39 protein-coding genes and 3 tRNA genes (1 of these 42 running past the window's edge) are annotated in these 57671 nt (G+C 37.3%); 35 read left to right on the forward strand and 7 right to left on the reverse strand.

The window, feature by feature from the left end; translation table 11 throughout:
- From ABYT26_RS05405 to ABYT26_RS05530, 26 genes are all read left to right on the forward strand, one after another.
- Positions 1–765, forward strand: a 765-nt coding sequence (locus ABYT26_RS05405) for a glycoside hydrolase family 95-like protein (protein ID WP_372751873.1), incomplete at its 5' end; no start/stop codon positions are given.
- Positions 766–817: 52 nt separating this feature from the next.
- Positions 818–2188: a sulfatase gene (locus tag ABYT26_RS05410; RefSeq protein WP_372751874.1), complete on the forward strand. Its 1371-nt coding sequence runs from the start codon at positions 818–820 to the stop codon at positions 2186–2188.
- A gap of 36 nt (positions 2189–2224) precedes the next feature.
- Entirely contained in the window at positions 2225–4906 is a 2682-nt protein-coding gene (locus tag ABYT26_RS05415) for a glycoside hydrolase family 3 N-terminal domain-containing protein (protein ID WP_372751875.1), read from the forward strand.
- 18 nt (positions 4907–4924) lie between these two features.
- A complete protein-coding gene (locus ABYT26_RS05420; RefSeq protein ID WP_372751876.1) occupies positions 4925–5842 on the forward strand; it encodes a family 43 glycosylhydrolase in 918 nt (305 codons plus the stop codon).
- Positions 5843–5922: 80 nt separating this feature from the next.
- On the forward strand, positions 5923–7344 hold the full coding sequence (locus tag ABYT26_RS05425; RefSeq protein WP_372751877.1) for a hypothetical protein: 1422 nt from the start codon (positions 5923–5925) through the stop codon (positions 7342–7344).
- Positions 7345–7362: 18 nt separating this feature from the next.
- On the forward strand, positions 7363–8157 hold the full coding sequence (locus ABYT26_RS05430; protein WP_372751878.1) for an SGNH/GDSL hydrolase family protein: 795 nt from the start codon (positions 7363–7365) through the stop codon (positions 8155–8157).
- Between the two features lie 78 nt (positions 8158–8235).
- The gene (locus ABYT26_RS05435; protein WP_372751879.1) at positions 8236–10083 is read left to right on the forward strand and encodes a family 20 glycosylhydrolase; all 1848 of its coding nucleotides are present in this window, start codon (positions 8236–8238) and stop codon (positions 10081–10083) included.
- A 30-nt stretch (positions 10084–10113) separates the two neighbouring features.
- Positions 10114–11730 (forward strand): glycoside hydrolase family 172 protein, encoded by a 1617-nt coding sequence (locus tag ABYT26_RS05440; protein ID WP_372751880.1) that lies wholly within the window; start codon positions 10114–10116, stop codon positions 11728–11730.
- Positions 11731–11801: 71 nt separating this feature from the next.
- The gene (locus ABYT26_RS05445) at positions 11802–13301 is read left to right on the forward strand and encodes an arylsulfatase (protein ID WP_372751881.1); all 1500 of its coding nucleotides are present in this window, start codon (positions 11802–11804) and stop codon (positions 13299–13301) included.
- A gap of 18 nt (positions 13302–13319) precedes the next feature.
- On the forward strand, positions 13320–15620 hold the full coding sequence (locus ABYT26_RS05450; protein ID WP_372751882.1) for a GH92 family glycosyl hydrolase: 2301 nt from the start codon (positions 13320–13322) through the stop codon (positions 15618–15620).
- A 70-nt stretch (positions 15621–15690) separates the two neighbouring features.
- Complete coding sequence (locus tag ABYT26_RS05455; protein WP_372751883.1) at positions 15691–17001, forward strand: alpha-L-fucosidase; 1311 nt, start codon at positions 15691–15693, stop codon at positions 16999–17001.
- A gap of 88 nt (positions 17002–17089) precedes the next feature.
- Positions 17090–18619 carry an arylsulfatase gene (locus tag ABYT26_RS05460; protein WP_372751884.1) on the forward strand — a complete coding sequence of 510 codons (1530 nt, stop codon included), beginning with the start codon at positions 17090–17092 and terminating at the stop codon, positions 18617–18619.
- A 131-nt stretch (positions 18620–18750) separates the two neighbouring features.
- Complete coding sequence (locus ABYT26_RS05465) at positions 18751–21216, forward strand: alpha/beta hydrolase-fold protein (RefSeq protein WP_372751885.1); 2466 nt, start codon at positions 18751–18753, stop codon at positions 21214–21216.
- A 23-nt stretch (positions 21217–21239) separates the two neighbouring features.
- Positions 21240–22736 carry a sulfatase-like hydrolase/transferase gene (locus ABYT26_RS05470; protein ID WP_372751886.1) on the forward strand — a complete coding sequence of 499 codons (1497 nt, stop codon included), beginning with the start codon at positions 21240–21242 and terminating at the stop codon, positions 22734–22736.
- A 5-nt stretch (positions 22737–22741) separates the two neighbouring features.
- Positions 22742–24190, forward strand: coding sequence for a sulfatase-like hydrolase/transferase (locus tag ABYT26_RS05475; protein ID WP_372751887.1), 1449 nt, complete (start codon positions 22742–22744; stop codon positions 24188–24190).
- A gap of 144 nt (positions 24191–24334) precedes the next feature.
- Positions 24335–26635, forward strand: a complete 2301-nt coding sequence (locus ABYT26_RS05480; protein WP_372751888.1) for a family 20 glycosylhydrolase — start codon at positions 24335–24337, stop codon at positions 26633–26635.
- A gap of 585 nt (positions 26636–27220) precedes the next feature.
- The gene (locus tag ABYT26_RS05485; protein ID WP_372751889.1) at positions 27221–29443 is read left to right on the forward strand and encodes a GH92 family glycosyl hydrolase; all 2223 of its coding nucleotides are present in this window, start codon (positions 27221–27223) and stop codon (positions 29441–29443) included.
- Positions 29444–29470: 27 nt separating this feature from the next.
- On the forward strand, positions 29471–31744 hold the full coding sequence (locus ABYT26_RS05490; RefSeq protein WP_372751890.1) for a GH92 family glycosyl hydrolase: 2274 nt from the start codon (positions 29471–29473) through the stop codon (positions 31742–31744).
- 109 nt (positions 31745–31853) lie between these two features.
- Entirely contained in the window at positions 31854–33143 is a 1290-nt protein-coding gene (locus ABYT26_RS05495) for an MFS transporter (RefSeq protein ID WP_372751891.1), read from the forward strand.
- A 12-nt stretch (positions 33144–33155) separates the two neighbouring features.
- The gene (locus ABYT26_RS05500) at positions 33156–34124 is read left to right on the forward strand and encodes a glycosidase (RefSeq protein WP_372751892.1); all 969 of its coding nucleotides are present in this window, start codon (positions 33156–33158) and stop codon (positions 34122–34124) included.
- A gap of 51 nt (positions 34125–34175) precedes the next feature.
- Complete coding sequence (locus tag ABYT26_RS05505) at positions 34176–35282, forward strand: family 10 glycosylhydrolase (RefSeq protein WP_372751893.1); 1107 nt, start codon at positions 34176–34178, stop codon at positions 35280–35282.
- Positions 35279–37492, forward strand: coding sequence for a GH92 family glycosyl hydrolase (locus ABYT26_RS05510; RefSeq protein WP_372751894.1), 2214 nt, complete (start codon positions 35279–35281; stop codon positions 37490–37492). The genes ABYT26_RS05505 and ABYT26_RS05510 overlap by 4 nt, the downstream gene beginning before the upstream one ends.
- 73 nt (positions 37493–37565) lie before the next feature.
- Positions 37566–38672 (forward strand): carbohydrate-binding family 9-like protein, encoded by a 1107-nt coding sequence (locus ABYT26_RS05515; protein WP_372751895.1) that lies wholly within the window; start codon positions 37566–37568, stop codon positions 38670–38672.
- A 2-nt stretch (positions 38673–38674) separates the two neighbouring features.
- Entirely contained in the window at positions 38675–41293 is a 2619-nt protein-coding gene (locus ABYT26_RS05520) for a transglutaminase domain-containing protein (protein ID WP_372751896.1), read from the forward strand.
- 29 nt (positions 41294–41322) lie between these two features.
- Positions 41323–42885: a sulfatase gene (locus tag ABYT26_RS05525; RefSeq protein WP_372751897.1), complete on the forward strand. Its 1563-nt coding sequence runs from the start codon at positions 41323–41325 to the stop codon at positions 42883–42885.
- 209 nt (positions 42886–43094) lie between these two features.
- On the forward strand, positions 43095–44318 hold the full coding sequence (locus ABYT26_RS05530; protein ID WP_372751898.1) for an ROK family transcriptional regulator: 1224 nt from the start codon (positions 43095–43097) through the stop codon (positions 44316–44318).
- A 138-nt stretch (positions 44319–44456) separates the two neighbouring features.
- On the opposite strand, the gene ABYT26_RS05535 is transcribed toward ABYT26_RS05530, so the two are convergent.
- Positions 44457–45365 carry a helix-turn-helix domain-containing protein gene (locus tag ABYT26_RS05535; protein ID WP_372751899.1) on the reverse strand — a complete coding sequence of 303 codons (909 nt, stop codon included), beginning with the start codon at positions 45363–45365 and terminating at the stop codon, positions 44457–44459.
- A gap of 122 nt (positions 45366–45487) precedes the next feature.
- On the opposite strand from ABYT26_RS05535, the gene ABYT26_RS05540 reads away from it, so the two are divergent.
- The 6 genes from ABYT26_RS05540 to ABYT26_RS05565 all read left to right on the forward strand — a co-directional run bounded on the left by ABYT26_RS05540 (position 45488) and on the right by ABYT26_RS05565 (position 52749).
- A complete protein-coding gene (locus ABYT26_RS05540) occupies positions 45488–47275 on the forward strand; it encodes an L-fucose isomerase (RefSeq protein ID WP_372751900.1) in 1788 nt (595 codons plus the stop codon).
- 111 nt (positions 47276–47386) lie between these two features.
- Positions 47387–48859, forward strand: a complete 1473-nt coding sequence (gene fucK / locus ABYT26_RS05545) for an L-fuculokinase (protein ID WP_372751901.1) — start codon at positions 47387–47389, stop codon at positions 48857–48859.
- Positions 48860–48870: 11 nt separating this feature from the next.
- Positions 48871–49329, forward strand: a complete 459-nt coding sequence (gene fucU / locus ABYT26_RS05550; RefSeq protein WP_372751902.1) for an L-fucose mutarotase — start codon at positions 48871–48873, stop codon at positions 49327–49329.
- Positions 49322–50620 (forward strand): L-fucose:H+ symporter permease, encoded by a 1299-nt coding sequence (fucP, locus tag ABYT26_RS05555; protein ID WP_372751903.1) that lies wholly within the window; start codon positions 49322–49324, stop codon positions 50618–50620. Before fucU ends, fucP begins: the two co-directional genes overlap by 8 nt.
- Positions 50621–50725: 105 nt before the next feature.
- Positions 50726–51523 carry a rhamnulose-1-phosphate aldolase gene (gene rhaD, locus ABYT26_RS05560; protein ID WP_372751904.1) on the forward strand — a complete coding sequence of 266 codons (798 nt, stop codon included), beginning with the start codon at positions 50726–50728 and terminating at the stop codon, positions 51521–51523.
- Between the two features lie 71 nt (positions 51524–51594).
- Positions 51595–52749, forward strand: a complete 1155-nt coding sequence (locus ABYT26_RS05565; protein WP_372751905.1) for an iron-containing alcohol dehydrogenase — start codon at positions 51595–51597, stop codon at positions 52747–52749.
- Between the two features lie 52 nt (positions 52750–52801).
- Here ABYT26_RS05565 and ABYT26_RS05570 read toward each other — a convergent pair whose 3' ends face one another.
- The 5 genes from ABYT26_RS05570 to ABYT26_RS05590 all read right to left on the reverse strand — a co-directional run bounded on the left by ABYT26_RS05570 (position 52802) and on the right by ABYT26_RS05590 (position 55088).
- On the reverse strand, positions 52802–53284 hold the full coding sequence (locus ABYT26_RS05570; RefSeq protein ID WP_372751907.1) for a GyrI-like domain-containing protein: 483 nt from the start codon (positions 53282–53284) through the stop codon (positions 52802–52804).
- Positions 53285–53465: 181 nt separating this feature from the next.
- A tRNA-Ser gene (locus tag ABYT26_RS05575) sits at positions 53466–53550 on the reverse strand.
- Between the two features lie 8 nt (positions 53551–53558).
- A tRNA-Gly gene (locus tag ABYT26_RS05580) sits at positions 53559–53631 on the reverse strand.
- A gap of 39 nt (positions 53632–53670) precedes the next feature.
- A tRNA-Tyr gene (locus tag ABYT26_RS05585) sits at positions 53671–53752 on the reverse strand.
- A 643-nt stretch (positions 53753–54395) separates the two neighbouring features.
- Positions 54396–55088 carry a tol-pal system YbgF family protein gene (locus ABYT26_RS05590; RefSeq protein WP_372751908.1) on the reverse strand — a complete coding sequence of 231 codons (693 nt, stop codon included), beginning with the start codon at positions 55086–55088 and terminating at the stop codon, positions 54396–54398.
- A 178-nt stretch (positions 55089–55266) separates the two neighbouring features.
- Between ABYT26_RS05590 and ABYT26_RS05595 the strand changes: the two genes are divergently transcribed.
- Both ABYT26_RS05595 and ABYT26_RS05600 read left to right on the forward strand, forming a co-directional pair.
- Positions 55267–56376, forward strand: coding sequence for a DNA replication/repair protein RecF (locus ABYT26_RS05595; RefSeq protein ID WP_372751909.1), 1110 nt, complete (start codon positions 55267–55269; stop codon positions 56374–56376).
- Positions 56373–56663, forward strand: coding sequence for a DUF721 domain-containing protein (locus ABYT26_RS05600; protein ID WP_372751910.1), 291 nt, complete (start codon positions 56373–56375; stop codon positions 56661–56663). Before ABYT26_RS05595 ends, ABYT26_RS05600 begins: the two co-directional genes overlap by 4 nt.
- A gap of 72 nt (positions 56664–56735) precedes the next feature.
- Here ABYT26_RS05600 and ABYT26_RS05605 read toward each other — a convergent pair whose 3' ends face one another.
- Entirely contained in the window at positions 56736–57155 is a 420-nt protein-coding gene (locus ABYT26_RS05605; RefSeq protein ID WP_372751911.1) for a nucleoside-diphosphate kinase, read from the reverse strand.
- A 212-nt stretch (positions 57156–57367) separates the two neighbouring features.
- Here ABYT26_RS05605 and ABYT26_RS05610 point away from each other — a divergent pair, with 212 nt between their 5' ends.
- Positions 57368–57671, forward strand: partial view of a bifunctional oligoribonuclease/PAP phosphatase NrnA gene (locus ABYT26_RS05610; RefSeq protein WP_372751912.1) — the beginning only. The gene runs 731 nt beyond the window's last position; the window shows 304 of its 1035 coding nt (coding positions 1–304); its start codon is at positions 57368–57370; its stop codon lies beyond the right edge, outside the window.

The raw sequence follows: 57671 nt of genomic DNA on the forward strand, positions 1-57671 counted from the left end.
ATGGATCATCAAATTATTCGTGCTTTGTTTCGAATTTGTATTCAGGCTGCTGAAATTTTAGATATAGATAAAGATTTCTCGAAAGAACTACAGACAATGATCCCTAAAATTGCGCCTAACCAAATAGGGAAGCATGGTCAGTTGCAGGAGTGGCTCGAAGATGTAGACGATCCAGAAAATCACCATCGTCATGTTTCCCACTTATGGGCTGTTTATCCTGGCAAAGAAATTAATCCGGTTGAAACACCTGACTTGATGAAAGCTGCCAAGCAGTCGCTCGAATTTCGTGGTGATGGCGGAACAGGTTGGAGTTTGGCTTGGAAAATCAACTATTGGGCTCGTTTTTTAGAAGGAAACAAATCTTACGAGATGATCCATAAACTGTTGAGTCCAGCAGAACGTGCCGATGGAAAAGTTGGCGGTGGTTCTTATTCGAATCTATTTGATGCACATCCTCCTTTCCAAATCGATGGTAATTTTGGGGGGGCTTCTGGTATTCTTGAAACTTTGGTGCAAAGTCACTTACAAAATATCGATTTATTGCCAGCTTTACCTGATGCTTTGCCAGAAGGTAAGATTTCCGGACTATGTGTGCGTGGTGGATTTGAACTTACTTTTAGTTGGGAGAATGGACAGCTTCAGAACCTTCAGGTACTTTCAAAAACAGGTAACATTTGTCGTTTGAAATATGGAGAAAAGCAAATTGACTTGAATACCGAAAAAGGCAAGATATATAATTTCAATGGAGCTCTGGAGCAGTTATAGTACTGTTCAAAATTTGTTTAGAGACAATTGATTGTAAAATAGAAACAATAAAATGAAAAATTCCTCAAAAAAATCGAGTGCTAGAATCCTAATACTTTTTTGTGTTGGTTTGTTCCTGTTGGGCTGCTCTCAAAGTCCAAAGTCGCCTAATGTAATCATCTTCTTTACGGATGATCAGGGTTATGAAGATGTTGGTTGTTTTGGTTCTCCATTAATCAAAACACCTAATCTCGACCAAATGGCTAAGGATGGGGTTCGGTTTACAGATTTTTATTCAGCATCATCGGTTTGTTCTCCTGCAAGAGCTGCGCTTTTAACAGGATGCTATCCTCCACGTGTTGATGTGCCTCGGGTACTTTGGCCAAATCTTGAAGGAGGTTTACCAACCGAAGAAATAACCATTGCTGATATGCTTAAGCAAAAAGGATATGCAACAGCTTGTATCGGAAAATGGCATTTGGGAGATCAGCCACAATATTTACCAACAAGCCAGGGATTCGATCAATATTTTGGTATTCCTTTTAGTAACGATATGTCGGTAAATCCTGATTCTAAGGTTTCTGCAGATATTATTTTTAATGAAGGAATGACCATTGATAGTCTTCGCGAGAAGAAATGGAGAGGAAGAAGAGTGCCTTTGATGCAACAGGATGAAGTAATTGAATATCCTGTCGATCAGACTTATCTTACCAAAAGATATACAGAACAGGCCGTTCAATTTATCAAGGATAAAAAAGACAGTCCATTCTTTTTGTATGTCGCTCAATCTATGCCTCATGTGCCTTTACATGCTTCTGAAAACTTTAAAGGAAAGAGTGCAAGAGGATTGTATGGTGATGTGATTGAAGAGTTGGATTGGAGTATGGGACAGATTCAGAATACCCTTAAAGAATTGGGGCTTGAAGAAAATACTTTGGTGATTTTTACTTCTGATAATGGCCCATGGAATTTAAAAAATGGTCATGGTGGTTCTGCTTTTCCATTGCGTGGATTTAAATTCCAAACTTACGAAGGTGGAATGCGTGAACCAATGATAGCACAATGGAAGGGAAAGATTCCTGCAGGAACTGTCTGTTCGGAAATTGCATCTACAATTGACTTGTTGCCTACAATTGCAAAATTAACAGGTGGAACATTACCAGAAAAAGTGATTGATGGTAAAGATATCTGGTCTTTGTTATCGGGAGAAAAAGAAGCAAAAACTCCGCATGATGCATTCTATTTTTATAAGGATACAATTTTGGAAGCTGTACGAAGCGAAAATTGGAAGCTTCGTATTGTTGAAGGAAAAACAGAACTATATGATTTGAAAAAGGATATTTCTGAAACAAAAAATATCGCTAGTGAAAAACCTGAAGTGGTTGAAAAATTGAGACAAAAAATGATAGCTTATGACATTGAGCTTAAAAACAATGTTCATTAGATAGTTGTATTGCCATAATTTTTAAAATAGGATAACGTGAAAAACTTCAAAAATACGAGAAATGTGTTGTTGGTTTGTGTGCTTTTTTTGAGTTCACTATCAGTAACGGCAAAGAAAACTTTGCCTTATAAAAATGCCAAATTATCAGTCGATGAGCGAGTAGATGACTTGCTTAGCAGAATGACCCTGGAAGAAAAATTCTGGCAAATGTTTATGATTCCTGGTGATTATAGCGAGGATATGAGCAAATATAAAAATGGAGTATTTGGATTTCAAGTCGCTAGTAAAGGAAAAAAAGCAACTGCCGCCGAACAAATAATGGACTACGGTTCGGCAGGATCAGCCTATGAAATGACCGAAAAGATTAATAAGCTTCAACATTATTTTCTGGAAGAAACACGTTTGGGAATTCCTTTAATTCCATTTAATGAAGCTTTGCACGGATTAACGCGTGATGGAGCAACTGCTTTTCCGCAGGCCATTGCTTTGGCTGCAACCTGGGATACGACTTTAGTTGCCGATGTAGCAAGAGCTATTACTCGTGAAACAAAAACCAGAGGAATTCGTCAGATTTTATCTCCTGTTTTAAATATTGCCCGCGATGTTCGTTGGGGTAGAGTAGAGGAAACTTATGGTGAAGATCCTTACTTAACAACCCAAATGGGTGTGGCTTTTATCAGTCAGTTCGAAAAAGAAGGAGTGATTACGACGCCTAAGCATTTTGTTGCAAACATTGGTGCAGGAGGGCGTGACTCTTATCCTATCAGCTTTAGCGAACGTTTGCTCGAAGAAATTTATTTTCCTGCCTTTAAAGCGGTGTTCCAAAAGGCTGGCGCTCGTTCGGTAATGACAGCCTACAATTCATTAGATGGTTCTCCTTGTTCTGCTAATGAATGGTTGCTACGTACCAAATTAAAAGAAGAGTGGGGTTTTAAAGGTTTTGTAATTTCCGATGCGGGAGCTACCGGAGGTTCGAATGTATTGCACTTTACAGCTAAAGATTATGCTGAATCGACCGAAGATGCTGTTGAAGCAGGTTTAGATGTGATGTTTCAGACCAATTACAATCACTATCCTTTATTTTGGAAAGCTTATGAAGAAGGAATGGTTGATGAAAAAGCCATCGATGAAGCTGTGAGTAGAATACTAAGAATAAAATTTGAATTGGGATTGTTCGAAAATCCTTACGTTGATGCCGATCAGGCAGCTCTTTGGAACGGGCATAAAAGTCATCGTGAGTTAGCGCGTAAATCGGCGGCTAAATCTATGGTTCTTCTGAAAAATGAAAAGGAAACTCTTCCCATTGCGAAATCAGGAAATAAAATTGCTTTAATCGGTTCTGATGTGAAAGCCGGACGTTTAGGTGGATATAGTGGACCAGGAAACGATATTGTATCTATATACGATGGAATGAAAAATGCAGTTGGCGAAGAGAATATTCTTTACTCAGCGGGTGTTCCATTGAATTCCAGAACTCATCTGGTTGTTCCTACCGACTTTTTATCAACCACTAAAGATGGAAAAAAAGTAGCTGGTTTATCGGCTCAGTATTTCGATAATATCACACTGACTGGAGAACCAAAAGTGGAGCGTATCGATAAGAAAATTAATTGTGGTTGGACACTTTTTTCTCCACATGAAGACTTAGCTTACGATTGGTATTCGGTACGTTGGACAGGGAAAATTAAAGCTCCTAAAGCTGGAAAATTTAAGCTGGGAATCGAAGGAAATGATGGTTACCGTCTTTACCTGGATGGAAAGCTGATTATCGACAATTGGAAAAAACAATCCTACAATACCATTCTTAAAGATTTTGATTTTGAGGAAGGTAAGGAGTACGATTTAAAACTTGAATTTTTTGAATCAGCAGGAAATGTAAAACTGAAATTGGTTTGGGATGCTACTGTTGAAAATGTTTGGGAACAACAAATTGCTGATGCAGTAGAAGCGGCGAAAAATAGTGATATAGCTGTTGTTGTTGCTGGTATTCACGAAGGTGAGTTTCAGGATCGTGCGCTATTGGCTTTGCCTGGTCATCAGGAAGAAATGATTAAAGCGGTTGCTGCAACGGGTAAGCCAACCATTGTTGCTTTGGTAGGTGGTAGTGCCATCACCATGTCGCATTGGATTAATGATGTTGATGCTGTTTTTATGGCTTGGTATCCTGGCGAAAATGGAGGAAATGCTTTCGCAGATGTACTGTTTGGGGATGAAAATCCAGCAGGAAGATTGCCGATTACTTTCCCCGTTGATGAAGCGCAATGTCCTTTGTATTACAACAACAAACCTACCGGTCGTGGCGATAACTATCACAACTTAACAGGTCAGCCTTTATTTCCTTTCGGATTTGGCTTGAGTTATACTTCTTTTGAGTATTCAGATTTGGCATTCAGTAAAAATACCATTGCAGCCGATGAGACGGTGAAAATTAGCTGTGTTGTTAAAAATACTGGAGCGGTAAAAGGAGAAGAGGTAGTTCAATTATACATTCGCGATGAATTGGCTTCGGTGAGTCGTCCGATTAAAGAGTTAAAAGGCTTCCAAAGAATTTCCTTACTTCCTGGCGAAGAGAAAATAGTACATTTCACACTCGGACCTGATGAGCTTTCGATGTTGAATAAAGACATGGAAAGAGTAGTGGAAGCAGGTGATTTTAGAATTGTAATTGGTTCATCATCGAAAGATGGGAAGCTGAGAGGAATATTAAGTGTACAATAAACGAATCTGTAGAAACTGATGAAACAGAAAATAGCAGGAGTACTAATCTTATTTGTGGGTTTGGTCGGATTCGCGTGTCAGGCGCAGAACCCGATTCTACGGAAAAAGCAAGCGAATTTTATGTACGCTGCCGATCCTGCTGCCGAAGTGTTCGATGGGAAGGTATATGTGTACTGTTCCCATGATCAGGATAGCGCAGTTAATTATAGCACCATGCAAGATTATTTGGTTCTGGAATCGGAAGATATGGTGAACTGGACGAACCATGGAGTGGTGCTTAAACCTCGCGAATATTCCTGGGCACAGGGGCAAATGAATGCTCCCGATGTGGCTTACAAAGATGGTTGGTACTATTTCTATTTTCCTTACGATAAAACACATATTGGTGTGGCTAAAAGCCGCACTCCAGTTGGACCATGGGAGGAAGCCGTAACCGGTAAGATTACAACCATTTTTGATCCTTGTGTGATTGTGGACGAAGATGGACAAGCTTATATCTATGGGAATGACCACAAGGTTAATATTGGTGAAATAGGAGCACACGTAATGGGAGCAAAACTTAAGGATAATATGGTGGAGCTTGATGGTCCCTGGGTTCGACTGAGTGAAGAAAGAGTGAATGAAGCTGTTCATGTTTTTAAACGAAAAGGCATATACTATTTTCATGGTAGGTTAGGAAAAGTTACCAACTATTGGATGGCAAATGAACCTTTGCCTCAATATGCAACATTTAAAGGCCTGTTGGCACCCGATGCACCCAATGCACCAAATCATGCTTCTGCTATTGAATTTAAAGGAGAATGGTACTTTTTTTATCATCGGGGAGATGTTTCTGATGGTTCTTTTCATAAAAGATCTGCTTGTTTCGAGAAAATGTATTTTAACGAGGATGGCAGCATTCAACCTATTATATACACATTAGATGATGTGGAATAGTAGAAATTGATCTGGAAAATCAAATTAATAAATACTTGAGAATTTCTTGTACCTGTTTTGTTACTAAAAAATTAAAATCTATGAAATCTATAAAATTAAGTCTGCTAGTTGTTGCGTTAGCCTCTGTGGCTTGCACAAAAACGCCAAATGTAAAGTGGGTAAGCACTACCAATGATGCTCGTTGGGAAGAAAAAGAAATTGCCGCACCCTCAAAAGATGGTTTGCAAGAAGTTGTGTTAAATATTGATACTAAGAAACAACAGCAAGAAATTGAGGGTTTTGGTGGTTGTTTTAACGAAATGGGTTGGGAGGCTTTAGGAATGGTTACTCCTGCTGAAAAACAACAATTACTAAACGACTTATTTGATACAGAAACAGGATGTAAGTTCAACTTGTGTCGTATGCCTATTGGTGCTAACGACTATGCTGTTGATTGGTACAGCCATAACGAGACTTCAGAGGATTTTGCTATGGAGAATTTCTCTATAGATCGCGATAAGCAACGTTTGGTTCCTTACATTCACGAAGCTCAAAAATTAAATCCTGAAATCAGAGTATGGGCTTCACCTTGGTGTCCTCCTTCATGGATGAAACACAACAAACACTATGCTTGTCGTGCTGATGCGAAGGTTAATGATTTATCACCAGAGCTTAGCTCAACCGAAGAATTAGTTTCAAGATTTATTACAGAACCAGCTTACTTTAAGGCTTATGCACTTTACTTCTCTAAATTTATTAAAGCTTATGAACAAGAGGGAATTAAAATCAGTGCTGTTCATGTTCAAAACGAACCTAATTCAGCGCAAAATTTCCCATCATGTGTATGGAAAATGCAGGATCTTGGAATTCTTATTGCTGATTATTTAGCGCCTCAATTTAAAGCTGACTCTATTGATGCTGACATTTGGTTAGGTACTATTGAGCGTCCGCAAATTGAACGTGTAAACGATGTATTGCAATATAAAAATGTTCTTGATCTTGTTAAAGGAGTAGGTTTTCAGTGGGCAGGTAAAGGTGCAATTAAAGATGTTCATGCCAAATATCCTCAAATGAGTTTAATGCAAACCGAAACCGAATGTGGTGATGGTTCTAACGACTGGAAAGCCGCTGAGCATACCTTTGACCTAATGAAACATTACTTTAAAAATGGAGCTAATGCTTATATGTATTGGAACATGATTTTAGATGAAACAGGAAAAAGCCAGTGGGGTTGGAAACAAAATTCAATGATTTCTATCGATAGTAAAAGCAAGTCAATTACTTATAATCCTGAGTTTTATTTAATGAAGCACTTAAGTGCATTTGTAAAAGCAGGAAATGTAAAATTGGATGTTGACAACGATAATTCAATTGTATTCTTCGATCAGGTTAAAAATGAAGTGATTGTTTTAGCTTATAACGATAAAGCGGAAGATTGTGTTTTAAATCTTAATATTAATAACACACCTGTTACTGCTCAATTAAGTGCAAAGTCGTTTAATACAATAGTAGTTAGTTTGTAAAAAGCTAAGACATTCAATATGGATAGAAGAAAATTTATAAAAGGTTTAGGAGCGTCAGTACTTTTCATGGGTGTCGCTCCTATGGCTTTTGCTAAGGGGAATAAGAAAAGGTGTAACGAGCAAGTTTGCCGAGAAGCATGGACCAAATTATGTGATTATAGAATTAAAGAAGCGCCATATGCATATGTTCATCCACAAAAACGATTGCCCAACGTTTTTTTATATGGTGATTCTATCTCAATTGGTTACACATTAAAGGTACGTGAAGAATTACAAGGGAAAGCCAATGTATTTCGTACTTTCCGTAATGGAGGTGCCAGTAATACTTTTATTCCGAATATGGAAAAAATGAAAAAGGCCATGTTTCAACCCTATTTAGAGAATGGTTTGAATTTTACCTGGGATGTGATTCATTTTAACGTTGGTTTACATGATTTGAAATACTTAGCTAATGGAAAATTAGATAAGGAGAATGGAAAGCAAGTTTCTTCATTAACTGAATATCAAACGAATTTGGATAAAATTTGTAAGTATCTGATTTCAGAATTTCCAAAAGCTAAATTGATTTTCGCAAGCTCTACTCCGGTTCCTGAAGGTGCTGACGGAAGAATTGCTGGAGATAGTGTAAAATATAACAAAGCAGCTATGGAGGTTATGGCAAAATACCCATCAATAGTTATTAATGATTTGTATGCATTTACGAAACCAAATTTCGAAAAATGGACTTTAAAACCAGGAAATGTTCATTACAACCAATTAGGAAAAAGTGAACAAGGAAAAAAGGTGGCTGAAGTCATTTCAAAACAATTATAAATTCGCTGAAATCGTAAAATTGAAAGGAGTTTCGATTTGCTTTGTTTGCAAATCTGTTTCTGTTTAAAACTATAATAAATGAATAAACTGATTCTGTTTTTTGTAAGTATATTTTTATTTTCCTGTTCTGTGAAAACAGAAACAAGGGAATTGAACCTGATTCCTCAACCGGAATCCATAGATCTAAAAGATGGCAGTTTTTTGATTTCTGCCAGTACCAAATGTTATATTCCAGCGGAATATGCAAATGATTTTCAGACTTATGTTTCTGGAAAATTGAAAAATGATTTAGCGGTTGATATTGAGGTGGTGGCTGGAACATCAGAGCTTGCTTCTAATTTTATTGAATTTGTTGTTGGCAACGATGAATCAATGGCAGACGAAGGATATCGTTTGGAAGTATCATCGGAAAAGGTGTTGTGTACAGCCAATTCTTATGCAGGTTTGTTTTACGCTTTTCAAACGCTTCGTCAATTGATTCCTGCAGATGCAAAGCAGAAAGCAGAAATTCCATGTTTACTGATTAAGGACAAACCTCGTTTCGAATGGAGAGGAATGATGATCGACGTGTCTCGTCATTTTCAGACCAAGGAATTTATCATGAAGCAAATTGATATTTTTGCGGCCTATAAAATGAATAAATTTCACTGGCATTTAACCGATGATCAGGGTTGGAGAATTCAAATAGATAAGTATCCAAACTTAACCGATAAAGGTGCATGGAGAGCTGATAGAACTGGAATTGCCTGGTGGAAAAGAGAGGCTGCAACAGCCAAAGAGGCCAAAACAGTAGGTGGCTTTTACACCAAAGAAGATATTAAAGAAGTAATTGAATACGCTCGACTTAGAAATGTGGAAATCATACCAGAAATTGATGTGCCTGGGCACAGTAAAGCTTTGGTTGCATCCTATCCTTTTTTGTGCTGTGTTGATGAGGCTAATTTTGAAGTAGCTGTTGGAGGAAAAGCTCCCGATAATGCTTTGTGTGCCGGAAAAGAAACGACCTATGAATTTTTAGATAATGTATTAACTGAAGTAGCTGAATTATTCCCTTCAAAATACATTCACATTGGTGGCGATGAGTGCAACAAGAAAAACTGGAAAAAATGTCCACTTTGCCAAAAAGTGATGAGTGATAATGATTTAGAAGACGAAGAGGACTTGCAAAGTCATTTTATTCAGCGAGTAAACAAAATGGTTACTTCTAAAGGTAAAACCATGATTGGCTGGGACGAAATTTTGAGTGGTAAAGGTGCCAAAGGTGCTACAATTATGGCATGGCGAAGAAATAAATACACTCCTGAAGTGGATGCACCTAAAGGGGGCTATCCAACAATACAGGCATCATATAATCATTCCTATATCTGCCAGGTTCAGGGACCAACTGATATGGAACCAGAAGGACCAAAGGTAGTGCTTCCTTTGTGGAAAGTATATAGTTACGAACCAATTCCTGAAGAATTAACAGCAGAAGAAGCTAAGTTGGTAAAAGGAACTGAGGCTTGTTTATGGGCAGAGTTTACACCTACCGAAGAACATTTTGAGTACATGCTTTATCCTCGTACTTTTGCCAATGCAGAAGTAGCATGGAGCCAACCAGAAGTAAAAGATTGGGCTAGATTTCAATCGGCTGTTGAAGCTCATTTTCCTAGTCTGGATCGCGATGCTATCAACTATTCTACCAGTATGTACACAGTTTATGCACCATTTGCAATTGATCAGTTACATAACCAAGCAATCGTATATTTAGAAACAGAAATGGTGGGTTATGATATTTATTATACTTTAAATGGAGATGAACCATCTGTAAAGGGAACTAAATATGATGGAGTATTTAAAACGAAACCTCGAACTTTACTTAAAGCTGGTTTATTTAATAAGGAAGGTAAATTGTTAGGAGAAGTTACCGAAGTAAGATTGAAGTAATTAAATTATTGGTATAATTTAAGATATACGATGAGAAATACAGTGTTTGTTTCTATATTGGTTTTAAGTTCTTTGTTTTTTTCCTGTAATCAGGAAGAAACGATTACCATTGAATCTTTGTTGCATGAAATGGTTGATCGTGATGCGATTGCCACCTATCCTGAAATAGATTGGCGTTTGAAACAGCAAAGTAGTTACAATAGAGTTTCTACGAGTCCTGATGATTCTATAGGATGGTTTAATAACCACGATTTCAATTCGAATGAGAAAGACCATAATTTTATTCGAATAGAAGAGAAGAACGGCCAGAAAGAATGGGTTTTAATGGAACATGAAGGTCCAGGTGCAATTGTACGCACCTGGATGCCTTTCTTAAATCCCAATAAAGCAGATACAGATCTTCAAATAAAATTTTATTTCGATGGTGATACCCTTCCTGTTTTGGAAGGGAATATGCTTTCTTTATTAAATGGAAGCGGATTAATTCCTTATCCTTTAGCACATCAATCAATTCGTTCGGCCGTATCTTTTTTCCCAATTCCTTTTGCTAAAAGTTGTAAGGTAACAGTAACAGGTCGTCCATTTTTCTATCAGTTTACTTATCGTGAATATCCTCAAGGAACACTAGTTAAAACATTTACTTTGGAAGATTTTAACTCAGCTAAAAAATTAATAACTAGCGTCGGAGAGAGCTTACTTCATCCTCAAACAAAGGCAGATGGTGGAAAAGTTGAATTCAACACAACTTTAACATCTAAGGAGCAAAAAAGTATTGAGCTGCCTTCTGGAAATGCTGCCGTTAAAGAGATATCATTAAAATTGGGCAACTATGCCGATTCTACCATTACTCGTTCAGTTGTACTGAAAATGGAATTTGATGGGAAAGAAACAGTTTGGTGTCCTATTGGAGATTTTTTTGGAACAGGAATTGGTATCAACCCATTTCAAGGCTGGCACAATACAGTTACCGAAGATGGAACAATGTTTAGTCGTTGGGTGATGCCATATCAGCAATCCGGTAAAATATCAATTCTAAACTTAGGAAATGAAACGCTTGATATTGCTTTAAATGCTGTAGTTGGAGATTGGCAGTGGAACGAACAAAGTATGTATTTTCATGCAGCTTGGCGAGGGCAATATCCTGTAGCTACACGTCCTTATTCCGATTGGAACTATATCACTTTACAAGGTCGCGGAGTATACGTTGGAGATGCTTTAACAGTAATGAATCCGGTTGAAAGATGGTGGGGCGAAGGTGATGAAAAAATATGGGTGGATGGAGAAGATTTTCCTTCCCTTTTTGGTACTGGTACCGAAGATTATTACGCCTACTCATGGGGAGGGAAAAGTACCGACTTTTACGAGCATCCATTTCATGCTCAGCCTCGTAGCAATGTCTACAATAAGTTGAATAGAAAAACGACTGATGAAAGAAATACCAAAGGATTCAGTACAGAAACACGAACACGAGCTTTAGATGGAATGCCATTTGCTAGCTCTTTAAAATTAGATATGGAAATTTGGAGTTGGACCGATTGTGAAATGGCTTATGGTGTTGGAATGATGTGGTATGGCGATGCACAAACTACTTCAAATCGACTTCCTGATCCTGAGGGGGCTTTGAATGTTCCTGAGATTCCGGAATAAATAATTGTTGCATTAATTTTTATTACCCTATAAAATATCACGCTTTTTAAAAGCAAATAAATATACTTAATATGATTTGTAAAGTTAAATATGCACTTAACACATTTGCACTTGCAATGCTAGTTGTATTTGGCACCAGTTGTGAACAAAAAAACGAAAGTAAAAAACCGAATATCGTTTATGTGATTTGTGATGATTTGGGTTATGGTGATGTACAGTTTTTAAATCCTGAACATGGGAAAATACCCACGCCAAACATGGATAAGTTAGCTACAGAGGGAATGTCATTTACCGATGCTCATGGGGGATCTTCAGTTTGCACTCCAACTCGCTATGGTGTACTTACAGGTCGTTATGCCTGGCGTTCACATTTACAAACAGGCGTGTTAGGAGGTGGTGCAGAATTTGAACCTTTAATTTCAGAAGATATTTTAACAGTTCCGAAATTACTTAAAAGAGCCGGTTACCAGACAGCTGCTATGGGAAAATGGCATTTGGGTTTTGCTGTTAACGATGCCGAAGGAAATCCTGTTGATGTGTATAATGGTAAAAAGAGGCCTTCTCCTGCGCCAATAGGTTCAGTTGTGCCAAACGGACCTGTTAGTCGTGGTTTTGATTCGTATTTAGGTTTCCATCACTCTGCTTCTATGGAAACAGTAATTAAAGACGATAAAGTAATTGATAACATGCCTACGGTAAAAATGTTAGAGTTTTTAGGCGATAATGCAAGTGAGTATATCGAAGAAAAATCGAAGGAAAAAGATCCTTTTTTCTTGTATTTAGCATTAAATTCTCCTCACACTCCAATTGTGCCTTCTGAAAACTGGAAAGGCAAAAGTGGCATGGGTGATTATTGCGATTTTGTAATGGAGACCGATTATGTGGTTGGTCGTGTTATGGAAGCTCTCAAAAAAAATGGAATTGAAGAGAATACATTGGTATTTTTAACCAGCGATAATGGTTGTTCCTATTTTCCAGCGAAGGCAGGTAAATTACAGAAAGAATATGGTCATTACATCAGTGGACCATTTCGAGGTTCAAAATCAGATATCTGGGAAGGTGGACATCGTGTGCCTTTTATTGCAAAATGGCCAGGGAAAATTGAAGCGGGTTCAACCAATGAACAACTGGTTTGTTTGACCAATTTAATGGCGACTGTTGCCGATATAACAAATGTTGTTGTGCCAGAAAACGAAGGTGTTGATTCCTATAGTATTTTACCGCTTTTGATAGATGAGAATGCAAAAAGTGCTTACACTTCGGTAATTCATCATTCTATCAAAGGTAAATTCTCTATCCGTAAAGGAAAATGGAAGTTAGAGCTTTGTCCTGGTTCTGGAGGATGGTCTTTCCCGAATGATGGTAGAGCTCGTAAAGACGGGGATCCGGAAATTCAGTTATACGATTTGGAAAATGATATTAGTGAGCAGAATAATGTTTATCAGCAACATCCTGAATTGGTGAAAGAGCTTACCGCGGAATTGGTTGCTATCGTTGAAAGAGGCAGAACCAAAGAGGGAGAAAAACTGAATAACGATGTTGAGGTAGATATTTTTAAGTCAGACAAATAGAATGCTAAAAAACAAGTAATGGATAAGAAGATTTTATTTTTATATCTGGGAGCAATTTCGTATTTGCTATTAAGTTGCGCTCCAGCGGAGAAAAGCACAGAGGCGGTTGATTATATCGATCCGATTATCGGAGCCATTACTTATGGAAAAAAAACGAAGGATGCGCATGGCTTTGGGAAAACTTTTCCCGGAGCTGCAACTCCCTTTGGTTTGGTTCAGCTGAGCCCGGATTCCTTTACCGGAGGAGACAATGGGAGTGGTTATTCGTATGAACACAATACGCTAGAAGGATTTAGTTTTACTCATATGAGTGGGGTAGGCTGGTTTGGCGATTTGGGAAATTTTTTAGTAACTCCTACAGTTGGTAAGTTAATTACGAATCGTGGTATTCCTACGAATCCAGAAGAAGGATACCGTTCTCGTTTCTCGCACGAAACAGAAGTAACTAAAGCAGCTTACTATGCTGTTACCATGGATGATTATCAGGTGAGAGCTGAATTAACAGCAGCTCCGCGTGCCGGAATTATTCGCTTCACTTATCCTGAGAGCGATAGTTCGCGAATTCAAATCGATTTGTCGAGAAGAGTGGGAGGTACATCAACCGAGCAATACATTAAAGTTGAGAATGAAAATACCATTTCAGGATGGATGAAATGTCCTCCTGAAGGAGGTGGATGGGGAGCTGGCCAAGGTAAAGCCGATTACACCGTTTATTTTTACTGCCAGTTTAGTAAGCCACTAAAAGATTATGGTGTTTGGAGTGCTGATATTCCTGTTGAAGGAAGAAAAATGCGCCATATCCGTAAAGAGGCTTATCAAGATGCTGTGAAAAATGCACCTCGTTTTAAAAACGCGAAGGAAATGCAAGGGAAACACCTTGGTTTCTATACCAACTTTAAAACCAAAGAAGGGGAAGAGGTATTGGTGAAAAGCGGAATTTCTTTTGTGAGCGTTGAAGGTGCTGAAGAAAATTTATTGCACGATATTGCCCATTGGGATTTCGATAAAGTGCATAACCAATCTCGTGAATTGTGGAATGATGCTTTAAGAAATGTAAGCGTTTCGGGTGGTAGTGAGGAAGAAAAAACAATTTTCTATACTTCGCTTTACCATACCATGATCGATCCAAGAACATTCTCAGATGTAAATGGAAATTACATAGGTGCTGATAAAAATGTTCACCAAAGTAATGATTTTACCTATCGTACCATATTTAGTGGATGGGATGTGTTTCGTTCGCAATTTCCTTTACAAACCATTATCAATCCATCTTTAGTGAATGATGAAATCAATTCGCTCCTGCAAATGGCCGAATTAAGTGGAAGAGAGTATTTACCTCGCTGGGAAATGTTGAACTCCTATTCAGGCTGTATGTTGGGTAATCCGGCTGTTTCGGTTATTGTGGATGCTTACGAGAAAGGCATCAGAAATTATGATATCGATAAGGCATTTGATTATTGTAAGAATTCAGTGGATACATTTACAAATGAACCACTTGGTTTTATCCCTAAAAAGGTATCCATGACAATGGAATATGCCTATTCTGATTGGTGCATGGCCAAGTTTGCCGAATCGCAAAACAAAGAAGATATTGCTGAAGAGTATTACAAAAGAAGTAATAACTATAAGAATATCTGGAATGAGGATGTGAAATGGTTTAGAGCGAGAACTGAAGATGGTAAATGGACAGAATGGAAAGGAAAAACTACGCATGGACAAGGTTGTATCGAAAGTAATCCTTATCAGCAAGGTTGGTTTGTTCCTCACGATATTGAAGGATTGAAATCACTAATGGGTGGAGAAAACGCATATCGTGATTCCTTGATTTCCTTTTTTGAAAAAACCCCAGAAGACTTTTTGTGGAACAATTACTATAATCATCCTAATGAGCCGGTTCATCATGTTCCATTTATGCTGAATACTGCAGGAGTGCCGCATTTAACGCAGAAATGGACACGTAAAATTTGTAAGGAGGCTTATGGTGTAGGTGCATATGGTCTTTGTGGTAACGAAGATGTGGGGCAAATGTCGGCATGGTATGTTTTAACTGCCATGGGAATTCATCCAATCTGTCCAGGAGATAATATTTATCAGATTACAAGTCCGGTTTTTAGTAAGATTGAAATCAATCTCGATTCAAACTATTATAAGGGAAAGAAATTTACCATCGAAGCAAAAAATAATTCTTCCGAGAATATTTACATCCAATCCATGAAATTGAATGGAAAAGTATTGGATCGATTTTGGATAACGCATGAAGAAATAGTAGCAGGTGGAACTTTAGAAATGGAAATGGGATCGCAAGCAAAAATACAGTAGTTGATGAAATGACTGCTATTTTGTTTGGGAGTTTAAGAAGAGTATGAAAATAAATTTTAAAAATAAGACAATGAAGAATTCGTTAATAATTGCAGTTTTCCTGATGTTAGGATTGGGTGTTCAAGCGCAGGAATATTCTTTCCCGATGGATGAATACACACCAACAGAAGGTAATCTTGAAGCTCGTAAAGAATTTCAGGATATGAAATTTGGTATGTTTATCCACTGGGGAATTTACAGTATTCCTGGCGATGGTGAATGGGTGATGTTTCAACAGCATATTCCGTATGAAAAATACAGTCGACTAGCCAGCTTTTTTAACCCACAGGCTTTTGATGCCAAAGAATGGGTGCAAATTGCTAAGAATGCAGGTATGAAATACATCACGATTACTTCTCGGCATCACGATAGTTTTAGTATGTTCGATACTGAAGCTTCGGATTACAATATTGTTGATGCGACACCTTATGGAAAAGATCCTTTAAAAGAGCTTGCTGAAGAGTGTAAAAAAGAGGGGATCAAATTGAACTTTTACTATTCGCTTTTAGATTGGGCTAGAGAAGATTACGGTTTTGGAAAGAAAATTGTTGATGGAAAACCGGTTGATGCCGATTGGGATAAGTATATCGATTTTATGAAAACACAATTAACTGAACTGTTAACAAATTATGGAGAAGTTGGTTGCATTTGGTTCGATGGACACTGGGAGCGTAAAACAGTAGATTGGCGTTATAACGAAATTTATCAGCTCATTCATAAGTTGAGTCCGAATACCTTAATTGCAAACAATCACCATCTTACACCAATTCCAGGTGAGGACATTCAAACTTTTGAAAGAGATCTTCCAGGGGAGAACAAAGGAGGATTTAGTCATGGTGTTAAAGTGAGTCAACTTCCATTGGAATCTTGCGCTACCATGGGAAAAGCTTGGGGATTTAATTTGAACGATAAAAAGTTGAAGTCGACTAAACAAATCATTCATTTCCTTGTGAAAGCTGCTGGTAAAAACGGAAACTTGCTACTAAATGTTGGTCCTATGCCAAATGGTGAAATTCAACCTGAATTTGTAAAAACTTTAGGCGAAATTGGAGAATGGACTTCAAAATATGGAGAAAGTATTTATGGTACCAGAGGAAATGTAGTTGGCCCGCAGGAGTGGGGTGTTATAACTTCCAAGGATAAAAAATTGTATGTTCATATTACACATGCACCAGGCGAAGATTACATTTTTATTAAAAATTTAGACGCGAAAGTATTGTCTGCTCAAACTTTCGACGGTAAAAAAATCAAATTTAAGCAAGTTAAGGAAGGTGTATTTGTTTATCCAGGTGAGATAGATGCAGATGCATTTGATACAATTCTTACTTTAAAAATTAAATAGTACATGCATGATAATTCAATTATTTACCCTTTAATGGGTAGGTAATTGAATTGTCTTTTTTAGAGTAGCCGCCTAAATCTTGAATCTTATGAAGATAAAATTGCTTTGTTTTTTTAGTTTAATCGTTTTGCTTGGATGTTCATCTAAGCAAGAAACAAAAACTCCTAACATAGTCCTTATTTATGCTGATGATTTAGGCTATGGAGATGTTACTTGTTACAATAAGGATAGTAAAATTCCGACTCCTAATATCGATAAGTTGGCCGATAATGGAATGCTATTTACAGATGCTCATTCACCAAGTGGCATATGTAGTCCAAGCCGATATAGTATTCTTACAGGACAATATTCGTGGAGAACAAGTCGTAAAAGTGGTAATCCAAAACCAGGAGAGCAATCATGGGTGAATAAAGGGCGCGTAACCATAGCTAGTATGTTACGAGATAATGGTTACAATACTGCTGCTATTGGTAAATGGGGTTTGGGATCTGATTGGGAATCGGCTGCTAAGCCATCTCGTGAGGGTTTAGATATTTCGGCTGATGCGATTGATTATAGCAAAGCTATTTTTAGTGGGAAACCATACGGATTTACCTATGAGGAAGTACACCTTTGGTATGGTAAACGATATGGTACCAAACATTATGCTTGTCACGATGTGCCTGGAACTGCTGAAAAAGCTGATGGTGCAAGATGGTACTTTAAAAATGGAATGAGTCAGGGAGGAGATCCTAAATTTGATGATTTCGATATGGAAAAAGCTCAAATGCATTATATCGCTAGAGCAGTTGAATATATCGATGCTGCTGGAAAGAAAAAAGAGAATGCTGAGTTCAAGCTAAAAAAAGAGGAACCTTTCTTTCTATACTATGCACCGCATATTCCTCACTACCCTCATGTACCGGCTAAACAATTTCAGGGGAAGTCAGGAGTTGGACTTTATGGTGATTTTATTACTGAATTAGATTGGGCTGTTGGTGAGATTGTTAAAACATTAGAAAAGAACAATATATTAGACGAAACAATGATTATTTTCACTTCTGATAATGGGCCGGAATCTCAAGTGTTTGGCTACATTAAAGAATATGATCATCATTCTACGAAAGATTTTAGAGGGATAAAAAGAGACCTTTGGCAAGGTGGTCATACTTTACCATTTATTGTTTCTTATCCTGATAAAATCAAAAAAGGAAAAACTTCTAATCGGTTAGTTTCACAAACTGATATACTAGCTACTCTTGCTGATTATTTGAATATAGAATTGGATAATAATAATGCAGAAGATAGCTATAGTTTTATTGATGAACTAATAGATGGAGAGCAAGCCAATACCATTGAACGAGAAATGGCTATACATCATAGTGCAAGCGGAAAGTTGGCCATACGTAAAGGTGATTGGGTATTTATTAATAGTAAGTCTGGTAGAGATAATGCCGAACCTCAGTGGTTCAAAGATTCACTTGGTGTTGTGCCTCATAACGAAGATTTTGAATTGTTTAATCTGAAAATAGATCCTCAGCAGACAAAAAATCTTGTGAAAGAGAATCCTGAAAAAGCAGAAGAACTTAAAAATATTCTTTTAAAATATGTTTCTGAAGGAAGAACAGTTACGCGATAACTAGACAGAGGTTTTAGCCAAAATATATTTTGGCTAAAACCAATAAATCAAAACGATAAACGACTAATTAGGGTCAGTCCATAAACTAAGTGTTTGAGCTTTATCTGCAAACGCTAATTAAATTGAAATAAATGTTGAAAATAAGATTTATACTTAGCTTGATTACTTTGTGTGTTGCGAATTCTTTATTTGCTCAGGATACAATAACTTTTAAGCAAGCTTTGGTTGTTGGCGCAGTTGGCGAAAGTTCTCGTTCCGTTGTTAGTACCGACCCTATTTTCTATCAATTTTTAACTAGTGAAAATTATAAGCCTTTGCAAAATGATTCTGTAGGTGTTGGCAGACATGGCAATGTTGAAAGATGGGATACGACTTCAGTGAATGTGAAAGGTCTTTTTGAAACAAGAAAATTAAGAGGCGGATACTTATATCTGACCTATAATTCCCAAGAGGAAGAGACTCGCATTTTAGAAATATCGGGTCATCGTGAAGTATTTGTAAATGGAGTTCCTCGCGGAGGAGACGTTTATAATAAGCATTTTACTTTTCATCCTATTAAGCTACAAAAAGGAGAGAATACTTTTCTGGTAAAAGGTTCACGTGGTAAAGTAAATATTCAATTATTGCCTGTAGAAAAAAGCGTTTCTTTTATGAAAAAGGATATGACCATTCCTGACTTTTTAACTACAGAACAAGACGATAAAATTGGTTCCATACGAATTTTAAACGCTACAACACAAAGCCAAAAGAATTTAAAAATTATTGCTGAAACAGGTGGTGTTCAGCTTGAAACAAAATTGGATACCATTGTACCAATGACAATGCGTAAACTGCCTTATTTGGTAAAAGACCATTATAGCCAAAAAGATATGGTTGATGTTCACCTGTCGCTTTACAACGGAAATAAATTAATTGATGAAACCACGGTTCGTTACAAAGTAAGAACTCCCGACCAATTTTACGTTCGTACTTTTATTTCAGATATAGATGGCAGTCTTCAATATTTTGCTGTGCGCGAAGGTAAAATAGAACCCAATACCAAGCCTGCTATGTTTTTATCTTTGCACGGGGCAGCCGTTGAAGCACGCGGTCAGTCTGCATCCTATGAACAAAAAGATTGGGGACATGTAATTTGTCCTACTAACCGACGACCTTTTGGTTTTGATTGGGAAGATTGGGGACGATGGGATGCGATGGAGGTTCAGAAAATTGCAGAGCAAATGTACGGAACCGACCCGGAACATACCTATTTAAAGGGTCATTCAATGGGAGGACATGGTACTTGGCAACTTGGAGCTACTTTTCCTGGGAAGTGGGCTGCCATATCTCCTTTGTCAGGATGGTATTCATTTTTTTCCTATTCAAATAAAAATAAGATTGATGAGGCTTCTTCTTTGCAAAATATGTTTGTGAGAGCAAGTCACTCTAGTCATACTTTAGAGTTGTCTCGTAATTATTTGCATCATGGCATATATATTCAACATGGCGATGCTGACCAAGTGGTTCCCGTAGATCAGGCTCGCTTTATGAGAGAGCATTTAAGTACTTTTCATCCCGATTTTGCCTATTACGAGCATCAAGATAAAAAGCACTGGTTTGGGGTCGATTTTGCTAGTATTTTCGATTATTTCAAATGGCATAGTATTCCTGATAATAATGAGGTAAAGACTTTTGAGTTTAGGACAGCGAGTCCTGGAGTATCAGCAAGTAGTCGTTTTGTAACTTTATACCAACAAAAATTGCCGTTCGAGTTTTGTGGTGTGCATGTGTCGCAAAGAATCCCAAACGAAAAAGAAATTAAAAAGAACATCGTACTTAAAAATAGATGGATTACTGTTGAAACTGAAAACTTAGTCAAATTCAAGCTTGATATTACTCATTGTGCTGAATCTGATTCAGTAAAAATTAAAATAGATCAATCAAACTTTATTCAGGCTGTTGCCGATGCAGGTGAGGAAATTTGGTTTGAGAAAGAGAACGAGAACTGGAAAGTAGTTTCAGCACCAAGCAATACTTTTGAAAAGAATCCAAAGAGGTATGGCAATTTTAAAGATGCTTTCCGTCATAACATGCTTTTTGTGTATTCAACAAAAGGAACTGAAGCAGAAAATAAATGGTCTTTCGATAAAGCTCGTTTCGATGCAGAAACATTCTATTATCGTGGAAACGGATCGATAGATATCATTTCAGATAAAGAATTTAAATTAGATAAATATAAAGATCGTTCGGTTATTTTATATGGTAATGCATCAACCAATGCTGCCTGGAAAGAATTACTAGCTGATTGTCCTATACAGGTAAAACGTGGGGAGATTACAGTGGGAGATAAAAAGCTAAAAGGAAATGAGTTCGGAACCTATTTCATGTATCCACGAGTAGATAGTGAACTTGCTTCAGTAGCTGTTATCTCAGGTTCTGGTATGGATGGTTTTAATGCTGTTACACCAAATCGTTATTTTGTATCTGGAGTAGGTATTCCTGATATCATGATTTTTACTTCCTCCATTTATAAAAACGGATTCGATGGAGTTAAAGCAACGGGCTATTTTGGAAATGATTGGAGTATTGAGAATGGAGAAATAGTTTGGGAGAACTAAAATTATAATCTAAGCATTAGATCATGAAAGTTGCAAGGAATATTTTATTTGTTTTGCTTTTTTTTGTTGCAATGGGATGTAACAGAGAGACCAATAATGAACAGCCGAATCTTATTTTTATTTTGGTTGATGATTTGGGTAAAGAATGGTTTCCTTCTTATGGAGCTACAGAACTAGAAACACCCAATATCGATGAATTGGCTGCTTCAGGTATAAAGTTCAATAATGCTTATTCTATGCCGCAATGTACACCAAGCCGTATTGCATTAATGACGGGACAATATCCGTTTACCAATGGCTGGGTGAATCATTACGATGTGCCGCGTTGGGGGCATGGAGCCAATTTTGATTCAGAAAAAAATCCGAGTTTTGCAAAAGTACTTCGCAAAGCGGGCTATAAAACATGTGTGGCAGGCAAGTGGCAGGTTAACGATTTTAGGATTGAACCAGATGCCATGACCAAGGCAGGTTTCGATGAATATTGCATGTGGACAGGTTACGAAAGCAATAACGCACCAAGCGACAAACGATACTGGGATCCATACATTCATACAAAACAAGGGAGCAAAACATATGCAGGTCAGTTTGGTCCCGATGTATTTTCTGATTTTATAATTGATTTTTTACGCAAAAACAAAGAGAATCCCATGTGTGTGTATTATCCAATGGTACTAACTCATTCTCCTTTTGTTCATACACCACTTGAACCAAATGTGAAAACAAAATATGAAAAGCATCGGGCTATGGTTCGATACACCGATGTGATTGTTGGAAAAATTGTTGATGCGATAAATGAATTGGAGATTTCAGATAATACCTATCTGATTTTTACAACCGATAATGGAACGTCAAATTCAATAATTGGGAAACGCGATTCGGTTTACGTTAGAGGAGGTAAAGCCTTTTTATCTGAAAATGGTGTAAATGCTCCTTTTCTTGTGCTTACTCCCAAAAAGTTAAAAAAAGAAACGAATGCGCTCATTGATTTTACCGATATCTATTCAACTTTGCTCGATCTAGCGAATGTTGAAAACACCTCAGGTTTTAAAACCGATGGTCTTTCTTTTGCCGATGTTTTAACAAATGAAGAGAGTGAAGGAAACAGAAACTGGGCATTGTCTATGGGAGGTCTTCCTGCGGTAGTTAGTGAAGATAGTTTGGTGAAGAATCGCTTTGAGTTTAGAGATCGTATAATTAGAACGCCAAAGTACAAAGCCTATGTTGATACGGCAAAACAAGTAGTTCGTATTTTTGATATGGAAGAGGATCCGTATGAAACAATTAATTTGATTGATAAAGAAGATGTAAAACCTGTAATCAGTCAGTTTAATGAAATATTAAAAGATATTCCTTCGCAAGATAATAACCCAATTTATACAAGGTTAAAATCGAATGGGAACGATGTATCAATTGAAATGCTTAAAAATGGAGCCATAAGAACAAGAAAACGAGGAAATATGCTCAAGCTAGCAAACGAAGAAGCCTTTGATCAATTAAAAAATAAAACGATAAAAAAATAAGTAATATGAATCGATATTTAAAAATCAGTATAGGACTATTTTGTGTTCTTAGTACTTTAGTTGGATGTACGGATGCAAAAGAAAAAACTCCTGAAAAACCTAACATTATCTTTTTGTTTGCTGATGATCAGTGTTACAATACGATAAATTCTTTAGGCAACAAGGAAATGATCACTCCAAATCTGGATAAGTTAGTGGGTGATGGGGTTACTTTTACGCATGCATACAATATGGGAGCATGGCAAGGTGCGGTTTGTGTAGCATCACGAACCATGATTAACTCGGGACGTTTTGTTTGGAATGCTAAAGATGTTGAAAAGCAAATGAAGACTCCTGAAGTGCAATCACAAATGTGGGGAAACTTGATGAAAAATGCAGGTTACGATACTTATATGGCAGGTAAATGGCATGTGCAGGCTATTGCAGATAGTTGTTTCGATGTTTTGGGAACAGTAAGAGGAGGAATGCCAAACCAAACCAAGGAAGGGTATAATCGTCCGTTGAGCAAAACAGATACAACCTGGAGACCTTACGATAAAAAATTTGGAGGACATTGGAAAGGTGGAAAACACTGGAGTGAAGTGTTAGGCGATGAGGCTATTGATTTTATTGGTCAGGCGAAAGAAAAAGAGGATCCATTTTTTATGTACATAGCTTTTAATGCTCCTCATGATCCCCGTCAGTCTCCAAAGAAATTTGTAGACATGTATCCACTGGAAAATATTTCTGTTCCAGAAAGTTTCATGGAAGAATATCCTAACCAAGATGAAATTGGTTGCGGTAAAGGTCTTCGTGATGAGTGTTTAGCACCCTTCCCAAGAACGGAATATTCTGTTAAAGTGAATCGTCAGGAGTATTATGCCATTATTACTCATTTAGATCAGCAAATTGGTAGAATCATGGATGCTCTTGAAAAATCAGGAAAGAAAGATAATACCTATATTTTCTATACTGCCGATCATGGTTTGGCCTGCGGGAACCATGGTTTAATAGGAAAACAAAATATGTACGATCACAGTATGCGCGCTCCTTTAATGGTGATTGGTCCGGATCTGCCTAAAGGGAAAAAAATAGACATGGATGTTTATTTGCAGGACATTATGCCATCTACCCTAGAACTTGCCGGAGTCGAAAAACCTGCTTATGTAGAGTTTAATAGCTTAATGGATGCAGTTCGTATGGAAAGAAAAAAGAGTTCATATCCAGCTATTTATGGTTGCTATAAGAATCTTCAGCGAATGATTAGAAAGGATGGATTTAAGCTAATTGTTTATCCTAAAGCTAAAAAAGTATTGTTGTATGATTTAGATAATGATCCGTTGGAAATGAACGATTTATCAGGTCAGGATGCAAGTAAATCTAAGGTGAAAGAACTGTTTGCACAATTAATCGAATTGCAGGAAAGTATGAATGATCCACTTGATTTGAAAGTAGTATTTCCAGAATTACAATAGTGTTTTTTAGTTTATTTTTGAACCGGTTGAATCACTATTCAGCAGATTTACTATTTGATACTAATTTTTAACAGACCAACTGATCAGGGGGAAGGTATCCGTTTTATGACTTGATTTCTGTCCCTTGATCCTAATTGTAAGAATATGAAAAAATACATTTTACTTCCGTTTTTGATGGCTATTTTATTGGCATCATGTTCCAATCCGAGTTTTAAAAAGGAAGACATTTCTATTATTCCAAAACCCGTTTCTTTGGTGCTTGGCGAGAGTTCGTTCCGATTTACCAAAACGACTTTGGTTTCCATTCAAGATGATAGCCAGAAAAAAGCAGCCAACTATTTGGTGAATATGCTGAATCAGGCTGCAGGTTTTGAACTTGCCATTGTAAATGAAGCAACAACTACAGGTCTTCGGTTTGTAACAGACAATGAGTTAAAGGCCGAAGCTTACCATTTGGAAGTAACAAACGAAGGAATTCTTGTAAAAGCTTCCGCTGAAGCTGGATTTTTTAATGCTGTACAAACCATTCGTCAGCTACTGCCTGTGCAAATTGAAAGTAAAACTCTTGCTTCTGCAGACTGGTTGGTTCCTTGTGTTGTAATTGACGATGAACCTCGATTTGCCTGGAGAGGAATGCACATGGATTTTAGTCGTCACTTTTTTAAAATAGATGAGGTAAAGGAGTTTTTGGATGAAATGGCATTGTACAAACTAAATACCTATCACATGCACTTGACCGATGATCAGGGTTGGAGAATTGAGATCAAGAAATATCCGCTTTTGACGGAAAAAGGAGCTTGGCGTATCGAAAATAATCAGGATACTATTTGTAATGAACGCGCCGTGGAAAACGAGCTGTACAAAATCGATGAAACAAATTATAAGGAAATTGATGGGCAGAAAATGTACGGTGGCTTCTTTACTCAAGAGCAAATTAAAGAAATTGTAGCTTACGCTGATGAGCGTTGCATTACGGTTTTACCCGAAATTGATATGCCAGGTCACTTTTTAGCTGCAATCGATAATTATCCTTTTTTATCCTGTACTGATGAAGGTGGAATGGGAAGAGTATTTTCAACTCCTTCTTGTTTAGGTAAAGAAACAACCTATGAATTTATGGAAAATATATTGGATGAGGTTGCTGACCTTTTTCCATCTAAGTACATTCATATTGGTGGCGATGAGGTAAGAATCGAATGTTGGGAAGATTGCCCCTTGTGTCAGAAAGAGATTAAAAAGAATCATTTGGCTAACGAGCATGAGTTGCAATCTCATTTTAACCGAAGAATAGAAAAATTCTTACAATCGAAAGGGAAACAACTAATGGGTTGGGATGAGATTGTAGAAGGTGGATTATCGGAAGGTGCAAGCATGATGTGGTGGCGTAATTGGGTGCCTAAAGCGCCAAGAATTGCAGCCGAAAAAGGAAATGATATGGTGATTACTCCTACAGCAGCTTACTACTACGATTATTTGAACGATCATAATTCTATTGAAAAGACTTATGCTTACGAGCCTGTTCCTGAAGATTTCACTGCAGAACAATCTAAGTATGTATTGGGTATTCAAGCCAACCTTTGGTCAGAATGGATTCCCAGCTTTAAGCGTTTGCAATATCAGGCCTTTCCACGTTTAATTCCAATGGCAGAAACGGCATGGACAGCAAAAGAGCTAAAGAATTTTGATGATTTTAATACTAGAATCAATAAGCATTATGCTCGTTTAGATGAAATGGGCGTTTACTACTATATTCCTGCCGTTCAGGGATTAAGTAAGGATATTGTATTTGTGGAAAATACACTTGTAACGCTTAATTTAGCTTACCCGATGGAAGGTGTAGAAATACGTTATACCCTGGATGGTACAGTTCCTACAAAGGAATCATTGCTTTATACAGAACCTTTTACCGTAGATAAAGAATGTAAAATTAAAGCAAGATCTTATAAAGGAGAAATGTTTAATGATCTAAAAACAGCAGAAGTGAAGCAACAAAATTATCGTGAGGCTTCAGCTGCAACTCCTGCAAATAAAGGATTTCAAAAGTGGATGTTCAAAGGAAAATTTAAAACGGTTCAGGATATTCAAATTCCAACATCAACAAAAGCTGTAGTAGTAGATACTTTGCAATTGGGAGACTTTGGCGGAGATGTGAATTTTTCTATGGCTTTTAAAAGTTCCTTTTATGCAGAAAAAGATGCTGTGTATGAGTTTGAGATGAAATCAGATGGGGAAAGCCTTTTATTTTTCGGTGACGATTTAATTATTGAAAAAGCTGGGAAAGGTAATCTTCCATTTAAGAAGAGCGAAAAAGTAGCGCTTAAAAAAGGATGGCATGCTTTCACAGTAAAATATAAGCCAAGTACAAAACCTCGTGCTATAGAATTAAAATACGCAGAGCAGGGACAAAAATTGCAAGACCTAAATCAAAATGTTTGTGCTTATTAAGATATAGTTAATTAGAGCTTGAAAAAACCAAGTTCTTGTTTTATCCAAAATAAAATCAGCTGGTTCAAAAGTTTCTGTTTGTTGACAGAAGTTCACTTTTGAGCTAGCTGATTTTTTTGTTTCACTTTACTAAATTTGGTAGAAACCTCCTTCAATTAATATGAAAAGAGGATTTAAATTAGATGTGTTGATGAGTTTGAGGTTTTAAGTAGCTAAGCTAGGAATTGAATACATTAAAATAAATTAATGATGGTAGATTTACTTTTGTAATTTTTTACAAAAGCCTTTGTTTTATAGGGCGGTTTTTATTAAACTTGCAAGGTGTTCACTTTGGTAAATACTATTTTTTGATTCTGTTGTTGGCTAAGAAAATAAGCTTTTAAAATGAAAATTATTTTGCCGATCGCACTTCGAAAAGTAGGAATACCCAAATTGAATATTGTTATCCTTTATCTATTGTGTTTTGGCCAAATTTTGCAGAAAGCTTACAAGGTCTTGAAAATTCACCCGAAAAAGGATGATTGACAAAGTTAACAGTGTATTCTAGTCGCTGTTATACCCGTTTTACTCTGAAATAATAGAAACATGATGAATAAACTTACTACTAAATTACTGTTGGCACTAACAGTTTTATTTTCACTATCCTGTAGCCAACAATCAACCGAAAAAATTAGCTATGTTAATCGCGTCGATCCTTTTATCGGATCGGGTGGTCACGGACATGTATTTGTTGGGGCTAATGTTCCTTTTGGAATGGTTCAGTTAGGACCTAATAATATTTTTAAAGGTTGGGATTGGTGTTCGGGTTATCATTATTCCGATTCTATTATCACCGGATTTTCGCACACGCATTTAAGTGGAACCGGAATCGGAGATTATGGCGATTTGTTGTTTATGCCAGTACAAATTGATTCTCCTAAAGACAATCAATTAAGTTTGGAACAATGGAGTGCACGTTTTACTCATGCCGACGAAGTTGTTAGTCCGGCTTACTATGCAGTCGATTTAAAAAAGTACAATGTTCACGCAGAAATGACCGCAACAGAGCGTGTTGGTTTTCATCGTTATACTTTTCAGGACAGTAAAGCTCCTCAATTGATTGTTGATGTAACTAGCGGAATCGGTTGGGATAAGTTTAGCCAGGGTAAAATTGAGCAGATCGATGATTATACTTTATCTGGTTACCGATTCTCTACAGGCTGGGCCAAGGATCAAAAAATATATTTCTACACAAAATTTTCTCAAAAAATAAAACAAATTACAGCTTTAAATAAGTCTGTTGAGCATGGTGATTCTGTTCATACTGTACTTATCGAGTTCGATGGAGAAAAGGAATTGTTGGCCAAAACAGCCTTATCACCTGTGAGCGAAAAAGGGGCAGAGAGCAATTTAAACGCCGAAGTTCCTAATTGGGATTTTGATGCAGTGAAAACGAGTTCTCAAAAAGTATGGAATAATGAGTTGCAAAGTATCGACGCGAAATTTACTTCGTCTGATGATGAGAAGATATTCTATACAGCGCTTTACCACAGTTTCATTTTTCCTTCTCTGTTTAATGATAGTAATGGAGATTTTAGAGGAGAAGACGGTCAGCCTGTTTCTTCGGAATCTGATAATTATACAGTGTTCTCTCTTTGGGATACCTACCGTGCTTTACACCCACTTTTTACCATTGTTCAACCGCAAAAGGTGAATGCTTTGGTGAATACAATGTTGGAAATTTACAAAGTGCAAGGAAAACTTCCAGTGTGGCATTTGGCTGGGAACGAAACCAATACCATGGTGGGAAATCATGCTATTCCAGTTATTGTTGATGCTTACTTAAAAGGATTTGATGGTTTCGATGCTGAATTGGCTTTCGAAGCAATTAAAGCCTCTTCAATGAACGATTTTGAGGGAATGGATAAGGTAAAGGAATTGGGTTACATTCCTGCTGATTACATAAACGAATCGGTGGCTATCGGTCTCGAATATGCTATAGATGATTGGTGTGTAGCTGCGATGGCTCAGAAAATGGGTAAAACAGAAGATTTTAAATATTTCTCGAAAAGAGCCAAAGGTTATGAATTTTATTTCGATAAGGAATTGAAATTTATGCGAGGAAAATTAGCTTCGGGCGAGTTCCGTAAGTCTTTCGATCCTGTTCATTCAAAACATCGCGATGATGATTTCTGTGAAGGAAATGCTTGGCAGTATACTTGGTTGGTTCCCCAGGATCCTTATGGTTTAATTGACCTATTTGGAGGTACTGAACCTTTTGTACAAAAGTTGGATTCTCTTTTCACTATCGATTCTGATTTAGGAAAAGGGGCTTCTGCTGATATTACAGGATTAATTGGTCAATATGCACATGGAAATGAGCCAAGTCATCATACTACTTACTTATATGCTTTTGCAGGAGAGCAATGGAAAACAGCTGAAAAAGTACGTGAAATAATGAATACCATGTATCACAATGCTCCTGATGGTTTGTCTGGAAACGAGGATTGTGGACAAATGTCGGCTTGGTTTGTTTACTCTTCAATGGGATTTTATCCTGTAAATCCGGCCAACGGAATTTATGTTTTTGGGAGTCCACTTATCGATGAGGCTACTATTAATCTTCCTGAAGATAAGGAGTTTACTATTGAGGTTGAAAACAACAACGAGAAAAATATTTACATTCAGTCTGTTGAGTTGAATGGCAAAAAATATAATAAATCGTTTATCAGACACCAAGACATTATGAAGGGCGGATCATTGAAATTTGTGATGGGATCGGAACCTAATAAAAAATTTGGTGCTGCAGCAGAAAACAGACCGCAATAAATTGAAACCAATAAAGCATTAGGCACAATGGCGATATTATCTTTATTTTTTAGAAAAGGCTACTCTGCGTTGAAAAATTATGCGAGTTTGTCTTTGTTTATTTTTGGAATGCTATTTTCTGTTCAGGCGCAAGATTTGACAGCTAATGTGAATCCTTTCATAGGGACAAGCAATTTCGGAACTACAAATCCGGGGGCTGTTTTGCCGCACGGGATGGTTTCGGTTGTGCCTTTTAATGTGTCTGGATCTAGCGAGAATGTTTTCGATAAGGATGCTCGCTGGTGGTCTACTCCTTATGCCTCCGAAAATCAATTTTTCACAGGTTATTCTCACGTTAATTTAAGTGGCGTTGGTTGTCCTGAATTGGGCGTTATTTTGCTGATGCCAACTATAGGAAAGATTGATGCTGACAATAGAAATTATGGCTCTATGATGACGGATCAGCAAGCTTCTCCTGGTTACTATTCGAATCGTTTGAGTAAATACGATATCAAAACGGAAGTAACAGCAAGCTTGAGAACCGGATTGAGCAGATTTACTTTTCCTGAAGGGAAAGCGAATGTTCTAATTGATTTGGGAACTGGGCTGACCAACGAAAGCGGAGCCACAATTCGAGTTGTGAACAATCACGAAATTGAAGGATCGAGAATGACCGGTAGTTTTTGTTACCACGATGGAAGTGAACGTCCGGTTTATTTTGTGGCTCGTTTTAATCAGGAGGCAATCGATTTTGGTGTTTGGAAAAAAATGCCAGCCATGAAGGCTGAAGCATCCTGGACTAAAACCAACAATAAATTTAAGTACTACCAAGAGTATACCCAGCAAATGGCTGGCGACAGCATTGGTGCATGGATGACTTTTGATCCCGCAAAAAGCAAAGAGGTGCTAGTGAAAGTGGGCGTTTCTTACGTAAGCATCGAAAATGCTCGTGAGAATATGGAAAGCGAAATAGATGCTTTCGATTTTGATGCCATAACAAAACAAGCTTCTAAAGAATGGGAGCAGACCTTATCAAAAGTGAGGGTTAAAGGTGGAACGAAAAATCAGAAAACAATATTTTATACTGCTTTGTATCATACCCAGATTCATCCTAATATTATTAACGATGTGAATGGACAGTATCCAGAAATGGAAAACTATGGCATTGGACAATCGAATAACGATCGATACAGCGTTTTTTCTCTTTGGGATACTTACCGGAATCTTCACCCATTGGAGAGTTTGCTTTTCCCAGAAAAACAATTGAACATGGTTCGTTCTATGGTAGACATGTACAAGGAAAGTGGATGGTTGCCTAAATGGGAACTAAACAGCACCGAAACACATGTAATGGAGGGAGATCCTGCCATTCCTGTAATCGTGGATACTTATCTAAGAGGTTTACGTGATTTTGATGTAGATGCAGCTTACGAAGCCATGATTAAATCAGCTACGACTGAAGGAAAATCGAATAAGTTACGTCCGGATATTGATTCTTACCTCGAAAATGGATTTGTGCCTTTGTTAACGGAGTTTGACAATTCTGTTTCTCATGCTTTGGAATATTACATTGCTGATTGGAACCTGGCACAGTTTGCCAAAACATTAGGTAAGAAAGAGGATTACAAGCGATTTGAAAAACAATCTCTACGTTATAAAACTTATTACAGCAAAGAATATGGCGTGTTGCGTCCAAAGTTAGCCGATGGATCATTCTTAACACCATTTAATCCTTTGCAGGGACAAAACTTCGAACCTTGTCCGGGTTTTCATGAGGGAACCGCTTGGCAATATACATTTTGTGCACCTCACGATGTTAATGGATTGATGAAATTGATGGGAGGGAAGAAAGCTTTTAGTGAGAAGTTGCAAAAAGTGTTCGATGAAGGACTCTTTGATATGGCCAACGAGCCAGATATACATTACCCTTTTCTATTTACCCATGTGAAGGGTGAAGAGTGGCGCACTCAAAAAGAAGTGAAGCGACTAATTGATACCTACTATAAAAATGCTCCCGATGGTCTTCCTGGGAATGACGATTGTGGTACACTTTCAGCCTGGACCGTTTATGCAATGATGGGATTTTATCCTCTTTGTCCAGGAAATATGGACTATGCACTTTCTAGCCCTGTTTTCGATGAGGTACGCATAGAGTTGGATTCCAAATATTACCCTGGTAAGGAAATTACCATTAAAAAAGCAGGGGAAACTGAAGTTGGGAAATACGTGAAAAGTATAGAGTGGAATGGAAAAGAAATCAATGGATTTTTCTTGAATCACCAAGATATGGTTGATGGCGGAGTCCTAGACTTTGTTTACTAAATATTGATCAGGTTTTGACTGTAGCTGAATAGTTGCAGTAGATCTTGATTTGCTCGATCGATAAAATTATAAATTACTAAATACAGAAAGATTTAAGTATATGTCCAAAATGAAATCGAAAAGTAAAAATCCCGTGTTTTGGGTGCCCTCGGCTTATTTTGCAATGGGTTTACCCTTTATTGCAATTGCACAAGCATCGGTACTCATGTTTAAGAGCTTCGAAGTATCCGATTCTTTAATTGCATTTTGGACTTCTTTAATTATGTTACCGTGGACTTTGAAACCACTTTGGAGTCCTTTGTTGGAAATGTTTAAAACCAAGAAACATTTTGTGGTAGCTACCCAATTACTAACTGGTATTACCTTTGCCCTGGTTGCTTTCGCCTTGCAATTTAACGATTTCTTTACATATGCAATTGCCTTGCTAGCTATTATTGCTTTTAGTGGTGCCACACACGATATTGCGACCGATGGAGTCTATTTAAGCGAACTTTCGGGACAACAACAAGCCAAATATATTGGTTGGCAAGGAGCATTTTACAATATGGCAAAAATATTAACTGCTGGTGCATTGGTGTATCTGGCAGGTATTCTCGAGAAAAAGTTTGGAGTTTTACATGCTTGGATGGTCGTTATGCTTACCTATTCAATAATTATGATTTTGCTTGCATTTTATCATATGCGAATGTTGCCATCCGGAGGAGAAAAAAATAGCGAAGTAAAAAGCTTAAAAGAAGGTTTTGCTACTACCGTGGACGTTATTAAAACCTTTTTCCAAAAGAAATATATTATTTGGTTTATTGCATTTATTGTAGCTTATCGTTTTGCCGAAGGTTTCGCCATAAAAATTGCACCTTTATTTTTTAAAGCTTCAGTTGCCGATGGTGGTTTAGGCTTAAGTACTTCCGATATTGGATTAATTTATGGAGTATTCGGTTCGGCAGCTTTTGTGCTTGGTTCACTTTTAGCAGGGTACTACATTGCCAAACGCGGTTTAAAACGATCTTTATTCTCTTTAGTGCTTATTTTTAATGTACAATTTGCGGTGTATGCTATCTTGGCTATTTATCGTCCCGATAACATATATATTATTGGTAGCGCTGTTGTGGTAGAGTATTGTGCCTATGGTTTCGGATTTGTTGGATTAATGCTTTATATGATGCAACAAGTAGCCCCAGGGAAATACAAAATGGCGCATTACGCATTTGCCACTGGGATAATGAATCTGGGCATTATGTTGCCTGGAATGTTTAGTGGTTTTTTAAGCGACTGGTTAGGTTATAAATTGTTTTTTATTGTAGTGTTGTTTGCTACTTTACCTATCTTATTAGGAGCCAAATTTATTCCTTTTCCGCATTCCGAAAATAGTGAGTCAGAAACAAATAATGAATCCAAATAAATTTTTATTAGTATGAGTTCAAAAAGCACAATGCCTTGGGAAAACAGACCAGAAGGTTCTAATGATGTAATGTGGCGTTACTCACAAAATCCGGTTATTGACCGTTATCAATTAAAAAATTCAAACAGTATTTTTAACAGTGCTGTTGTGCCTTTCGAAGATGGTTTCGCTGGTGTTTTTCGTTGCGATAACAAAGCCGTTCAAATGAACATTTTTGCTGGTTTTAGTAAAGATGGAATCAACTGGGATATCAATGAAAACCCAATTGAAATGGTTGCTGGAAATACCGAAATGATTGATTCTGATTACAAATACGATCCTCGAGTTACTTTTATCGAAGATCGTTACTGGGTAACCTGGTGTAATGGATATCATGGACCTACCATCGGAATTGCTTATACATTCGATTTTAAGACTTTCCACCAATGTGAGAATGCTTTCTTGCCTTTCAATAGAAATGGTGTAATGTTCCCTGAAAAAATCGATGGAAAATATGCCATGTTAAGTCGCCCAAGCGATAATGGTCATACTCCTTTCGGTGATATTTATGTTAGTTATAGTCCCGATATGAAATACTGGGGTGAACATCGTTGTGTAATGAAAGTTTCTCCTTTTGAGCAGAGTGCTTGGCAGTGTACTAAAATTGGCGCTGGTTCGGTACCTATCAAAACGAAAGAGGGCTGGTTGCTTTTCTATCACGGGGTTATCAACACTTGCAACGGATTCCGTTACTCCATGGGAGCAGCGCTTCTAGACCTTAAAGATCCATCTATCGTAAAATACAGAACTCAACCTTACCTATTGGCTCCGGCTGCACCTTACGAATTGGCTGGTGATGTACCTAATGTTGTGTTTCCTTGTGCTGCACTAAACGATGATGATAAAGTAGCCGTTTATTATGGAGCTGCGGATACCGTTGTTGGCATGGCATTCGGTTATATGGATGAGATTATTGATTTTATTAAGAACAATTCGCTATAGAGTTGTAAGAAATATAGAGCAAGTTAGCGGTAACAGAATAAAAAGAGGAAGATGATAAGCTTGAAGAAGTTATTTGCAATGATGGTTTTTACCTGTGCTTTACTGGTAAATACAGGATTGTTTGCTGCCCAACCAGTAGCAGACGATTACAAGTGGGAGCGGAATTGGATGTGGATGTATGCCAACATGCAACGCAGCGATGAGGATTGGACCAAGATATTGGCCCAGCTTAAAGAGGGGGGAATTACCGGAATCCTTATTGGAGGAGGAGTTCCCATGCTTGAAAAAGTGATTCCTTTAGCCGATAAATTCGATATTGATGTTCATGCCTGGATGTGGACTTTAAATCGTCCTGGCGATAAGGTAGCTAAGCAACATCCCGATTGGTATACCGTTAGCGGTAAAGGGGAGTCTTGTTTTGATGTTCATCCTTATGTGGATTATTACCAATGGGTTTGTCCTTCGAAAGAAGAAGTTTATGAGCACATTGCTAAGCAAGTGAAAGAATTGGCTTCGGTAAAAGGCGTAAAAGGTGTTCATTTAGACTACGTTCGTTATGCGGATGTGATTCTTGCTAAAGCCCTGCAACCAAAGTACAATTTGGTTCAGGATAAAGAATATCCCGAGTTTGATTTCTGTTACTGCGAAACCTGTACTTCAAAGTTTAAGGAAGAAAGTGGCATTGACATCACCAAAGTAGAGGACCCAACGGCTGTGAAAGAATGGCGTGAGTATCGTTACAATAGTGTAACGCATTTGGTGAATCGTTTGGTGAAAATTGCTCATGAAAATGGAAAGCAAATCTCTGCAGCAGTATTTCCTTACCCTCAATTGGCTCGTACTATTTGCCGTCAAAGTTGGGACGAATGGGATTTAGATGCTGTATTTCCTATGGTATATCAGAATTTTTACGATGAAGATATGAAGTGGGTAAAAACTTCTACAAGAAAAGGGGTGAAGGATTTAAAAGGAAAAGCGGCTTTGATTACAGGACTATTCAGACCGCAAATTCCGGAAGGGGAATTTCCAACTGCTGTAGAAAACTCTTTTAAAGGAGGTGCAGATGGAGTGGCTGTTTTTGGCTATGCAAAATGCAAACCAGAGGATTTTACAACAATTGTTGAGTTGGGGAAAAAATATCAAAACAAAGGGAAATGATTAAACAAGCAATTTTAGCCTTGCTGGTAATTGTTGGTGCAAATTCTTGCGCAAATGATCGTAGCATTCAGAAAGAGGATAATCTGATAAAGTACGTAAATAACTTTACCGGAACCGATGGAACAGGAAACACCTATCCGGGTGCTGTTGTTCCTTTTGGAATGGTGCAATTGAGTCCGGATAATGGCTTGCCTGGTTGGGATAGAATTGCTGGCTATTTTTGGCCCGATTCAACCATTGCCGGATTCAGTCATACCCATTTATCGGGAACCGGAGCTGGCGACATGTACGATTTATTGCTAATGCCTCTTAATAGTCGATTCACCGAAAGTTTAACACCGAAAGGTGATTATCGTCCGTACTCCAAATTTTCGCACGATAGAGAGGAAGCAAATCCTGGTTACTATTCGGTTGACTTGTTAAGTTCAGGAATTACAGCTGAATTAACAACCACCGAAAGAGTAGGTTTTCATCGTTATACTTTTCCTAAGGATGAAAAAAGCCAACTAATTCTGGATTTGGGCTACAGCTTAAATTGGGATAAACCGGTTGAAACTAAAATTGTAATTGAGGATGAGCATACCATTTCTGGATATCGTAAATCCAAAGGTTGGGCTGCCGATCAACGAGTGTATTTTGTGATAAAAATCTCAAAAGCCTTTTCTGATGTAAAATTGTTTCAGGCAGGAAAACTTGAAGATGCAAAATCGGTGGAAGGACAAAAAACACGAATTGTGCTGACCAAGAAAACCGATCACGATGAGGAAGTATTGGTGAAAGTTGCACTCTCTTCAGCTAGCATCGAGGGAGCAAGGAATAACCTGGAAGTTGAGATTCCTCATTGGAATTTCGATCAAACTCGTCAGGAAGCCGAATCAGTATGGAACGATTATTTGGCTAAAATAAAAATTGAAGGAACGGAAGCTCAAAAAGAACTGTTCTACACCAATATGTACCATTGTTTTTTAACTCCTTCTCTACATAGCGATGTTGAGGGCCAATACAAAGGTGCCGACGGAAAAGTTCACACCGCTGAAGGCTATAAAAAATACGATACTTTTTCTCTTTGGGATACCTTTAGAGCTGCACATCCTTTGTACACTATTTTGTGTCCTAACGAAACTCAAGATATGATTAAGTCTTTTCTTTCGCATTACGACGAAACAGGTTTGCTTCCTGTTTGGTCTTTGGCAGGAAACGAAACCAACATGATGATTGGTTACCATGCTGTTCCAGTGATTGTAGATGCTTATTTTAAAGGAATTCCTTTCGATGCTAAAAAAGCTTTGGAAGCCTGCATTGCTTCAGCAAGCGAAAAAGGAAGACAAATTGATGAGTACATGAAGTTGGGCTATGTTCCTACTGGGGAACATGGGGAAAACTGGTCGGTTTCTAAAACACTCGAATATGCTTACAACGACTGGTGTATTGCTCAGTTGGCAAAAGCGCTTGGCGATGATTCTTCTTACCAGATATTTGCAAAAAGAGCCAATAATTGGAAGAATTTATACGATCCTTCTTCTTCCTTTTTTCGTCCTAAAGATGAAAATGGTCAATTCGAAAGTCCATTTTTAGCCAAAAATTATACTCGTGAATTTTGCGAAAGCAATGCTTGGCAATATTTCTGGTTTGTGCCTCACGATATTAAAGGTCTAAGAAGTACTTTGGGTGAAGAAAAGTTCAAAGCCAAACTGGATTCCATGTTTACCTATTATCCCGAAAAGGATGATAAATTACCTATTTTTAGTACTGGAATGATTGGACAGTATGCTCATGGGAACGAACCTAGTCATCATGTGGCTTACCTCTACAATCAATTGGGGGAGCCATGGAAAACCCAGGAAATGGTAAGAAAAATTATTACCAGCCAGTACAGTACCAATCCCGATGGTTATTGCGGTAACGAAGATTGTGGACAAATGTCGGCATGGCTGGTACTTTCTTCAATGGGTATGTATCCAATAAATCCTGCCAATGGAGAGTATAGTATTACTTCTCCCTGGATGGAAAAGGCGCAAATTAATCTTCAAAACGGAAAACAATTTGTTATCAGTACAGAGAATCAGTCAGAACAAAATAAATACATTCAGGCTTTATTCTTAAATGGCAAAGCTTACCATAAGCTCAGCATTACCCATCAGCAAATTATAGAGGGTGGCGAATTGCATTTTGTCTTGGGTGACAAGCCAAATAAGGAGTTTTTTAAGTAAGGTATTTGATCGATTTAGATTAGGGACAATTTGTGTTGTCCCTAAATTGTATCAGAAAAAAAAGTAATACGAAATGAAAAATATCAGCATTTTAACTTTTGGTTTGGCATTGTTGGCTTCGGCTTGTACAATGGAAAGTAAACAGGCAATTCTAAAAACAGATAAGAATTTAACAGTTCCTTTTCATCCCGAAAAATACCTTTGCTATCAGGCAGAGAATAGCATTTTGGTGGATGGTGTTTTGGATGATGAGGCTTGGCAACAAGCGCCTTGGAGTAGCACTTTCGTGGATATTGAAGGTGATTTGAAAGAAAAGCCTGCAAAGGATACGAAAATTAAAATGCTTTGGGATGCTGATTATTTCTACATCGCAGCCGAATTAAAAGACGATCATATTTGGGGAAACCTGACCCAACACGATGCGGTTATTTTTATGGACAATGATTTTGAGGTTTTTATTGATCCCGATGGAGATACTCACAACTACTACGAATTTGAAATAAATGCTTTAAATACTACTTGGGATTTGATACTCACAAAACCATATCGTGATAATGGTTTCTCGATTGATAGTTGGGAGATTCCAGGTATAAAATCGGCTGTTAAAATTTATGGAAGTATCAACAATCCAAGCGATGTTGATGAGAAATGGACAGTAGAATTGGCTTTTCCTTGGAAAGTGCTGAAAGAATGCAATACTCCATCAGCGAAGCCTGTGGATGGAAGTCAATGGAGAATTAATTTTTCACGCGTTCAGTGGATCACCGAAATTTTGGATGGCAAATACGTTAAAAAGAAGGATGCAAACGGAAAAAGATTGCCTGAAAACAATTGGGTTTGGTCTCCGCAAGGAGTAATTGCCATGCATAATCCTGAAACATGGGGATATGTTCAGTTCTCGACACAAACTAATGATGCTTCTTTTGTTGAAAATGCCGATGAAGAGGTTAAGTGGGCATTGCGTCAGCTTTACTATCGCGAAAAAGCATATTTGGAAGAAAATAAATGCTTTACGGATCGTTGTGAAGCTTTGCGTCTTGAGGAAGTAGAATTTTCAGGTGCATTTAAGCCTGAAATTACGCTTTACCAAGAAGGATTTGTAGCAACTTGTCCTTCCTTGTCGCAGCAAGGGTCTTGGAGTATTCAACAGGATGGTAATATTTGGTTTAGTAAAAAATGATTATGAGATTGAAAGGAATTGCAATTTTAGGTTTTGTAAGCTGTTTGTTGTTTACAAGTTGTGCAGAACATCTTGTAAGCGATAAAACAAAACGAAGCGAAATTCATCAGAAATTCGAACAGAGAAGCAAAGATTTATTGCACAATCGCCAAGCTCAATTATTGGATGTTTTCAATAGTAACTTGACACAAAAAGAAGTGGATGCTCTTGAGTTTTTGTATGCCTACGAAACTTTGAGTGACTTGTGTAATTATGATTCAGAGCATTATTTGCAGCAGGTTCGATATGCTTTTAAGGCTCAGGAAACTTTTAGCTGGGGTAAAAAAGTAAGTGAAGATGATTTTCTCCATTTTGTATTGCCTCCTCGTGCGGGTACCGAAAATATGGATTCGGCTCGTGTGGTTATTTTTCATGAGCTGAAAGACAGGCTGATGAATTTAAGTATGAAAGAGGCGGCTCAGGAAGTGAATCACTGGTGTCACGAAAAAGTGACTTACACAGGAACCGATGGCAGAACATCGGCACCCCTTGCCTGCATCAGAAATGCCAAAGGTCGTTGTGGTGAGGAATCGGTTTTAACTGTTACCGCTTTGCGAGCTGTGGGCATTCCTGCTCGTCAGATTTATACACCTCGTTGGGTTCATCAGGACGATAATCACGCTTGGGTAGAATTTTGGGCCGATGGCAAATGGTACTTTACCGGAGCTTGCGAACCCGAAGCAGAAGTGAATCAAGGATGGTTCGTTGAACCTTCGCGCAGAGCCATTCTTACGGCGACTCAAACGCTAGGGCATTATAATGCTTCAGATGTGATTTATGAGAGAGATAATTTTACTCGTTTGAATCAGATTGCGAATTATGCAAGTGCTAAAAATATTTTTGTAAAAGTAAAAAATGCGCAAAATAAGCCAATTGAAGAGGTTGAAGTTGGTTTCTTGGTTTGTAACTATGCCGAATTGTACAATTTGGCCAGTCTAAAGACAGATGCTCAAGGAATTTGTAGTCTTAAACTTGGACTTGGTGATGTTGTGGTTTGGGCAACTAAAAATGAAGAGTTTAGTTTTAAGAAAATTTCAGTTGCCGATACAGATACACTTAGTTTGGTATTGAACGGAAGTGATTTTTCCGAAAGGGTGATCGATTTTGATTTGGTACCGCCGGTTAAAAAAGCACCTTTGAAATTCTCGGCAGAAGGCAGAGAAAAGAACAAAAAAAGATTGGCTGTAGAAGATTCCATCCGAAAGGCTTACGAAAAAACCTTTATGAATCAGGAGGAAGCTTTTCTTCTTGCTAGTAAGGAGCAACTTGATAGCACGCTTGTTTGGCAAAAAATTAAAAAATCGAGAGGAAACTGGGCAAACATCAGTCGATTGATTCAAAATACACCTTCCGAAATGAAGAAATGGGTATTTCCTTTGCTTAACGCGATATCAGAAAAAGATCTTAGAGATGCTTCTTCTGATATATTGCTGAGTCACATGATGCATTCTTCGGCCTTCGAGAAGCAATGTTCCGAAAAAGAATATGCCGATTATATTTTGAATCCAAGAATTGCCATGGAGCAATTATCAGCTTACAAAGCTTACCTAAAAACAAGTTTCGATGATGAATTTTGGACGGAAGTAAAAAAGAATCCTGCGAAAGCAGAAGAATGGATTCTCTCTACAATCAATATCAGTAAAGCGGAAAATTATATTTGGGTGCCTTCTACGCCTAAAGGGGTTTTCGAGATGAAAACTACCGATTTGGGTAGTGCAAAAGTTCTTTTTGTTGCTTTGTGTCGAACTGCTGGTATTCCTGCTCGAATCGATCGGGTGACTCAAATTGCTCAATATAAAAAAGACGAGCAATGGGTGAATGTTTATTTGGGCGAAAAACAGGCAGAAAAAGAGGATCATTTTGGAAGCATTAGTTTGCACACTAGTTCTGATGAGGTGTGTAAGTACGCAAAGCAATTTAGCTTGGCAAAATTCGAAAATGGTTTTTATAAAACATTGGAATTTCCTTTTAATAAGGATGTGAAAGATTTTCCTAAGAATATCAGTTTGGCTGTAGGTAACTATTTGCTTCTTACGGCTGAGCGGGAAAATGATGGTACTGTGCTCAATCGACTTTCTTTTTTCACTGTGAAAAAAGATGAGCATAAGCAGATAGAACTTAGCATACGAAGCGAAGTAAAACCTTTGGAAGCTTATGGAAAATATTTCCTACCCAACAATTTAAAAGCAATTGACGGGCAACCAGAGCTATTCGAATCTTGTTCCTTGAATAGGGGAATGGTTGTTATTTGGATCGATCCAGATAAAGAGCCTACCAAGCATGTTTTGAAAGATTTGGAAGAGGTGAAAGACTCTTTCGATGAGCTTAGCATTCCTTTTGTGTTTGTGCTGCCTCAGGATGTGAGAGCAGAGCAATTCGAAGCTTCGGATTATAGTTTGCCGGAGAATTCTCATTTTGTTATGGGAGATGAATTGCTGCCCAATTTTGAAAAGACATTAGGCAAAAACTTTCATCAGCAACTGCCAGTAGTCACCTTTTTAACCACAAACAACGAAGTGTTCTTTTTGTCTTCGGGTTACAAAATTGGTGTTGGCGATGAATTATTAAAATCGATAAAATAGGTTAGAACAGATTTATAAATTAGAGAGATATGAAACGTAACAGGTTAACATTCTTTTTGTGCAGTGGACTAATTTTAATGGCCCTTATGTCCGCGTGCAAAACAGAAAAAGCAGATGTAAAGGAAAGGCCAAATATTTTGTTTATTATGAGCGATGATCATTCGTACCAAACCATTAGTGCCTATGATAATCGATTTATTGAAACACCAAATATCGATAGAATTGCCAAGGATGGTGTGGTTTTTACAAATAGCTTTGTAGGAAACTCCATTTGTGGTCCAAGTAGAGCTACCATGTTAACTGGGAAACATACTCACATCAATGGGCAGATTAATAATGATGTGACCTTTAATGGTACGCAGGAAACATTTCCAAAGCTATTGCATCAATCGGGATACCAAACTGCATTAATTGGAAAATGGCACTTGAAAAGTGATCCAACAGGTTTCGATTATTGGAGTGTAGTTCCGGGGCAGGGACAATATTATAATCCTGATTTTATTGAGATGGGCGTGGAAAAGCAATACGAAGGTTATGTGACTACTTTGACTACTGATTTTGCGATTAAATGGCTCGATAAACAAAGAGATAAGAGTAAACCATTTTGTTTGTTGCTTCATAATAAAGCACCTCACCGTACCTGGGAACCAGATACCGCTTATTTAGACGATTTTGAGGATAAAACTTTTCCTTTACCAGATAATTTCTTCGATAATTATGAAGGACGTCAGGCTGCAGAAGAACAGCATTTAAGCATTCGTGCAAATGATATGGATTTGTTTTACGATCTAAAAATGCAAGATCCTGAAGGTGAAATAAAATCACGTTTCCCTTGGTACAAAGGTCATACTACAAGAATGAACGACGCTCAGAAAGCAGCTTGGGATGCGCATTACAATCCAATTGCTGAAGACTTTAAAAAACAGAATCTTAGCGGTGAGGAACTTTACAAATGGAAGTATCAGCGTTACATGAAAGATTACTTGAGCTGTATTAAATCGGTTGATGAAAATATTGGTCGAGTGTTGGATTACCTTGAAGAGCAAGGTTTGGCTGATAATACATTGATTGTTTATACTTCAGATCAAGGTTTCTACATGGGTGAGCATGGATGGTTCGATAAGCGTTTTATGTACGAAGAATCATTCAGAACCCCACTGTTAATGCATTTGCCTAAAGGCTACGAAAAAAGAGGTGAAATTTCAGAATTGGTACAGAATATCGATTATGCTCCTACTTTTCTTGATGTGGCAAATGTTAAAGTGCCAAATGCAATTCAGGGTGTTTCTTTAAAGCCGTTGTTTCAGAAGGAAGAGCCTAAGGAATGGAGAAAAGGATTGTACTATCACTATTACGAATTTCCGAATGAACACATGGTGAAGCGTCATTATGGAATAAGAACTGAACGTTATAAATTAATTCATTTTTATAATGATATTGATGTATGGGAATTGTATGATTTACAAAACGATCCACAAGAAATGCACAATCTATATGGACAGGCTGATTATGAAACGATCACTCAAGATTTAAAATCTCAATTAAAAGAATTGCAGGTAGAGTATCAGGATGTTGATCAGACCAATTATTAGATAATATAGCTTTGTAATACACATTTGCCAATTATTTAGGCAGTAATTGGCAGGTGTGCTTTGCAAAAGATTCAGGGGATATTTGAACTTTTCATAAGCGTTTTTATAAAAAGATAGGAATACTTTGCTATATTTTTATAAAAGAATTTGTTTGAAAGGTTTTAATAATGTAATCTTGTATTGTTAAATTTAAAGGGGCAAAATAGAACATGGTATACTGGGATTCCGAAATTCAAAAAGGGCTGATTGGACATGATAAAAAAATGTTTCTGAGTAAGAAACAAATTATAAAATATTTATACCGAAATGGAACATTATCGGGCGCTAAAATAGCGAAAAAACTTAATCTTAGCTCTCCAACAACCCAAAGTTATTTGAATGAGTTAATTAAGGAAAATATCATCGAATATCGTGGAAAAGGAAAATCAATAGGAGGAAGACGTCCCAATATTTATGGTTTGGTTAAAAATTCAGTCTATCTGTTAGGAATTGATATTAGCCAAAATAAGTTTTCGGTTGCTATTTATAACAATGAACTTCAAAATATATCCGGTATTCAAACCAAATCTCTAAAATTAGGGAATGACCTTTCTGCAATTGATACTATTTATGAATTTGCCAAAGCATTGCTTATTAAATTTGAGATTGAGGAGAAAAAAATTATGGGTGTTGGCATTAATATGCCTGGACTAATTGATTCTGATTCGGGAATTAACTATTCTTATTTGTATGCTCCTGATGTTTGCTTGCGCGATGCTTTTCAAGAAAAATTTAAATTTCCAGTTTATATTGAAAACGATTCAAAAGCTCGTGCTTTGGCCGAATTGCGTTATGGAATTGCCAAGGAATCTAAAAATGCACTGGTTCTTCAGCTCGATTGGGGACTTGGAATAGGGATGATTTTTAATGGAAAGTTATACAAAGGCAATTCGGGTTTCTCTGGAGAGTTTAGTCATATCTTAATCAATGATGATGGTCCTTTGTGTATCTGCGGAAAACGTGGATGTTTGGAAACAATTGCTTCTGGAAGAGTTCTTGTGAGTAGGGCTTATGAAGAGTTAGACAAGAATGTAAATTCTGCACTTCATCAAAGCAGACTTAGTAACAACGGACAATTAACACCTGATGATATTGTGAAAGCAGCAAAGGAAGGCGATCAGCTGGCTTTGTCTCTAATTAATAGTTTCGGTCAGAATTTGGGCAAAGGATTGTCTTACCTTATTCAAATTTTAAATCCTGAATTAATTATCCTTGGAGGAACCATTTCACAAGCAAACGAGTATCTTTTAACGCCTATCAACCAATCTCTTTTTAGCTACTGTATTCCTAAATTAAGAGAAGATACGAGCATAAAAATCTCTCAACTTGGAATTGAATCCGGAGTTTTAGGAGCTGTTTCGGTGGTATTGGAACATGCCATTAACGATTATTAAAAAAATAGTAGAAGGGCAAAACTTGATTCATTCTCGTTTATCCTTTTCTACAGAATAGAAGGTGTTGCAGAATGAGCAACACCTTTTTTTATGCCTCACCTTCTGGAAAATGGAATTCTCTTTAGCGCAAGGCATTTTTTACTTCATGCCAAACTCTTTTCTGTATTTTGCTGGCGACACTTTCGTAATTTGTTTAAAGATCCGAGAGAAGTGATATCGATCGGCAAACCCTGTCTTACTTGCAATTTCATCAATTTGGAAATCGGAATGGTGAAGTAAAATACACGCTTTGCCTATTCTTTTTCCCTTCACATATTTTTGAGGCGACATTCCTATTTCTTTGGTAAATAGTCGTGTAAAGGCATTGGTGGCCATGCTGGCTTGTTGTGCTAAAATTGCATTATTTAACTCCTCGTTGCTATTGTTTTCTATAAAGTTAAGAACCTCCAAAATGCGGTAGTCTTTTGTAATTAAATTCCAGCTTTCCTCAGGCAAATCAGACAGCAGATCACTGATTAATGATTGAATGGCTAAAGTGGAATAGAAACTAAATCGGGTATGCTCATAGTTTAGGTGTCGTTTGATTACCTGTAGTTTTTCTTTCAAGTGATCGGTTAACTCATAACTAAATACACCTGGAGAAATATTATCGTAGGGAATTCCAATGTTAAAATGAATGAATAAATGCAAAATGAATTGTTCGGCATGAAGTTGCTGTTCCGATAAAGAAGCACTTATTCTGCCTCCAATTAAGGAGTAACCAGTTTCAGGGATGATATTATCGTGCAAGCGGGTAGAATAGGAGGTGTTGGGTGCAATCATCACTATTTTATCAGGCGTTAATGCGTATTCTTCGCTGTTATATAAAAGAACAGCGCCCTTGTAACTATTGTGGTAAATGCGCCAATAGGGGAAGGATAGCTCATTAAATTCCCAATTCTGAAGCCACCAGTATCGACAACAATGCAGGTTTATATTATAATTCGGAAACCATTGCAATACATCAGAGGGATCTCCTTTGTCAGGCACTTTGGGATAGTTTTTCATAGTGAAAATGTTAGAAACAGATACAAATATAACTGAATTAAACATTTTCTATTTCATTAAATGATGGCAAATTTGTAAAGGAGATAGTAAAAATATAATTACAAACAAAAAAATAAGATAAAATGGCTAACAGGCTCATTGGCGATTTGCCAAAAGTAGGAATCAGACCCGTAATCGATGGCAGAGAAAAGGGAGTAAGAGAATCTTTAGAGGTTCAGGTAATGGATCTTGCAAAAGCTGCAGCAAAATTTATTCAAGATAATCTGCGTTTTCCAAGTGGTGAGAAAGTAGAATGTGTGATTGCTGATACTTGTATTGGTGGTGTTGCCGAAGCGGCCATGTGTGCTAATAAATTTAAAAAGGAAGGCGTTGGGGTTTCTCTAACAGTGACTCCTTGCTGGTGCTATGGAACTGAGGTAATGGATACAGATCCTATGTTGCCAAAAGCAGTTTGGGGATTTAATGGTACCGAACGTCCGGGAGCAGTTTATTTAGCAGCGGCTTTGGCAGGTTATACACAAAAAGGCTTGCCTACATTTGGGATCTATGGTCGCGATGTTCAGGAAGCTGGCGATATCAATATTCCTGCTGATGTACAGGAAAAACTGTTGCGATTTGTGAAATCGGCTCTTGCAGTAGCTCAAATGAACGGTAAATCATACCTGTCTATTGGATATAGTTCAATGGGTATTGCAGGTTCAATGGTCGATTCTAATTTCTTTCAGGACTATTTAGGAATCAGAGCTGAGTTTGTAGAGTCGGTTGAAATATTACGTCGTATTGATGAAGGCATTTACGATGAAGAGGAATACCAAAAAGCGTTAGCATGGACCAAAGAAAACTGTAAAGAGGGAGAGGATCCAAATGCTCCTGAAGCACAAGCTTCTGCTGAAAGAAAAGCAGCTGAGTGGGAAACAGTCGTTAAAATGACTTTGATTTGCCGTGATATGATGATTGGTAATGAGAAGCTTGTTGAAAAAGGATTTAGAGAAGAAGGTTTAGGAAGAAATGCAATCTTAGGAGGTTTCCAGGGACAGCGTCAATGGACCGATTATCAACCAAATGCCGATTTCACCGAAGCCATTTTAAATTCATCTTTCGATTGGAATGGAATTCGTCAGTCTTATGTTTTTGCAACCGAAAACGATAGTTTAAATAGTGTATCCATGTTATTTGGACATCTATTAACGAATACAGCCCAGATTTTTTCCGATGTAAGAACTTACTGGAGTCCAGATGCTGTTAAGCGTGTAACAGGAAAAGAATTAACTGGCTTGGCTGAAAATGGAATCATTCACTTGATTAATTCAGGATCTACAACTCTTGATGCTACCGCACAACAACGCGATGCCGAAGGAAACCCAGCTATGAAAGCTTTCTGGGAAATTACTGAAGCGGAAGCTCAAAAATGTTTGGATAAAACTGATTGGCCACAAGCTGATAGAGGTTATTTTCGTGGAGGGGGTTATTCATCACGATTTAAAACTGAAGGCCAAATGCCTGTTACCATGTGCCGTGTAAATATGGTAAAAGGCCAAGGTCCTGTTCTACAGATTGCTGAAGGATGGACAGTAGAATTACCAGAGGATATTCATTCTGTTCTGGATGTTAGAACCAATCCAACCTGGCCAACTACCTGGTTTGTTCCCAGAACAAATGGCGAAGGTGCATTTAAAGATGTTTATTCAGTAATGGCTAATTGGGGAGCGAATCATGGAGCAATTAGTTACGGTCACATTGGTGCCGATCTAATTACTTTAGCTTCCATTTTAAGAATACCAGTTAACATGCACAATGTTGATGAGGATGATATTTTCCGTCCTAGTGCCTGGGCTTCTTTTGGTACTGATAAGGAAGGATCAGACTATAGAGCTTGTGCTACCTACGGTCCGCTTTACGGAATGAAGTAGTTAAGTTGAAAAATAGAGTATTAAACAGGTGTAGAAGTTATTGCAATTTTTACACCTGTTAGTAACTAAAGTTCTGATATTGGAAAATTGGAGAACCATAGAATAGGAAAAATGATACAGAAAGATATAGCCATAGTTTTCGATTGTGGAGCAACAAATGTGAGAGTGATTGCAATGGATAAGTTAGGGCAAATATTGTCGTCCTATGCGATGCCTAACGAAACTGATGATGATCCTCATTTTCCCGGAGGAAGAATTTGGGATTTGGATAAATTATGGGGAAAATTGTGTACGCTCTCAAAAAAAGTAACTGCTGAGATAGATCCACAGCGAATAGCAGGAACAACAGTAACTACTTTTGGTGTAGATGGTGCTTTTACCGATGAAGAAGGTGAACTTTTATACCCAGTGGTTTCCTGGCAATGCCAACGTACTGAATCCATTCTGAAAAACATCGAAAAATACATACCTCTGCAGGAGCTTTATAAGATTACGGGTGTTTATCCTTATGCCTTCAATACCATAAATAAAATGATCTGGTTCAAAGAAAATCGTCCAGATATTTTGGAAAAATCTCATCGTTTCTTATTTATGCCTTCATTACTCATCAATAAATTATCGGGAGCAATGCAAAACGATGCCTCGATGATGGGTACTGCTATGATGGCGGATCTTGGAAAACGTAAGTTTTCACAAAAAATATTGAAGACAATTGGATTGGATGAAAAAACTTTTGGTCCTATTGGAGAACCAGGAGATCAAGCGGCCTGTGTTCATAACGAAGCTTCTGAAAAAACGGGTTTACCAGAAGGAACACCTGTCTTTTTGACTGGGCACGATACTCAATTTGCCATATTCGGATCCGGAGCACAACTGAATCAGCCTGTGCTGAGTTCTGGAACCTGGGAGATTGTAATGACTCGTAGTGATTCTTTTACGGCCTCTAATAACGAGCTGGAAAATAATTTAACCATCGAAATGGATTCAATTCCAGGAGTGTATAATATTGGTCAAAACTGGTTGAGTTCTGGTGTATTGGAATGGTTTTCAAGAAACTTTTATCCCGATTTGAGTGGTAATGAGTTGTATGCTAAAATGATCGGGGAAGCGGAATTGGAATTGCCAGGTGCAAATGGTGTTTCTGTCGATCCTGCCTTTTACGACGACGGAACAAGTATGAACAGTGGAACGATTACTGGTCTTACTATAAATACCAAACGAAGCCAGGTGTATAGAGCATTTTTAGAAAGTTTAGCCTTTCGACTTCGAGAAGGATTAGAAGCTTTAGAGAGTGCAGGAAAATTTAAAGCAGAACGAATAATATGTGTCGGTGGAGGATCGAAAAACAGACTATGGAATCAGTTAAGAGCTGATGTTTGTGATACTCCAATACAATTAATCGACCAAAAAGAAACTACAGTTTTAGGAGCATCAATGTTTGTGTTTGCTGGAGCAGGAGTTTACAAGTCGGCTAACGCAGCACGTCAAAAAATATCGTATAACCCTCAAGTTATTAAGCCATCTAGTAATAAAAAAGTATACGATCAGCTTTATAAAAATTACATAAAATTTAAAAAACAGTAATTCATATTAATATGCTAAAAGGAATATCACCTATTTTAAGCCCTGATTTACTCTCTGTTCTGTATAAAATGGGACATGGAGATGAAATCATATTGGCCGATGCTCACTTTCCCGGAGAAAGTTTTAATGGTAATGTATTGAGAGCTGACGGGATAAAAATACCAGATTTATTAGCTGCTATTCTACCATTGTTTGAGTTAGATCAATATGTAGATAATCCATTAGTTATGATGGATGCTGTTCCAGGAGATACACTTGACCCAACTGTTGAACGTAGTTATTTGAAAAGTATTCGAATAACAAACCCCAATGCTAAACCTGTAGAAAGAGTAGAGCGTTTTGCTTTTTATGAGCGAGCTACTAAGGCTTATGCAGTTGTTATAACAGGTGAAACGGCTAAGTATGGAAATATCATTTTGAAAAAAGGGGTAACCCCAATATTAACTTCTAAACCTACCAATTGTGAATAGCTCGTCTAAAGTCGTAGAGAAAAAATATCTGGTATCATTTATCCTTATTACAAGTATTTTTGCTTTATGGGGATTTGCCAATGATATTACAAATCCCATGGTTGCTGCATTTAAAACGGTAATGGAGCTAACAAACACCAAAGCTACTTTAATTCAATTTGCCTTTTATGGCGGATATACTACAATGGCTATTCCTGCTGCATTGTTTGCGCAAAAGTATAGTTATAAAAAAGGGGTTTTACTAGGTCTAGGTTTGTATGCCTTAGGAGCTCTTTTGTTTTATCCTGCTGCTCAGTTTCAAATGTTTGGCTTTTTTGTAGGTTCATTGTACGTATTAACTTTCGGACTTGCTTTTTTAGAAACCACATGCAATCCATTTATTCTTTCGTTGGGATCAAAAGAAACAGCTACTCGTCGATTAAATTTAGCACAGTCCTTTAACCCAATGGGATCTTTTATTGGGATGACTGTTGCTGCAAGATTTGTTTTGGCAAACTTAAATGCTGATAAACATTTTGATGCGGCAGGGAATAAAATAGATTTCTCAACATTAGATGAGGCTACTAAAGCCTTGGATAGGTTGCACGATCTTGCTGTAATCAGAGATCCATACGTAGCATTAGGCCTTGTTGTTCTTGCTATGTTAGTGGTTATTGCGGTGGTTAAAATGCCAGTGACTGATCATCAGGAAGAAATGCATCCTTTGCAATCAATGAAGAGACTGTTCAAAAACAAAGTATATCGTACAGGTGTTATTGCCCAAATTGCTTACGTGGCTGCACAAATCATGTGCTGGACATTTATTATCCAGTATGCTGAGAATTTAGGATTAACAAAAGAAGCAGGACAGTATCATAATATGGTTGCCATGGGAATGTTCATTGTTAGTCGTTTAGCGAGTACTTTTATTTTGAAGTACGTAAATGCAAGTAAGCTTTTAATGTGGTTTGCCATTGGTGGAATTACAACAACGGCAGGAGCAATTCTTATTGTTGGTTTGCCTGGTTTATATTGTTTGGTTGCTACATCGATATTTATGTCTTTAATGTTCCCAACAATTTACGGTATCGCATTGGGAAATGTGGGGCAGGATACAACCTTAGGATCTGCAGGCTTGGTAATGGCTATTGTAGGTGGAGCTATTATGCCAATGTTACAAGCTATGATTATGGATTTAGGTACAGTAGGATTTCTACCTGCAGTTAATGCATCCTTTATTTTGCCATTATTGTGTTTTGTTGTTATAGCATTTTATGGTAGGTATTCGAGTAAAGTATTAGCTATAGCTTAGCTTTTTATAGATGTTTTGTTGTGATGATCCTATACAAAAATAGGACATGGGCATATAAAGCGGAATAGTAAATTAGTAATAAAATTTTAAAATAATATAAGGGTTATGAATACATTGACAAATTTACCAGAAGGAGTTCAAAAAGAAATAGATAAGGTTTCTGAAATAGCTGGATACCTTTGGGATAGAGAATGGGCAGAACGAAATGCCGGGAATATTTCAATCAACTTAACTGATTACTTTAAAGGAGTAGAACTTAGCAATCCAGATCGATTTTTCGAATATGATTTTCCAAAAAATGTTGCTGGTTTAGTTGTATTTATTTCAGGAACAGGATGTCACCTTAGACACTTAATTAATCGTATCGAGGAAGCTGCTTGTATCTTGAAAATTAATGATGATGCAACGGGTTATTCAATTGTTTGGGGAGGTAAAAAAGAAAACTTCGGACCTACCTGCGAGTTGATTTCTCACGTAAAAATCCATCAATTTAATAGTGTAAATAATCCTACACATAAAGCCATTGTTCATACACATCCAATCGAGTTAATCGTGATGAGTCATCATCCTATTTTTAACGATCAGGAGAAAATGAACCATTCTTTATGGAAAATGTGTCCTGAAATTAAAGTGTTTGTGCCTAAAGGAGTGCATTGTACACCTTATGCTTTATCAAGTTCTGAAGATTTAGCTGATAAAACCATCGAAGGTCTTAAAAATTATAATGTATCGCTTTGGGAGAAACATGGTGCAACCGCAACAGGAGAAGATGCTGAAAGAGCTTTTGATTATTTAGATGTTGCCAATAAAGGAGCGAAGCTATTGCTAACAGCTTGGGCAGCAGGATTCGATCCTGATGGTTTAAGTAAGGATCAGTTGACAGAATTGGAACAATTTATTTAAACGTATTATACTATGTGAAGAGGCTTTTCCTAAGGACTGCCTCTTTTTTTTAAAATTTTTATACAATAAAGATGTTAGAGAAAAGAAGAATTTATTTACCACCCTTAAGTTTGGTTGGCCCTGGAGTAATTGCCGATTTGGCTGAAGAAATTAAAGATTTAGCAGTTAGTAAAGTACTTGTTGTAACCGATAAAATCTTAAATGAATTAGGCGTAGTAAAAAGCGTTACCGATTTATTGGATGCTCAAGGAGTGAATTTTGTAGTTTTCGACGAAGTAAAACCGAATCCAACCTGTGCAAATGTTAATGATGGATTAGCTGTTTTTAAAGAAAACAAGTGTGATTTTATCTTAACTATTGGTGGAGGATCTCCTCAGGATTGCGGTAAAGCAATCGGTATTTTAGCGACTAATGGTGGAGAAATTAAAGATTACGAAGGAATCAATATTTCTAAAAAGAAAGCGACTCCAACTGCAGCTATTAATACAACTGCAGGAACCGCGAGTGAGGTAACCATTAACTACGTAATTACCGACGAAGAGCGTAAGGTAAAAATGGTAATGGTAGATAAAAACTGTTTGGTTTCTATTGCCGTTAACGATCCTAAGTTGATGTTAAACAAACCTGCTGCATTAACCGCAGCTACAGGTATGGATGCACTTACTCACGCAATTGAAGCATACGTAACAGTTGGGGCTTTTCCTTGGTCTGATCATATGTCCTTGTACTCAATTCAGTTAATTTCTGAAAGCTTACGCGATGCAGTTAAAGATGGTAAAAACCTGGAAGCTCGTAGTAAAATGGCCTGGGCTCAGTTTATTGCCGGACAAGCTTTCTCCAACTGTGGATTAGGTTTTGTTCACTCTGCGGCTCACCAATTAGGGGGACAGTACAATACACCTCATGGTGTAGCGAATGCTGTATTATTGCCACATGTTGAACGTTTCAACCTTTCTTCATGTCCAGAGAAGTTTGCGAAAATTGCGGTAGCAATGGGTGTTGACACAACCGGAATGAGCACACAGGAAGCTGCAGAATCGGCATTAGATGCGATTACTAAATTATCAAAAGATGTGGGAATTCCTGCTAGTATTAAAGAATTGGGTGCCAAGCCTGAGGATTTTGAGCTAATGGCAAAAAATGCATTGGCCGATGTATGTACAGGAGGTAATCCTAAAGCGGTGTCTCTTGAAGATGCTGTGAAAATATATCAGAATGCATACTAATCCAAATCTACAGTAAAAAGAGAGGTGAAGTTCATTTGAACTTCACCTTTTTTTATGCTTTTTTCTTAACGATGGGAATCCAAATTTCCTCTTCTGAACATGGATCATTGTTCTTGTATTTTACTCCTAGAATTTCAAAATGGGGTTCATCTCTTAACTCATAATCCGAATTTGGCAGCCAATCAGAATAAATAAACTTGAAAATACTCGGATCAGCATTGGAACCTTTGTGAGTAAAAACGGCAAACTCTCCAGCATTTATTTTAAATGTCCTCATGCCTTCTGGCAGATAGTCTAATTTAGCGACCTCTACACAAGCCCATTTTTCAAATTCGGTATTCGGATTAAAAGAATCAAAATAGCCGTCAGGATAGTTCTGTAGAGAAATGAAATCTGAATTGATTCGGTGTTTGATTTGATTTCTTTCTTGCATGAAGCTTTTCCATAGTTCGGAAGTCTTATTATTTGTCAGGCTCATCTTCATGTTTTTGCCTACTAATGTTTTTTCGTCGATGATTTCAATTCTGTTTAGCATACTTTTAGGCTGTTTTGCGAACTAAAATAGGAATTTAAGGGGAAAGGTTCAAAAACGATATTTTCGAATGTTATTTCGATTCTAAATGCAATTTGAAAAGGAAGGTAAGTTTCATTTAGAACATTAGTTTTTATTTCATAAAAAAAGCATCAAAGTTTTATCAACTTTGATGCTTTAAAAGCGGAGAGAGAGGGATTCGAACCCCCGGTACGTTGCCGCACAATAGTTTTCAAGACTACCGCATTCGACCACTCTGCCATCTCTCCAAAAAATGAGCGGGAAACGAGACTCAAACTCGCGACCCTCAGCTTGGAAGGCTGATGCTCTATCAACTGAGCTATTCCCGCATACAAGAAACTCTTTTGTTTCTTGGTAATGTGTTAAAGTGGGAAGAGCAGGATTCGAACCTACGAAGACGATGTCAGCGGAGTTACAGTCCGCCCCAGTTGGCCACTTTGGTATCTTCCCAAATGCAATGTTTTTAAAGAACTTTGTTTCTTGATTGCGGATGCAAATATAGGGGCTTTGGTAGAATATACAAGGCCTTGCCGAGATTTTTTTTGAAAAAAAACGAATTATTTATCTAAGTGTTTGATTACCTAGGAAATATTTTTGCAATCTTTTTTTGAAAGAATTTTGAGTCTCTGGATTTTTTGCTTCCAGAGCTTAATTAATTCGAATAAGGAAAGAGAATTTTTGCAACAATGCTTGGCTTTTTTTGTTCGGAAGACGAGGATGGATATGAATTCGAATGTGGCATATTCCTATTTTTTAGAATCAATTTTCTTATTAATGGGAAAATTACATCCTTAAGGTTGTTTGGAATGTCATTTATTTTTATTTCCGAACGGAGAGTTTTCTTCTAAATATACTGTGATTCTATACGGAGCGAGAAATTAATTTTAAGGGTTGCTATTTTGCCAGAGTGAGTGTTCTGGCTAAAATATGTTGTTTTTATTTTTGAAGGCGTTTAAAATAGCTTGGAGAGCTTCGAAATCCTATTTTATCTCATCTATGCACTCTATGTTATCCTTCCTTGTATAAGAGAAATACAGGTAAATAAAAAGAGGATGTCCATTTGGACATCCTCTTCACTTATATGATTTTTGTTTTATTTGATCATTGCTTTAGCTCGGATAATGTATTTTTCAACATCACGAGCTTCTGCCGATTTCGAAAAGTCAGTTTCGATACTTTCATAAGCAGCAAGTGCTTTTTTGTAGTCGCCTAACATTTCATAGGCAAGACCTGCTTTTTGCAAATAGATAGGAGTTGTAAAATCATTTGTATTAAATGAACTTGCATCCATATAGTTCGAAGCAGCTTTTTCAGCATCTCCTAATTCCATGTAAGCATCACCAATAGCAGCTTTCGAAAGAGCACTTAGTAAAAAATCATCAGAGCTAAATTTTTTCAAACAATCAACAGCTTTTTGGTATTCACCCATTCTTAAATAAGATATTCCTGCGTAATATTCCGAAAGATTTCCTGCTGGTGTTGATCCGAATTCATCAATGATATCTAAAAATCCAGGATAATTCTCATCTCCGTTTAAGGCAAGATTAAATGAATCTTTCTCAAAATATCTTTGAGCTTGGAAAATTTGATTTTGAGCACGTTCGTTAAGTGGAGCTTTGTAGTATTTTTGATAAGCAAAAATAGCAACTGCTATTACGACGATAACTAATGCGATTGTAGTTAGTTTCTTCTGATTTTTCTCAATATATTGTTCGGTTTTACTTAGCGCTTCTTCTAAATTTTCAAAATTATCCTCAGATACCTGATTGTTTTTATCTTTTGACATGCTCCTATAAATTATTAGTTTTATTTTTTCTAACGCAAATGTAATTTTTTTTGTGAAATATAAGACATTTTTTCTTTAAAAAATGAAGTGGATATTTTTGATTATTGATAGAATGAAATAATTAATTCAAATTGATTTAATTTCTTAATTTTGCAGCATACACCTAATCCTTTCATGCATGTATCTGGAAAAATTATCCCTCTTAAATTATAAAAATATACTTGATTTAGAATTGAGTTTTTCACCGAAAATCAATTGTTTTATTGGGAATAATGGAATGGGGAAAACCAATTTGTTGGATGCTGTATACTATTTAAGTTTTTGCAAGTCGTTTTTTTCGGTGAGCGATCAGCAAAATATTAATCATAACGAGCAGTTTATGGTTTTGGAGGGCAATTACCAACGGAAAGAATTGAATGAATTGGTGTATTGCGGTGTGAAACGAGGGCAGAAGAAAAATTTTAAACGAAATAAAAAGGAATACAAAAAACTTTCCGAACACATCGGATTGCTACCAATTGTCATGGTTTCTCCGGCAGATGTTAGTTTGATTACTGATGGTAGCGACCAGAGAAGAAAGTACATGGATAGTGTAATTTCACAATACGATCGGAAATATTTAGAAGATTTGATACGTTACAATCGTGTAATTCTGCAAAGGAATAAATTGTTGAAAGATTTTGCTGCAGGAAGCCGTTTCGACGAGGATACCTTAAGTATTTGGGATGAACAAATGATCGTTTTAGGTTCTTCTATTTATGAAAAAAGGAAAGATTTTTTGTGCAAACTAATGCCTGTTTTTCAGGAGTATTACCAAAGCATCTCCTTAGGAAACGAAAGTGTAAATCTGGAGTATAAATCTCTTTTGCATGAAAATTCCCTGCGCGATTTGTTGATTAATGCCCGTTGGAAAGATCAGGTTTCCCAGTATACTACAGTTGGAATTCATAAGGATGATTTGGAGCTTACTTTGGATGGATACCCGATGAAGAAAATGGGTTCGCAAGGACAGCAAAAGACCTATTTAATTGCTTTGAAACTTGCTCAGTTTGATTTTATCAAGCAAATTGCAGGATTTAATCCGATTCTTCTGCTCGATGATATTTTCGATAAATTGGATTCACAGCGAGTAGAACAAATTGTAAAACTGGTTTCAGAAGAGCGATTCGGCCAAATATTTATATCCGATACAAATCGTGATCATTTGAATGAAATTCTTTCTAGTATGAACCTTGAATACCAATTGTTTGTAATCGACAAAGGTGCCATTGTAAGCGAAGCAGTATGAGACGAAGTCAGACACAAAAAATAGACGATTTAATTCGACAGGTGCTGAAGGAAAATAACCTGGATGGCCGCTTGAAAGAGTACGAATTGGTTAATTCCTGGGAGAAAGTGATTGGCAAAACCGTAGCCAATGCAACCACCGAAATTTACATTCGTAACCGAAAATTATTTGTTAAGGTTCGTTCGTCGGTAATTCGAAACGAGCTATTAATGATTAGAGAAGGATTAATGCGAGCTTTAAATCGTGAAGTGCAGGCAAACATTATCGATGAAATTATTGTGCGTTAACAATAACGCGCATCCAGAGATTCTTAATGCGCGTTTGGTAAAAGTGTTCAATTTTAACCTGCTAATGTTTTTTTAGAACATTTCCGTTCCCGAGAAATGAAATGCTCCTTCAATACAAGCATTTTCATCGCTATCGGAACCATGAACTGCATTTCTCGACATCGATTCGGCAAACTCTTTACGAATTGTTCCTTCCTCTGCTTCTGCAGGATTGGTTGCTCCAATTAATTTTCTAAAATCAGCGACAGCATTGTTTTTTTCCAGAATGGCGGCCACAATGGGGCCAGAGCTCATAAAAGTAGTAAGGTCGTCATAAAATGGTCTTTCCTGATGAACTTCATAAAATACCTTCGCTTGATCTTTGCTGATTTTTGTGTATTTCAAAGCTACGATTCGGAAACCAGCTTGGTTAATTTTTGCCAGAATAGCTCCTATGTGTCCATTTGCAACCGCATCTGGTTTTATCATGGTAAAAGTTCTATCGCTTCTCATATTTATAGTATAGTTAAACGTTTCACATACAAAAATAAGGAAACTCATCAGCTGTGCAATAGTTTCTGCGTAAAATAGAAAATTGTATTGGTCGATTTTTCTTTCGTTTTTTAATGGCAACTGATTTGCAAATTGATTCAGGATCAGCATCTACTTTTTAATCATCTATTGTATCTTTGTCTCTTTATTTTATTCAATCCAAGAGAAAACAAATGAACGATTTGCTAAATAGAATTGATAAAGAATTGATTAAAAAGGCAGAATTATTGCTTGACGAATCCACTCAAATTTCAATTATCCCACATTCCGGACCCGATGGCGATGCGCTCGGATCTTCCCAGGCTTTGTATCAGTACCTAATTAAAAAGGGAAAGAAAGCTCAAGTCATTAGTCCTAGTGCTTATCCAGTTTTTTTACGTTGGTTGCCCGAGAATTCCAAGGTTTGGATTTATACCAATGGAAAGAAAAAAGCAGAAGAATACATTCGTTCATCGGATCTGATTTTTATTGTAGATC

Origin of the sequence: Labilibaculum sp., from assembly GCF_041595635.1 — a bacterium.
Classification (GTDB): Bacteria; Bacteroidota; Bacteroidia; order Bacteroidales; family Marinifilaceae; genus Labilibaculum.

Bases quoted from the DNA above. Each gene is read 5' to 3' on its own strand.
- ABYT26_RS05530 (WP_372751898.1), top strand. From the start codon at position 43,095: ATGGTATACTGGGATTCCGAAATTCAAAAAGGGCTGATTGGACATGAT.
- ABYT26_RS05440 (WP_372751880.1), top strand. From the start codon at position 10,114: ATGAGAAATACAGTGTTTGTTTCTATATTGGTTTTAAGTTCTTTGTTT.
- ABYT26_RS05425 (WP_372751877.1), top strand. From the start codon at position 5,923: ATGAAATCTATAAAATTAAGTCTGCTAGTTGTTGCGTTAGCCTCTGTG.
- ABYT26_RS05595 (WP_372751909.1), top strand. From the start codon at position 55,267: ATGTATCTGGAAAAATTATCCCTCTTAAATTATAAAAATATACTTGAT.
- ABYT26_RS05515 (WP_372751895.1), top strand. From the start codon at position 37,566: ATGAAAAATATCAGCATTTTAACTTTTGGTTTGGCATTGTTGGCTTCG.
- ABYT26_RS05485 (WP_372751889.1), top strand. From the start codon at position 27,221: ATGATGAATAAACTTACTACTAAATTACTGTTGGCACTAACAGTTTTA.
- ABYT26_RS05535 (WP_372751899.1), bottom strand. From the start codon at position 45,365: ATGAAAAACTATCCCAAAGTGCCTGACAAAGGAGATCCCTCTGATGTA.
- ABYT26_RS05600 (WP_372751910.1), top strand. From the start codon at position 56,373: ATGAGACGAAGTCAGACACAAAAAATAGACGATTTAATTCGACAGGTG.
- ABYT26_RS05565 (WP_372751905.1), top strand. From the start codon at position 51,595: ATGTTAGAGAAAAGAAGAATTTATTTACCACCCTTAAGTTTGGTTGGC.
- ABYT26_RS05525 (WP_372751897.1), top strand. From the start codon at position 41,323: ATGAAACGTAACAGGTTAACATTCTTTTTGTGCAGTGGACTAATTTTA.
- ABYT26_RS05490 (WP_372751890.1), top strand. From the start codon at position 29,471: ATGGCGATATTATCTTTATTTTTTAGAAAAGGCTACTCTGCGTTGAAA.
- ABYT26_RS05540 (WP_372751900.1), top strand. From the start codon at position 45,488: ATGGCTAACAGGCTCATTGGCGATTTGCCAAAAGTAGGAATCAGACCC.
- ABYT26_RS05460 (WP_372751884.1), top strand. From the start codon at position 17,090: ATGAAGATAAAATTGCTTTGTTTTTTTAGTTTAATCGTTTTGCTTGGA.
- ABYT26_RS05505 (WP_372751893.1), top strand. From the start codon at position 34,176: ATGATAAGCTTGAAGAAGTTATTTGCAATGATGGTTTTTACCTGTGCT.
- ABYT26_RS05500 (WP_372751892.1), top strand. From the start codon at position 33,156: ATGAGTTCAAAAAGCACAATGCCTTGGGAAAACAGACCAGAAGGTTCT.
- ABYT26_RS05495 (WP_372751891.1), top strand. From the start codon at position 31,854: ATGAAATCGAAAAGTAAAAATCCCGTGTTTTGGGTGCCCTCGGCTTAT.
- ABYT26_RS05480 (WP_372751888.1), top strand. From the start codon at position 24,335: ATGAAAAAATACATTTTACTTCCGTTTTTGATGGCTATTTTATTGGCA.
- rhaD (WP_372751904.1), top strand. From the start codon at position 50,726: ATGAATACATTGACAAATTTACCAGAAGGAGTTCAAAAAGAAATAGAT.
- ABYT26_RS05520 (WP_372751896.1), top strand. From the start codon at position 38,675: ATGAGATTGAAAGGAATTGCAATTTTAGGTTTTGTAAGCTGTTTGTTG.
- ABYT26_RS05465 (WP_372751885.1), top strand. From the start codon at position 18,751: ATGTTGAAAATAAGATTTATACTTAGCTTGATTACTTTGTGTGTTGCG.
- fucU (WP_372751902.1), top strand. From the start codon at position 48,871: ATGCTAAAAGGAATATCACCTATTTTAAGCCCTGATTTACTCTCTGTT.
- ABYT26_RS05435 (WP_372751879.1), top strand. From the start codon at position 8,236: ATGAATAAACTGATTCTGTTTTTTGTAAGTATATTTTTATTTTCCTGT.
- ABYT26_RS05455 (WP_372751883.1), top strand. From the start codon at position 15,691: ATGAAGAATTCGTTAATAATTGCAGTTTTCCTGATGTTAGGATTGGGT.
- ABYT26_RS05410 (WP_372751874.1), top strand. From the start codon at position 818: ATGAAAAATTCCTCAAAAAAATCGAGTGCTAGAATCCTAATACTTTTT.
- ABYT26_RS05430 (WP_372751878.1), top strand. From the start codon at position 7,363: ATGGATAGAAGAAAATTTATAAAAGGTTTAGGAGCGTCAGTACTTTTC.
- ABYT26_RS05450 (WP_372751882.1), top strand. From the start codon at position 13,320: ATGGATAAGAAGATTTTATTTTTATATCTGGGAGCAATTTCGTATTTG.
- ABYT26_RS05470 (WP_372751886.1), top strand. From the start codon at position 21,240: ATGAAAGTTGCAAGGAATATTTTATTTGTTTTGCTTTTTTTTGTTGCA.
- ABYT26_RS05570 (WP_372751907.1), bottom strand. From the start codon at position 53,284: ATGCTAAACAGAATTGAAATCATCGACGAAAAAACATTAGTAGGCAAA.
- ABYT26_RS05445 (WP_372751881.1), top strand. From the start codon at position 11,802: ATGATTTGTAAAGTTAAATATGCACTTAACACATTTGCACTTGCAATG.
- ABYT26_RS05510 (WP_372751894.1), top strand. From the start codon at position 35,279: ATGATTAAACAAGCAATTTTAGCCTTGCTGGTAATTGTTGGTGCAAAT.
- ABYT26_RS05475 (WP_372751887.1), top strand. From the start codon at position 22,742: ATGAATCGATATTTAAAAATCAGTATAGGACTATTTTGTGTTCTTAGT.
- fucK (WP_372751901.1), top strand. From the start codon at position 47,387: ATGATACAGAAAGATATAGCCATAGTTTTCGATTGTGGAGCAACAAAT.
- ABYT26_RS05420 (WP_372751876.1), top strand. From the start codon at position 4,925: ATGAAACAGAAAATAGCAGGAGTACTAATCTTATTTGTGGGTTTGGTC.
- ABYT26_RS05605 (WP_372751911.1), bottom strand. From the start codon at position 57,155: ATGAGAAGCGATAGAACTTTTACCATGATAAAACCAGATGCGGTTGCA.
- ABYT26_RS05590 (WP_372751908.1), bottom strand. From the start codon at position 55,088: ATGTCAAAAGATAAAAACAATCAGGTATCTGAGGATAATTTTGAAAAT.